Origin of the sequence: Mesorhizobium wenxiniae (genome assembly GCF_002284535.1) — a bacterium.
Classification (GTDB): domain Bacteria; phylum Pseudomonadota; class Alphaproteobacteria; order Rhizobiales; family Rhizobiaceae; genus Mesorhizobium; species Mesorhizobium wenxiniae.
This window is the reverse complement of the sequence record NZ_NPKH01000014.1, coordinates 439,108-496,778: the sequence shown is the minus strand read 5'-3', so window position 1 is coordinate 496,778 and position 57,671 is coordinate 439,108. Positions and strand designations below refer to the sequence as shown.

49 protein-coding genes and 3 pseudogenes are annotated in these 57,671 nt (G+C 63.4%); 28 read left to right on the top strand and 24 right to left on the bottom strand.

What is annotated here, in order from left to right; genetic code table 11:
• Positions 1-18: 18 nt before the first annotated feature.
• The 5 genes from CIT31_RS07735 to CIT31_RS07715 form a co-directional block, all read right to left on the bottom strand.
• On the bottom strand, positions 19-429 hold the full coding sequence (locus tag CIT31_RS07735; protein ID WP_095518079.1) for a nuclear transport factor 2 family protein: 411 nt from the start codon (positions 427-429) through the stop codon (positions 19-21).
• 9 nt (positions 430-438) lie between these two features.
• On the bottom strand, positions 439-1,083 hold the full coding sequence (locus CIT31_RS07730) for a carbonic anhydrase (protein ID WP_065011320.1): 645 nt from the start codon (positions 1,081-1,083) through the stop codon (positions 439-441).
• 169 nt (positions 1,084-1,252) lie between these two features.
• Positions 1,253-2,008 (bottom strand): DUF429 domain-containing protein, encoded by a 756-nt coding sequence (locus CIT31_RS07725; protein WP_095518078.1) that lies wholly within the window; start codon positions 2,006-2,008, stop codon positions 1,253-1,255.
• Positions 2,005-2,889 (bottom strand): pyridoxal kinase PdxY, encoded by an 885-nt coding sequence (gene pdxY / locus CIT31_RS07720; protein ID WP_095518077.1) that lies wholly within the window; start codon positions 2,887-2,889, stop codon positions 2,005-2,007. The genes CIT31_RS07725 and pdxY overlap by 4 nt, the downstream gene beginning before the upstream one ends.
• A gap of 7 nt (positions 2,890-2,896) precedes the next feature.
• Positions 2,897-3,145, bottom strand: coding sequence for a hypothetical protein (locus tag CIT31_RS07715; RefSeq protein ID WP_095518076.1), 249 nt, complete (start codon positions 3,143-3,145; stop codon positions 2,897-2,899).
• 163 nt (positions 3,146-3,308) lie between these two features.
• On the opposite strand from CIT31_RS07715, the gene CIT31_RS07710 reads away from it, so the two are divergent.
• From CIT31_RS07710 to ppa, 6 genes and pseudogenes are all read left to right on the top strand, one after another.
• Positions 3,309-3,953 carry a LemA family protein gene (locus tag CIT31_RS07710; RefSeq protein WP_029349116.1) on the top strand — a complete coding sequence of 215 codons (645 nt, stop codon included), beginning with the start codon at positions 3,309-3,311 and terminating at the stop codon, positions 3,951-3,953.
• An 89-nt stretch (positions 3,954-4,042) separates the two neighbouring features.
• Positions 4,043-4,911 (top strand): annotated as a pseudogene (locus tag CIT31_RS07705) (TPM domain-containing protein).
• 4 nt (positions 4,912-4,915) lie between these two features.
• The gene (locus tag CIT31_RS07700; RefSeq protein WP_095518130.1) at positions 4,916-5,818 is read left to right on the top strand and encodes a TPM domain-containing protein; all 903 of its coding nucleotides are present in this window, start codon (positions 4,916-4,918) and stop codon (positions 5,816-5,818) included.
• An 8-nt stretch (positions 5,819-5,826) separates the two neighbouring features.
• A complete protein-coding gene (locus CIT31_RS07695; RefSeq protein WP_095518075.1) occupies positions 5,827-6,465 on the top strand; it encodes a TPM domain-containing protein in 639 nt (212 codons plus the stop codon).
• Between the two features lie 326 nt (positions 6,466-6,791).
• Positions 6,792-7,298 (top strand): GNAT family N-acetyltransferase, encoded by a 507-nt coding sequence (locus CIT31_RS07690; protein ID WP_065011159.1) that lies wholly within the window; start codon positions 6,792-6,794, stop codon positions 7,296-7,298.
• A gap of 114 nt (positions 7,299-7,412) precedes the next feature.
• A complete protein-coding gene (gene ppa / locus CIT31_RS07685) occupies positions 7,413-7,946 on the top strand; it encodes an inorganic diphosphatase (protein ID WP_029349108.1) in 534 nt (177 codons plus the stop codon).
• Between the two features lie 247 nt (positions 7,947-8,193).
• Here ppa and CIT31_RS07680 read toward each other — a convergent pair whose 3' ends face one another.
• Entirely contained in the window at positions 8,194-8,787 is a 594-nt protein-coding gene (locus CIT31_RS07680) for a hypothetical protein (RefSeq protein WP_095518074.1), read from the bottom strand.
• Positions 8,788-8,831: 44 nt separating this feature from the next.
• On the bottom strand, positions 8,832-9,437 hold the full coding sequence (locus CIT31_RS07675; RefSeq protein ID WP_095518073.1) for a TetR/AcrR family transcriptional regulator: 606 nt from the start codon (positions 9,435-9,437) through the stop codon (positions 8,832-8,834).
• Between the two features lie 82 nt (positions 9,438-9,519).
• Here CIT31_RS07675 and CIT31_RS07670 point away from each other — a divergent pair, with 82 nt between their 5' ends.
• Positions 9,520-10,800, top strand: a complete 1,281-nt coding sequence (locus CIT31_RS07670; RefSeq protein WP_095518072.1) for an MFS transporter — start codon at positions 9,520-9,522, stop codon at positions 10,798-10,800.
• Positions 10,801-11,066: 266 nt separating this feature from the next.
• Positions 11,067-12,641: an alkaline phosphatase D family protein gene (locus tag CIT31_RS07665; protein WP_095518129.1), complete on the top strand. Its 1,575-nt coding sequence runs from the start codon at positions 11,067-11,069 to the stop codon at positions 12,639-12,641.
• A gap of 135 nt (positions 12,642-12,776) precedes the next feature.
• Here CIT31_RS07665 and CIT31_RS07660 read toward each other — a convergent pair whose 3' ends face one another.
• Complete coding sequence (locus CIT31_RS07660) at positions 12,777-13,058, bottom strand: hypothetical protein (protein ID WP_095518071.1); 282 nt, start codon at positions 13,056-13,058, stop codon at positions 12,777-12,779.
• A 200-nt stretch (positions 13,059-13,258) separates the two neighbouring features.
• On the opposite strand from CIT31_RS07660, the gene typA reads away from it, so the two are divergent.
• Positions 13,259-15,088, top strand: coding sequence for a translational GTPase TypA (typA, locus tag CIT31_RS07655; protein WP_095518070.1), 1,830 nt, complete (start codon positions 13,259-13,261; stop codon positions 15,086-15,088).
• A 15-nt stretch (positions 15,089-15,103) separates the two neighbouring features.
• Entirely contained in the window at positions 15,104-15,310 is a 207-nt protein-coding gene (locus CIT31_RS07650; protein ID WP_095518069.1) for a hypothetical protein, read from the top strand.
• 23 nt (positions 15,311-15,333) lie between these two features.
• On the opposite strand, the gene CIT31_RS07645 is transcribed toward CIT31_RS07650, so the two are convergent.
• Positions 15,334-15,960, bottom strand: coding sequence for a DUF1062 domain-containing protein (locus CIT31_RS07645; RefSeq protein WP_095518068.1), 627 nt, complete (start codon positions 15,958-15,960; stop codon positions 15,334-15,336).
• 397 nt (positions 15,961-16,357) lie between these two features.
• Between CIT31_RS07645 and CIT31_RS07640 the strand changes: the two genes are divergently transcribed.
• Positions 16,358-16,972 carry a LysE family translocator gene (locus CIT31_RS07640; protein WP_095518067.1) on the top strand — a complete coding sequence of 205 codons (615 nt, stop codon included), beginning with the start codon at positions 16,358-16,360 and terminating at the stop codon, positions 16,970-16,972.
• A 60-nt stretch (positions 16,973-17,032) separates the two neighbouring features.
• On the opposite strand, the gene CIT31_RS07635 is transcribed toward CIT31_RS07640, so the two are convergent.
• Positions 17,033-17,356 (bottom strand): YciI family protein, encoded by a 324-nt coding sequence (locus tag CIT31_RS07635; protein ID WP_095518128.1) that lies wholly within the window; start codon positions 17,354-17,356, stop codon positions 17,033-17,035.
• A 115-nt stretch (positions 17,357-17,471) separates the two neighbouring features.
• On the bottom strand, positions 17,472-18,035 hold the full coding sequence (locus CIT31_RS07630) for a peroxidase-related enzyme (protein ID WP_095518127.1): 564 nt from the start codon (positions 18,033-18,035) through the stop codon (positions 17,472-17,474).
• Between the two features lie 135 nt (positions 18,036-18,170).
• Between CIT31_RS07630 and CIT31_RS07625 the strand changes: the two genes are divergently transcribed.
• The gene (locus tag CIT31_RS07625; RefSeq protein WP_095518066.1) at positions 18,171-22,955 is read left to right on the top strand and encodes an NAD-glutamate dehydrogenase; all 4,785 of its coding nucleotides are present in this window, start codon (positions 18,171-18,173) and stop codon (positions 22,953-22,955) included.
• A 93-nt stretch (positions 22,956-23,048) separates the two neighbouring features.
• On the top strand, positions 23,049-24,425 hold the full coding sequence (locus CIT31_RS07620; protein ID WP_095518065.1) for an MFS transporter: 1,377 nt from the start codon (positions 23,049-23,051) through the stop codon (positions 24,423-24,425).
• 203 nt (positions 24,426-24,628) lie between these two features.
• On the opposite strand, the gene purH is transcribed toward CIT31_RS07620, so the two are convergent.
• The 4 genes from purH to htpX all read right to left on the bottom strand — a co-directional run bounded on the left by purH (position 24,629) and on the right by htpX (position 30,742).
• Positions 24,629-26,245 (bottom strand): bifunctional phosphoribosylaminoimidazolecarboxamide formyltransferase/IMP cyclohydrolase, encoded by a 1,617-nt coding sequence (purH, locus tag CIT31_RS07615; protein ID WP_095518126.1) that lies wholly within the window; start codon positions 26,243-26,245, stop codon positions 24,629-24,631.
• A gap of 232 nt (positions 26,246-26,477) precedes the next feature.
• Positions 26,478-28,202 (bottom strand): heparinase II/III family protein, encoded by a 1,725-nt coding sequence (locus CIT31_RS07610; protein ID WP_095518064.1) that lies wholly within the window; start codon positions 28,200-28,202, stop codon positions 26,478-26,480.
• A 138-nt stretch (positions 28,203-28,340) separates the two neighbouring features.
• Entirely contained in the window at positions 28,341-29,735 is a 1,395-nt protein-coding gene (locus CIT31_RS07605) for an RsmB/NOP family class I SAM-dependent RNA methyltransferase (protein WP_165778372.1), read from the bottom strand.
• The gene (htpX, locus tag CIT31_RS07600; protein ID WP_095518062.1) at positions 29,726-30,742 is read right to left on the bottom strand and encodes a zinc metalloprotease HtpX; all 1,017 of its coding nucleotides are present in this window, start codon (positions 30,740-30,742) and stop codon (positions 29,726-29,728) included. Before htpX ends, CIT31_RS07605 begins: the two co-directional genes overlap by 10 nt.
• 108 nt (positions 30,743-30,850) lie before the next feature.
• Here htpX and CIT31_RS07595 point away from each other — a divergent pair, with 108 nt between their 5' ends.
• Positions 30,851-31,090: a DUF1674 domain-containing protein gene (locus tag CIT31_RS07595; protein ID WP_095518061.1), complete on the top strand. Its 240-nt coding sequence runs from the start codon at positions 30,851-30,853 to the stop codon at positions 31,088-31,090.
• 21 nt (positions 31,091-31,111) lie between these two features.
• Here CIT31_RS07595 and CIT31_RS07590 read toward each other — a convergent pair whose 3' ends face one another.
• Complete coding sequence (locus CIT31_RS07590) at positions 31,112-31,783, bottom strand: HAD-IA family hydrolase (RefSeq protein ID WP_065011173.1); 672 nt, start codon at positions 31,781-31,783, stop codon at positions 31,112-31,114.
• Between the two features lie 176 nt (positions 31,784-31,959).
• Here CIT31_RS07590 and CIT31_RS07585 point away from each other — a divergent pair, with 176 nt between their 5' ends.
• From CIT31_RS07585 to CIT31_RS07575, 3 genes are all read left to right on the top strand, one after another.
• On the top strand, positions 31,960-32,829 hold the full coding sequence (locus CIT31_RS07585) for a transglutaminase-like domain-containing protein (protein ID WP_095518125.1): 870 nt from the start codon (positions 31,960-31,962) through the stop codon (positions 32,827-32,829).
• A 348-nt stretch (positions 32,830-33,177) separates the two neighbouring features.
• The gene (locus tag CIT31_RS07580) at positions 33,178-34,539 is read left to right on the top strand and encodes a pilus assembly protein (RefSeq protein ID WP_095518060.1); all 1,362 of its coding nucleotides are present in this window, start codon (positions 33,178-33,180) and stop codon (positions 34,537-34,539) included.
• A 382-nt stretch (positions 34,540-34,921) separates the two neighbouring features.
• Positions 34,922-36,190: an SAM-dependent methyltransferase gene (locus tag CIT31_RS07575; RefSeq protein WP_095518124.1), complete on the top strand. Its 1,269-nt coding sequence runs from the start codon at positions 34,922-34,924 to the stop codon at positions 36,188-36,190.
• 59 nt (positions 36,191-36,249) lie between these two features.
• On the opposite strand, the gene acs is transcribed toward CIT31_RS07575, so the two are convergent.
• Positions 36,250-38,205 (bottom strand): acetate--CoA ligase, encoded by a 1,956-nt coding sequence (acs, locus tag CIT31_RS07570; protein WP_065011328.1) that lies wholly within the window; start codon positions 38,203-38,205, stop codon positions 36,250-36,252.
• A gap of 305 nt (positions 38,206-38,510) precedes the next feature.
• Between acs and CIT31_RS07565 the strand changes: the two genes are divergently transcribed.
• Complete coding sequence (locus CIT31_RS07565; RefSeq protein WP_065011174.1) at positions 38,511-38,783, top strand: usg protein; 273 nt, start codon at positions 38,511-38,513, stop codon at positions 38,781-38,783.
• 172 nt (positions 38,784-38,955) lie between these two features.
• On the opposite strand, the gene CIT31_RS07560 is transcribed toward CIT31_RS07565, so the two are convergent.
• Positions 38,956-39,990: an aldo/keto reductase gene (locus CIT31_RS07560; protein ID WP_065011175.1), complete on the bottom strand. Its 1,035-nt coding sequence runs from the start codon at positions 39,988-39,990 to the stop codon at positions 38,956-38,958.
• Positions 39,991-40,125: 135 nt separating this feature from the next.
• On the bottom strand, positions 40,126-41,310 hold the full coding sequence (locus tag CIT31_RS07555; protein ID WP_095518059.1) for an MFS transporter: 1,185 nt from the start codon (positions 41,308-41,310) through the stop codon (positions 40,126-40,128).
• Positions 41,311-41,447: 137 nt separating this feature from the next.
• Between CIT31_RS07555 and CIT31_RS07550 the strand changes: the two genes are divergently transcribed.
• Positions 41,448-42,356 carry a LysR family transcriptional regulator gene (locus tag CIT31_RS07550; RefSeq protein ID WP_095518058.1) on the top strand — a complete coding sequence of 303 codons (909 nt, stop codon included), beginning with the start codon at positions 41,448-41,450 and terminating at the stop codon, positions 42,354-42,356.
• Positions 42,357-42,427: 71 nt separating this feature from the next.
• On the opposite strand, the gene CIT31_RS07545 is transcribed toward CIT31_RS07550, so the two are convergent.
• From CIT31_RS07545 to CIT31_RS07530, 4 genes and pseudogenes are all read right to left on the bottom strand, one after another.
• Positions 42,428-43,477, bottom strand: a complete 1,050-nt coding sequence (locus CIT31_RS07545; protein ID WP_095518057.1) for an aldo/keto reductase — start codon at positions 43,475-43,477, stop codon at positions 42,428-42,430.
• Positions 43,478-43,620: 143 nt separating this feature from the next.
• Positions 43,621-44,012, bottom strand: a pseudogene (locus tag CIT31_RS33770) (PIN domain-containing protein); the annotation flags it as partial.
• Positions 44,012-44,265, bottom strand: a pseudogene (locus CIT31_RS07535) (type II toxin-antitoxin system Phd/YefM family antitoxin). The pseudogenes CIT31_RS33770 and CIT31_RS07535, both read right to left, overlap by 1 nt.
• A gap of 91 nt (positions 44,266-44,356) precedes the next feature.
• Positions 44,357-45,019, bottom strand: coding sequence for a YggS family pyridoxal phosphate-dependent enzyme (locus tag CIT31_RS07530; protein ID WP_095518056.1), 663 nt, complete (start codon positions 45,017-45,019; stop codon positions 44,357-44,359).
• 146 nt (positions 45,020-45,165) lie between these two features.
• Between CIT31_RS07530 and leuS the strand changes: the two genes are divergently transcribed.
• Complete coding sequence (gene leuS, locus CIT31_RS07525; RefSeq protein ID WP_095518055.1) at positions 45,166-47,817, top strand: leucine--tRNA ligase; 2,652 nt, start codon at positions 45,166-45,168, stop codon at positions 47,815-47,817.
• Positions 47,804-48,391: an LPS assembly lipoprotein LptE gene (gene lptE, locus CIT31_RS07520; RefSeq protein ID WP_095518054.1), complete on the top strand. Its 588-nt coding sequence runs from the start codon at positions 47,804-47,806 to the stop codon at positions 48,389-48,391. Before leuS ends, lptE begins: the two co-directional genes overlap by 14 nt.
• A gap of 122 nt (positions 48,392-48,513) precedes the next feature.
• Here the strand turns inward: lptE and fsa are convergent, their stop codons facing one another.
• Positions 48,514-49,167 carry a fructose-6-phosphate aldolase gene (fsa, locus tag CIT31_RS07515; protein WP_029349054.1) on the bottom strand — a complete coding sequence of 218 codons (654 nt, stop codon included), beginning with the start codon at positions 49,165-49,167 and terminating at the stop codon, positions 48,514-48,516.
• A 91-nt stretch (positions 49,168-49,258) separates the two neighbouring features.
• On the opposite strand from fsa, the gene CIT31_RS07510 reads away from it, so the two are divergent.
• The 7 genes from CIT31_RS07510 to CIT31_RS07480 all read left to right on the top strand — a co-directional run bounded on the left by CIT31_RS07510 (position 49,259) and on the right by CIT31_RS07480 (position 57,382).
• Positions 49,259-51,442: a primosomal protein N' gene (locus tag CIT31_RS07510; protein WP_095518053.1), complete on the top strand. Its 2,184-nt coding sequence runs from the start codon at positions 49,259-49,261 to the stop codon at positions 51,440-51,442.
• Between the two features lie 110 nt (positions 51,443-51,552).
• A complete protein-coding gene (locus CIT31_RS07505) occupies positions 51,553-51,948 on the top strand; it encodes an AGROH133_08824 family phage infection protein (RefSeq protein WP_065011182.1) in 396 nt (131 codons plus the stop codon).
• A gap of 246 nt (positions 51,949-52,194) precedes the next feature.
• The gene (locus CIT31_RS07500) at positions 52,195-52,755 is read left to right on the top strand and encodes a F0F1 ATP synthase subunit delta (protein ID WP_095518052.1); all 561 of its coding nucleotides are present in this window, start codon (positions 52,195-52,197) and stop codon (positions 52,753-52,755) included.
• Positions 52,755-54,284: a F0F1 ATP synthase subunit alpha gene (gene atpA / locus CIT31_RS07495; protein WP_023800086.1), complete on the top strand. Its 1,530-nt coding sequence runs from the start codon at positions 52,755-52,757 to the stop codon at positions 54,282-54,284. Before CIT31_RS07500 ends, atpA begins: the two co-directional genes overlap by 1 nt.
• 33 nt (positions 54,285-54,317) lie before the next feature.
• A complete protein-coding gene (locus CIT31_RS07490) occupies positions 54,318-55,202 on the top strand; it encodes a F0F1 ATP synthase subunit gamma (RefSeq protein WP_095518051.1) in 885 nt (294 codons plus the stop codon).
• A 73-nt stretch (positions 55,203-55,275) separates the two neighbouring features.
• Entirely contained in the window at positions 55,276-56,859 is a 1,584-nt protein-coding gene (gene atpD, locus CIT31_RS07485; RefSeq protein ID WP_165778371.1) for a F0F1 ATP synthase subunit beta, read from the top strand.
• A gap of 115 nt (positions 56,860-56,974) precedes the next feature.
• On the top strand, positions 56,975-57,382 hold the full coding sequence (locus tag CIT31_RS07480) for a F0F1 ATP synthase subunit epsilon (RefSeq protein WP_029349043.1): 408 nt from the start codon (positions 56,975-56,977) through the stop codon (positions 57,380-57,382).
• Positions 57,383-57,671: the final 289 nt, after the last annotated feature.

The following is a 57,671-nucleotide window of genomic DNA, read 5'->3' as shown; positions in this document are numbered from 1 at the left end:
CGCAATATCAGTAACCGCTCAATAGGCGTCGCAGTTTTCCGCGATCGCCGCCTGCGAACTGGCGGTGATGCGGTTGTCGGCGATCGCGAAGGTTTCCTGCATCAGCGCGTCGTTGTTGGGGAAATCATAGCAGGCGATCACCGTGGTGACGCCAACCTCGGTCTTCTCGATCCGATGCCGGATTTCAGCCCCGGCGACAGCGCCTTGCCAGTCGTCGATCGAGGCGATGAATTCCTGCTTGGTCTGGACGACGCCGAGATCGTCGAGTTTTATCCGGACGTCGTCGGCAAGCAGGTCCGCCAATTCCGTGCGATCGGCGACCAGCAGCGCCGCATACCAGCGGCCGATGAGCGCGCCGTCGTCGGCGCGAGCGGATATGACTGAAAACAGCAGCGCCGCTGCGGCCACGGCGATCGAACGGCATGCCATGCAACCCTCCTATGTCATCTCCGGCCGCTCGAAGTCGCCGGTATCCTTGTTCATCACCCAGAGCTCGCCGGTCGATATGTCGAACCAGGCACCATGCAGCGACAGCCGTCCCTTGCCTTCCAGGATCGAGACGCAAGGAAAGGTCCTGAGATTGGCGATCGAATAGCGGATCGAAATGCGCTCCAGCGCGGTCTGGCGCTCCGTCGCCGTCATGAACGTGCTGGAGGACACGGTCTCGGCCGCCGGCGCAATCAGGCTCATCCACTTGCCGATGAAGTCGCCGGGCGACAAGGGCGCGGCCGTGGGGTCGAGTGCGGCGCGGATGCCGCCGCAGCGGCCATGGCCCATGACCACGATATTCTTCACCTTGAGGCTCTGCACGGCGAACTCGAGCGCCGCCGAGGTCGAGTGGAACTGGTCGTCGGGCGCATAAGGCGGCACCAGATTGCCCACGTTGCGCAGCACGAAGAGTTCGCCGGGGCCAGCATCGAAGATCGCCTCGGGAGCCGCGCGGGAGTCGCAGCAAGCAACGATCATCGTTTCGGGGGACTGGCCCTCGCGAGCGAGCGAGCGATAGCGTCCGCTTTCGGCGAGATAGCGGCCGCTCATGAAATTGCGGTAGCCGGTGAGCAGATGGTCAGGGAGATGAGGCATAGGCGGCGTCTGGAGCCTTTCCGGGTTAGGCGGCAGCTCTTTCAAGTCAGGAAGGCTCTACCGGCAAAAGCCGGTCACGGGCAATGCCGAATCGCAGAGGACTGGCTGCAACAGGCATGCAGTAAACAAGCCTCGGCCTGGTGAGGTCATGTCCTTGCAAGCCAGGTTGTCATGCCCAGATCGCCACAGGGATGCCAATACGGTCGGCGAGCGGCGGATCCGGAAACGGCTTTGCCTCGCCGCTGGCGATACGGCCGGCAATCAGCATCATCACCGCTGCGTCTAGAAAGTCGTCGGCAGCAGCGCCTCGCGGCGGCGTCCGGTCTAAAAAGTCCCTGATATAACCGTGCTGGCAAAGCAGCGCCTTGCGTTCCGCCATGCCGGCCGGGTTGATGACGCCCTTGATCTTCTTCGGCAAGCACATTGCCTGATCGCAATTCAGTCGGCAGAAGGCGACCTCCGGATGCGATTCGAACACGCGGCTGCGCAGTTCGGGACGCGCGATCAGCACGGCATCGATCTCGCGGATCTTGGCAAAAATGCCGAAGGCCTGGATCGAGACGCCGCGCGGCGGATCGGAGGTTGCCTTCGCCACTTCGCTTGCCTGGCGATGCGCGGCATACCAGGCCTCGATCGTGGTGAAGCCGTCTGTATGCGCGTAAAGCGCCGCACGCGAGGGGATGGCGAAGACGCTGGATTGCCTGTTACCAAGCAGCGGCCGCACCAGCGCTTCGGGCCCGCGTCCGCCCCTTAGCGAAAGATCGGGCAGGCCGATCGGCATGTCGACGGCGACTGTCGCATCGGCCGGCAATGCGTCGAGCAGTGCTGCGAAGTTTGGAAAAACGGCCGCCGAGGGCACTGCGCCCGGATCGCGGCGAACGGCGATCCAGCCGGCCTTGCAGCCGTCGACTCCGACAACAGTCACGCTCTTTTGTCCCGCCCCGGATGCAGGAGATGGCGAAGTTGCACCATCGCCATCGGGTGCGACAGGCTCTGCGCGTCGGTTTCGAGCTGCAATTCGTCGCCGCCGCGCTTGGCGGTGCGCGCCAGGATTTCGTAGACCGCCGCCGTGGTCGACTGCAGTGCCTTGACCGCCGGCTGGCCGGACAGGATGCGCGCCAGATAGACGGCCGCCGTCAGGTCGCCGAGCCCATTGGGCGGCTTTTCGATGAGGCGATGTTCGGCGAGCAGCGCCTGGTTGCCGTTGAGCAGGAGATTGCCGGTGCCGCCGGCCATCATCGCCGGCGCCGAAGTGACCAGCATGGTGGACGGCCCGGCATCAAGGGCGGCCGCCATCACCGCCTTGAGATCGGGCAGCGGCGCTCCCGCCATCCATTCCAGCTCGTAGCGGTTTGGCGTGGCGATGTCGGCGATCGGCATCAGCCGGTCGCGCATGGCAATGGCGGTGGTCTCCGGCACATAGAGCCCGCCCGAATCGCCCATCACCGGGTCGCAGATATAGACGGCGTCCGGCGTCTTCGCCTTGACCGCGCCGACCAGCGAGGCGACAGCGTCGGCCTGGCCGCCTTCGCCGAGGTAGCCGGACAGCACCGCGCCGACCTCGCCCAGCCATGGCGCGCGCTCGAGATCGGCCATCAGCGCCTTGAATTGATCGAGCGGCGGCACGATGCGCGTCGCCCGCCCATGGCCCGGATGCCAGGGCAGGATGACGGTCGGCACCGCCCACACCGGAAAGCCCAGCGTCTCCAGCGCAAAGACCGCGGCGCGGTTGCCGACCGAACCGCGCGCAACATGGCTGGAAATGACGATGACCGCGCGCGGCGCGTCGTGTTCTTCGGGGCTCACGAGGTTCCTAACTTTGGCTGATGAAAAGCACGAGCCAGATCAACAGTCCAATGGCGACAACGAGCCCTAGCACCCGGCCAATGCGCGTGCCCCAATATTCGATCGGGTCCGACTGGTCGGCGTCTGCAGCAGTGACGTGATCGCGCGCGCCGTTCGCGGTCCGCGCCATGAACGAGGTGCCGCCCGGGTCGGTTTCACGTGCCACGCGCTCGATGATGCGGCGCGATTCGTCGTCACTGTCCTGGCGTTCCGCCATGGCGATGCCCTGATTTCGCGGCGACTTTAACCTGTTCGCCCGGCCAATTACAGGGCCTGGCAGTGAATGATAAAGAACCAGCAAGGCTCCCAGGCGGAGGTCATGTTCTTGCACGCGGATTGTGGTACTGCTTCGGCTGCCAGTCATATTGAGGGATCTTTCCATGCTTGCTCAGCGTCTTTCCTCCCCTTTCTTCTTCCGCAACCTGCCTGCCTTGCTGATGATGACGATCGTGCTGCCGCTGCTTGCCGGCTGTGGCTACAACACCATCCCGACAGCGGAGGAAAGCGCCAAGGCCGCATGGAGCCAGGTGCTGAACCAGTACCAACGCCGCGCCGATCTCATCCCCAACCTGGTCGAGACGGTCAAGGGCTATGCCGCGCACGAGAAGGATACGCTCGATGCCGTGGTCGAGGCGCGCGCCAAGGCGACGCAAGTGACGGTGACGCCCGAAACGCTGAGCGATCCGGAAGCCGTCAAGAGATTCCAGGACAGTCAAGCCGGGCTGACCAGCGCGCTGTCGCGGTTGCTGGCAGTGGTGGAGAATTATCCCGACCTCAAGGCCAACCAGAATTTTCTGGCGCTACAGGCGCAGCTCGAAGGCACCGAGAACCGCATCGCGGTCGCCCGCCGCGACTATATCGAGGCGGTGCGGGAGTACAATCTGACGCTGCGGACGTTCCCTTCGGTGATTTGGGCCACCCTGTGGTTCCGCGGCAATCAGCCGTTCGCGAACTTCACCATCGAGGAAGACAAGATGCAGACGCCGAAGGTCGATTTCGGCACGAACACGACGCAGGGTGGGTGATCAGCGAAGCCTAAGTCCTCGTAGTGCTAATCCTTGCGACGAGACGGACCGCAGGACAGCGGGGGGCGCGAAGGAATGCAAACCCTTCATTGCTGCGCTTCCTTCTCGGCCTTTTTTGCCTGACGCTCTTCCTCCCCCTTACCGCTCTCGCCGCCGAATTGCCTGTTCTGACCGGACGGGTTGTCGATAATGCCGGTATCATCGATGCCGTNCCGCTCTCGCCGCCGAATTGCCTGTTCTGACCGGGCGGGTTGTCGATAATGCCGGTATCATCGATGCCGCGACCGAGGCGGCGCTGACCCGGAAGCTTGCGGATTTCGAAGCCAAGAGCTCTGACCAGATCGTCGTCGCGACGGTTCCTAGCCTCGACGGCGAGGAGATCGAGCCCTACGCCAATCGTCTGTTTCGCGCCTGGAAGCTCGGCCAGGCCGGCGAGGACAATGGCGTGCTTTTGCTGGTCGCCAACAACGATCGCAAGATGCGCATCGAGGTCGGCTATGGGCTGGAAGGCACGCTGACCGACCTGCACACCAGGTTGATCATCGAAAACGACATGGTGCCGGCCTTTCGCGCCGGCGACTTCTCCGGCGGCATAGCCAAGGCTGTCGACGATATGGTCATGGTGCTGCAAGGCAATCCGGAAGAGCTGGAAGCGCGCGGCGAACGCAACCAGCAGCCGCCATTCAACACCGACGATCTGTTCTTTGCGATCTTCATAAGCATCTGGGCGATCATCTTCTTCGGCAGCATCGCCGCCTCCATCCTGCCACCGATCTTCGGCCGGAAACTCGGTCCTGGCCGCTATCGCTGGCTGGGCATGACCTTCGAGCCGAACCGGCGGTCTTCCGGCGGCTGGTCGGGAAGTTCTGGCGGGGGATGGTCGTCGGGTTCAGGCGGCGGCGGCTTTTCCGGCGGCGGTGGCTCGTCCGGCGGCGGCGGCTCATCGGGAAGCTGGTGACGACATGACAAGACGCGCCATCTGTCCCCCAGGTTCCGGCCATTTTGCCGCGACGGTCGGCGCTGCTTTGGCGGCCATGGCGGTGCTGCTGGTCGGCTTCACCGCTCTCGCCGCCGAATTGCCTGTTCTGACCGGGCGGGTTGTCGATAATGCCGGTATCATCGATGCCGCGACCGAGGCGGCGCTGACCCGGAAGCTTGCGGATTTCGAAGCCAAGAGCTCTGACCAGATCGTCGTCGCGACGGTTCCTAGCCTCGACGGCGAGGAGATCGAGCCCTACGCCAATCGTCTGTTTCGCGCCTGGAAGCTCGGCCAGGCCGGCGAGGACAATGGCGTGCTTTTGCTGGTCGCCAACAACGACCGCAAGATGCGCATCGAGGTCGGCTACGGGCTGGAAGGCACGCTGACCGACCTGCACACCAGGTTGATCATCGAAAACGACATGGTGCCCGCATTCCGCGCCGGCGACTTCTCCGGCGGCATAGCCAAGGCTGTCGACGACATGGTCATGGTGCTGCAAGGCAATCCGGAAGAGCTGGAAGCGCGCGGCACCCGCAATCCGGCCGACAGCAATTCTGTCGATCCCATTGTCGCGCTGTTCATCATCGTGTGGGCGATGCTGTTCTTAGGCGGCCTGGCGATGGCATTCCTGCCGCCGATCTTCGGCACAAAGCTGTCGCCGGGCGTGTATAAATGGCTGGGCATGACATTTCGTTATGGCCAAAGATCGGGCTGCTATGGCCAAAGGTCGGGTTCCGCGTCCTCGGGCGGCGTCTGGACAACCGGCACCGGCAGCGGCTGGTCGTCGGGCCGTTCGGGTGGCGGCTGGTCGTCGGGCGGTGGCGGCGGCGGGTTTTCGGGCGGCGGCGGCTCGTCCGGTGGTGGCGGTTCTTCAGGAAGCTGGTGAGACACAACATGGCAACACGACCGATCAGCCCCGGGGATCATGACCGCATCGCCAAAGCGATCCGCGCCGCCGAATCAAAGACCGACGGCGAAATCTACTGCGTCGTGGCCTATGCCAGCGACGGCTATTTCTTTCCGGCGGCCTTCATGGCGACGCTGGCCATGCTCGTCGTCAGCCTCGCCGTCAGCTACGGGCTGGAGGCATGGTGGCTGTCGATCCGCGTGCCGCATTTCGTCATCGCGCAGCTTCTGGCGATGGTCTCGGTGCTTGTCCTGTTGTGGGCGGTGCCCGGCTTGCGCATCTACCTGGTGCCGAGGCGGCTGCGCTATCAAGCCGCGCATGCCAATGCGATAAAGCAGTTCCTCGCCCGCAACGTCCACCGCACCACGGCGCGCACCGGCGTGCTGGTGTTCGTTTCGATTGCCGAGCACTACGCCGAAGTGATCGCCGACAGCGGCATCGACAGCCGTGTCGGCCAGGATGTCTGGGACAGCGTCGTCCGCGACCTTACCGCGCATGCTGGCGACGATCGTCTCGCCGACGGCTTCATCAGGGCAATCGAAGCGACGGGCGCGGTGCTGGCCGAGCATTTCCCGGTTTCTACCGGCGACGGCAACGAGCTGGACGACCATCTGGTCGAGATCTGACGCTACTCTGCCGGACGCCTGACGCGATTTCTGCGCTTCAGATGCTCACGGACTCAGCGCATGACCCCGGAAACCGAGATCGGTTTCTGGAAAAGGATCATGCGCAATTGAAAGCGTTAGAGCGTCCTATGCGCGTCCAATTGGACGCGCGGCGCTCTAATGTCCGCTGCGCTTCGGTTCTCGAAAACCGCGCCATTTGCCTCGGCAGAGCGCGTTTTCAGACAGGCTCTTTCGTGTCGCAGGCACGTCTATCGTCTGTGCGAAAGCTTGGGAGCCGGTGACCGGACTCTTGCAATCGGGCGATGCGGGTTTATGGTTAACCAATCATGAAGACGCTGAGTATCGACATCAGGAAAGCCGAGCCGCGCGACGCAAGCGCCATCGCCGACGTGCATCTGCTGGCCTGGCGCGGCGCCTACTCCGGCATCATCCCGCATCGCACCCTGACATCGATGATCAACCGCCGCGGCGCCGACTGGTGGGCGAACGCCATCCGCCGTGCCGCCACCGTTCTGGTCGTCGAGATCGGCGGCAAGGTCGCCGGCTACGCCACGATCGGCAAGAACCGCGCCCGCGAGCTCAAGCAGCAGGGCGAGATTTACGAACTTTACGTGCGCCCGGAATACCAGGGCATCGGGCTCGGCAGCCGGCTATTCTCGGCCGCACGGGCGCGACTGGCGGACCATGGCCTGAAAGGCATGGTGGTGTGGGCGCTGGAAGACAATCAGAACGCGCTCGCCTTCTATGCCGGCGCCGGCGGCCGCGACGTCGCCGAGGGCGTCGAGGTCTTCGAGCAGAAGGCGCTGAAGAAGGTCGCCTTCGTCTGGGAATGACGGCTCGACACGCCTCTCGCTAACACCCCCTCAGCTGCTTTCAGTACCATTCGCCGCATTGCACCATGCGCCGCTGCCCGCTATCGGTCTCCTATCGAAAGAGGGACAAAAGCCATGCGTATCGAAGCCATTGCCATCGGAAAGAACCCGCCGGAGGACATCAACGTCATCATCGAGGTGCCGATCGGTGGCGAGCCGATCAAGTACGAGATGGACAAGGAGGCCGGCACGCTGTTCGTCGACCGCTTCCTGCACACCTCGATGCGCTATCCCGGCAATTACGGCTTCGTGCCGCACACGCTGTCAGGTGACGGCGACCCGATCGACGTGCTGGTCTGCAACACGCGCGCGCTGGTGCCGGGCTGCGTCATCAATGTGCGGCCGATCGGCGTGCTGGTGATGGAGGACAATTCCGGTTTGGACGAAAAGATCATCGCGGTGCCTTCGCCCAAGCTGACGCTGCGTTACGAGAACGTCACCGAATACACGCACCTGCCCGACATCACCCGCCAGCAGGTGCAGCACTTCTTCGAGCACTACAAGGATCTCGAACCCGGCAAATGGGTCAAGATCGAGGGCTGGCACGACGCCGCCTATGCCAAGAAGATGATCATCGAGGCGATCGAGCGGGCTAAGGCAAGCAAGTAGCCGAAGCCTGAAGTTGACCGAATGGGCTGTCGCCGGTTGAGGTTGGCTGAAGCCCCTCAGCTTCGTCATCCTCGGGCGGAGCGAGGAGCGTAGCGACGTAGTGCAGACCCCTGGATCCATGGCGTGACGTCAAAGCGCCGCAACAGTGCAGAATTCTGGTCCGCTGCGCACTTCGGTTGATGTCACGGAATGGATCCCAGGCTCTGCGCTCCGCTTCGCGTCGCTCCGCCCAGGGATGATGACGAAGTCAGTTATCGACGCGGCCGAAATCGGGTGCGTTGCCGATAACCACGCGCTTGTCCTTGCCGCAGGCAAAGGTGCGTGCCTTCTCGTCGGCGAGTTTTCGCGCCTCATCATTGGCGGCCCGATTGCCGGTGGCCAGCACCAGGCCGACGGTGCAGCCCTCATAGTTCTCCGGCTGGGCGACCTTGGCGACGATCAGCACGTCGGTTGGTTTGTTCTCCCCCTCGGGATTGCTGATCGAGCGACGGTGGATGACCGCGAAAGGAATGGCAAGATCGCCGTTCGTCTCGATGCGCCACTCGAGTTTGGGTGCAGCCGAATTGAAGGCGATGAAACTTTCCCAGACCGCGGTCATGTCGCTGGAGGGAAAACCGTAGAACAGCGATTCCCGGGCATCGTCGTAGGCGATCAGCACCGGGTAGCCGCGATAGCCCGAACAGGCAAGACTGGCCCAGTCGCCTTCGCCTTCTGTCGCTTGCGCGTAGGTCACGCAGTCCTTCTTCCAGTCGAGATCGGTGTAGGCGCTGGAAATGTCGCCGGACTGGGCAGCCTGGCAGAGGCCGGCAAGGGCAAGCGGGATCATCAAAAGGCTACGCATCGCGGACAACTCCGTTTCGGGCTGCCGCACGGTATCGTTAAACGCTATTTCTTCAAGCTCGCTTCGATCAGCAGGTCCGCGTTCCGGGCTACCGACTTCGCCGGTCCGCCGGCACCGAACAGCTGGCCGCTGATATAGGCGCCTTCGATCAGAAGCAGCAACCCGTCGCCCAGCGTATCGGCGTCGCCGGCACCCATTGCCGCCGCCATGGCGCGCAGGCGTCGTCGCAATTCCTGCTTGTTGGCCTCACTCACCACGCGGGCCGGGTGGCCGTGCTCGGGATATTCGACGGCCGCATTGGTCATGCCGCAGCCGCGATAGTCTGGCTTTTGCGTGCGCTTGCCGATGCGTGTCAGGAAGGCAGCGATCTGCGCGCGCGGATCGCCGGGATGGGCAGCCACCGCCTCGTCGAAGCGGGCCCAGAACTCCAGGTCGTATTGCCGGAGATAGGACGCGGCCAATTCGTCCTTGGAGGGAAAGCTGCGATAGAGGCTGGGCTTGGTGACGCCGGCACGCCGCACGATCTCGTCGACGCCGATCGCCCTGATGCCTTGCCGATAGAACAGGTCGCGGGCTACGCGAAGGATTCTTTCGCCGGCGCGGGGCTGTGCCAATTCATCCGCTTTGATCCTTGGTTCAATGCTTTTCATCTAGGATGTGCCGTGGCCTGCTTGACAATGTTACCGATCGGTACGTATACCTCCGTGCAATTGCAACGTACCGGTCAGTAACATGATAGCTCAATCCCGTCCGTTTGGCCAGCGCTACGCTTTCGTCGTGGTCGCCGTCATTTTCCTCTGTCTGCTGATCGCGGCAGGCCTGCGGTCGGCGCCGGCCGTCATGATGCTGCCGCTGGAGGAGAGTTTCGGCTGGCGGCGCGATGTCGTTTCGCTCGCCGCGGCCTTCGGCATCTTCCTCTACGGCCTGACCGGGCCGTTTGCCGCGGCACTGATGGAACGGATCGGGCTGCGCCGTACGCTGCTGGCGTCGCTGGTGTTGATGTCGGGTTCGACGGCGATCAGCCTGTTGATGACCGAGCCGTGGCACCTGCTTCTCACCTGGGGCGTATTCTCCGGCGTCGGTTCTGGCGCGGTCGCCACGGTGCTCGGCGCCACCATCGTCAATCGCTGGTTCAAGACCAATCGCGGCCTGGTGATGGGACTGATGTCGGCCTCCGCCGCCACCGGCCTGCTGGTGTTCCTGCCGCTGCTCGCGGCGCTCGCCCAGTTGGGCGGCTGGAAGCCTGTCGCTATCGCCATTGCGGTCGCCACCGCCTGCCTCGTGCCGCTGGTCTGGCTGCTGGTGCCGGAGCGTCCGGCCTCGATCGGCATGGTGCGTTACGGCGCTGAGGCCGATGACGTGCCGCCGGTTCCGCCGGCCTCGCAGGGCAATTTCCTCACGCACACACTCAGCACGCTGCGCCGTGCCGCCGGCACCCGCGTGTTCTGGTATCTGTTCGCCACCTTCTTCATCTGCGGCTTCACCACCAACGGACTGGTCGGCACGCACCTGATCGCGTTTTGCGGCGACATGGGTATCGGTCAGGTGCAAGCCGCCGGCCTGCTGTCGCTGATGGGCATCTTCGATCTGATCGGCACGACGCTCTCGGGTTGGCTCACCGACCGCTTCGACCCGCGCAAGCTGCTCGGCGTCTATTATGGCATCCGCGGCCTGTCGCTGATCTATCTGCCTTATTCCGGCTTCTCGTCGACCAGTCTGATCATCTTCGCCGTGCTCTACGGATTGGACTGGATCGCCACCGTGCCACCGACGCTCAGGCTGTCGAACGAGGCGTTCGGCGACCGCAGCGGGCCGATCGTCTTCGGCTGGATCGTCGCGGGCCATCAGGTGGGCGCTGCGGCTGCCGCCTTCTTCGGCGGCACCATGCGTGAATTGCAGGGCAATTACGAGCTTGCCTTCCTCATCGCCGGCATGACGGCGATAGCCGCAGCCTGCATCTCGCTGTTGATCAACACCAGCCGTCCCTTCGAGCCGGAACCGCAGGCGGCTTGAGTTGTGACGGCTGAGCGCTAATCGGAGATGGCCGCGAAGCGGCCAGAGGGGGTCGGTCCGACCAGGCTCGGCGCCTTATCGCAGATACAGGAGGTCGGTGCTCCACGCGAGACGACCCCCTCTGTCGCCTTCGGCGACATCTCCCCCTCGAGGGGGGAGATTCGCCAGTCTGTTGGTTGTAACGAAACCTTCATGGTTTCGAGATGTGCCTGAAACATTGAGGCTGGACCTTGGCGGCGACGTTCAACGCCATCCAGGAGACAGCCATGAACAAGATTTCGATGACCCGGCGCGCCTTCGTCACGTCCGTGAGCGCCGCCGGCCTCGTCGGCGTATCGGGCCTCGCGCTTCCCTATTATTCGCGCGCCAATCAGCGGCCCGTCTTCACCCATGGCATCCAGTCGGGCGATGTCGACGCAACCAGCGGCGTAGTGTGGACTCGCACCGACCGCCCTTCGCGCGTGATGTTCGAAGTGTCGTCAACGGAAAATTTCGCCAACGCCGTCCGTCTTGCGCCGCTCGATACGTCGCCGGCCAGCGATTACACGGTAAAGCGGCTGCTCATCGATCTCGCCTCCGACCAGGACATCTTCTACCGCATGATCGCGGCCGATCTCGCCGACATCAACGCCGTCTCCGAGCCGATCGTCGGCCGCTTCCGCACGGCGCCGGCCTCGAAGCGCGACATTCGCTTCGCCTGGTCGGGCGATACCGCCGGCCAGGGCTGGGGCATCGACGACACCGGCATGAAGACCTATGCCACGATCGGCAAGCATACGCCCGACTTCTTCCTGCATTCCGGCGACACCATCTATGCCGACGGCCCGATGAAGGACGAGGTCGACCTTTCCGGTGGCAGCAAGTGGAAGAACAGCGTCCTAATCGACGAAAAGCGCAAGGTTGCCGAGACGCTGGAGGAGTACCGGGGTCAGTGGAAATACAACATGATGGACAGGAACGTGTTGGGGCTCAACGCCATCTGCCCGACCTTTTACCAGTGGGACGACCACGAGGTGGTGAACAACTGGTCGGATTCGAAGGACCTGAGCGCCGACGACCGCTACTCGGAAAAAAACATCCATGTGCTGGCGGCACGCGCGGCACGCGCCTTCCACGAGATGACGACGATCCGCTACGAGCCGTCGGAACCGGGCCGCGTCTATCGCAAGATCGCCTACGGGCCGCTGCTCGACGTGTTCTTCCTCGACATGCGTTCCTATCGCGGCTCCAATGGTCCTGGCATGCAGGATACGGTGACGCCGCAATCGCGCATCCTCGGCGAACAGCAGATGAAATGGCTGAAGCGCGAACTGGCAAACTCCAACGCGACCTGGAAAATCATCGCCGCCGACATGCCGCTCGGTCTCGTCGTCTGGAACGACGCCACCAAGAAAGCCGGCGCCGAAGCCATCAGCAATGGCGACAATGGTCCGGCCAAAGGCCGCGAGTTGGAGATTGCCGACCTCCTTCGCTATATTAAGAATGCTGGCATCACCAACACCGTCTGGCTTACCGCTGACGTGCACTACACGGCGGCGCACTACTACAATCCTGATAAGGCTCAGTTTCAGGACTTCAATCCGTTCTGGGAGTTCGTTTCGGGTCCGCTTCACGCCGGCACCTATGGACCCAATGATTTCGACATGACCTTCGGCCCGGCGCTGAAATTCATCAAGGCGCCAACCGCCGAGCAGGGGCAGAACCTGCCACCCTCGGCTGGCCTGCAGTTCTTCGGCCTTGTCGACATCGATGGCGCCACTGAACAGATGACGGTGCGGCTGATGGATCGCGACGACAACGAGCTCTACAAGGTCACGCTCGATCCGATACAGTCGGCGTGAAGGCGTCGAAGCGTCGCATGGACGGGAACCGGTGGACGGAGGGGCACGACGGAGTGATTAGAACGGCTTCATTCAGCGCCGTTGCATTCTTCCGGAGATCTGCTGCGCCCTGGGATCAGCCGCCGTCGGCGGTCGTCAGTCCGGATAGCAAACGGTCGGAATTTGGGGCCACACAGCGCTGTCGCAGTTGGCGGCCGCCTGCCTCTCCTTGAAGGCGGCGCTAACCGGCCCGGTCACCACCGGGTCGACGCCATCGGGAGCATCGGCAAATAACTGGTCCGCCGTTCGTGTGTCGGACGGCGGGACGGGCCGCGTTTCCTTCGACGTCGCGGCCGACTGTGCCGCGCCTGCCGCGAGGAGAACGGCGAGGGCACCCCATGCGAGGATTGGCCGGTATCTGGTGCCCGTGTTGCTCATGAAATTTGAACTGTCCCGACCGCGAAAGGTTCCGCTTTGGTTAATAATTCCATTTCACACCAAGACGCTTAAGATTTGGTGACCATGTATTTGGTGGCACGCCTCCTCTTTCGCAATTGCGAAAAACCCTGTATGAGCCGCCCAACCGAAAGAGGCAGCGCCTTTTGGCCTGCTGCCTGCAACACTCCCGAGACCACAACATGAAAATTCGTAACATCGCGATCATCGCGCACGTCGACCATGGAAAAACCACCCTCGTCGACCAGCTCCTGAAACAGTCCGGCTCGTTCCGCGACAACCAGCGCGTCGCCGAACGCGCCATGGATTCGAACGACTTGGAAAAGGAGCGCGGCATTACCATCCTGGCCAAGGCGACCTCGGTCGACTGGAAGGACACCCGCATCAACATCGTCGACACCCCCGGCCACGCCGATTTCGGCGGCGAAGTCGAGCGCATTCTGTCGATGGTGGATTCGGCCATCGTGCTGGTCGACGCCGCCGAAGGGCCGATGCCACAGACCAAATTCGTCGTCGGCAAGGCGCTCAAGGTCGGATTGAAGCCGATCGTCGTCATCAACAAGATCGACCGGCCGGACGCCCGCCACGTTGAGGTGGTCAACGAAGTGTTCGACCTGTTTGCAGCGCTCGACGCGACCGACGAGCAGCTCGACTTCCCGATCCTTTACGGCTCGGGCCGCGACGGCTGGGTCTCGGAAAACCCCGAAGGTCCGAAGGACCAGGGCCTGGCGCCGCTGTTCGACCTCGTCATCAAGCATGTGCCGGCGCCGACCGTCCATCCCGGCCCGTTCCGGATGATCGGCACCATTCTGGAGGCCAATCCGTTCCTCGGCCGCATCATCACCGGCCGCATCGAATCCGGCACACTGAAATCCAACCAGGCGGTCAAGGTTCTGCATCATGACGGTACCCAGGTCGAAACCGGCCGCATCTCGAAGATCCTGGCTTTCCGCGGGCTCGAGCGCCAGCCGATCGACGAAGCGCAGGCGGGCGACATCGTCGCCATCGCCGGCCTGTCGAAGGGCACCGTCGCCGACACGTTCTGCGACCCATCGGTGACCGAACCGCTGCATGCGCAGCCGATCGATCCGCCGACCGTGACGATGTCGTTCCTCGTCAACGATAGCCCGCTGGCCGGCACCGAGGGCGACAAGGTGACCAGCCGCGTCATTCGCGACCGCCTGCTGCGCGAGGCCGAAGGCAATGTCGCTCTGAAGATCGAGGAGTCGCCGGACAAGGATTCGTTCTTCGTCTCCGGCCGCGGCGAATTGCAGCTTGCCGTGCTGATCGAGACGATGCGCCGCGAAGGTTTTGAGATCGCCGTGTCGCGACCGCGCGTCGTCATGCAGCAGGGTGACAACGGCGAATTGCTGGAGCCGGTCGAGGAAGTCGTTATCGACGTCGACGAGGAGCATGCCGGCGTCGTCGTGCAGAAGATGTCGGAGCGCAAGGCCGAGATGGTCGAGTTGCGCCCCTCAGGCGGCAACCGCCAGCGCATCGTCTTCCACGCGCCGACGCGCGGCCTGATCGGCTACCAGTCGGAACTGTTGACCGACACGCGCGGCACCGCTGTCATGAACCGGCTGTTCCATGCCTACGAGCCTTACAAGGGTGAGCTGCCGGGCCGCACCAACGGCGTGCTGATCTCCAATGAACAGGGTGAATCAGTGGCTTATGCCATGTGGAACCTGGAAGACCGCGGTCCGATGGTCATCGATCCCGGCGTCAAGGTCTATCAGGGCATGATCATCGGCATCCATTCGCGCGACAACGACCTCGAAGTGAACGTGCTGAAGGGCAAGAAGCTGACCAACATCCGCGCCGCCGGCAAGGACGAGGCGGTGAAGCTGACGCCGCCGATTCGCATGACGCTGGAACGCGCGCTGGCCTGGATCCAGGACGACGAACTGGTCGAGGTGACGCCGAAGACCATTCGCCTGCGCAAGCTCTATCTCGACCCGAACGAGCGCAAGCGTTTTGAGAAGTCGGCGAAAGTGGTCGGCGCGGCCTAAGGGCAATACCGCGCAATGAGCGGCAAACTCGTCACGGCTGCCATATACGACAATCGGCCCAAGGCCGAAGTTTGCGTTTCGATGCTCGCAGCGTATGGGATCTATGCCCTCGCGACTCATATGAGCGACAGCAGGCTCGGCCTGATCCATGTGCAAGTCGTTGACAGTGATGTCGAAGCGGCCAAGGGCTTGATTGGCTCGGTCCCCGAAGAGGGCGACTGACCCCTGGTCGCAGTTATCTCGCCTTATCCACCTGCAGCCGAGATGATGGCTTCTCGGTCGGGCTCACCGACGAGCTCGATGCGGATCACCATCCCCGCTCGAGGCGGCTTGCGCAAAGCTTTGGCCCGGTCCGGACCAACGACCAGCAATCGCTTCTCTTCCCAGGCCTGAAGCCGCGATCGCGAGATGCCGAGTTCGCTGGCGAGCAACCGGTCTAGCCGCAGCGCTGTCGGCGTTTCGAGCCCGAGTTGGAGTTCGAGAGCGGTGGTGTTTTCCGGCCTGTCGCCGAGCACCTCCTTGTGAATGGCGGCTTCAGGAAACTCCTCGACGCGCCCGATCCTGCTGCGCAGTGCGGCAACATCGAAGGCATGGCGACGCGCCAGGGCCGGGTCGTTGCTTTCGAGCGCCTGCAGCAACGCAGGCTCGATGTCGCGGCGGTTGCACCGCTCCAGAATGCCGAAATTCCAGGAATTGTCGCAACCGACGCATCGGTAGATCAGCCACGCATCGATGCGTTTGGCGTTGGCGTTGACGCGGAATTTCCCACTGCTGTGGTAAGCCTTGAGGCCGTTGCAGCGGTTGCAATTGATCAGAGGTCGAGGTGCGGTTTTGGGCGCGATCGCCCAGCGGATAAGCAGTATCGAAGACATGCCGAGAAGCCCTTCCCGTCGGGAAGTTCGTCAGATCGGCGATGTCGAGATGCCCATGTGGGCCACGGCGTGGCGAGAGGCTGCGGTGGTCGGAAATCAGGTGTCGCGGGTGGTGAAACGCAACAACGGTTCAGCAGTGCCAAACCGGTCTCGAACCGCCACCCTGAGGAACACATGAATGAAGCAGACGTCGCGAAAACGGCGCCATGCATTGTGTCGGGGGAGTTGACGAGACCGGCGGTTACGTAGGCAAAGTGAAGCTCGAAAATGTGTCGGGACGGAACTTCTAGCCGCGAGAAGTTTGGCCGGCAAGGCTCTTCTCGGTGAGCGCTACCGTTGCCCGGCCAGTTGGGCTAGTCTTGCGTAAGAGCCACGCCCGAAAACAAAGATCCCGGTCATGCATCTCACCTCGCTTCTGATCTTCGCCGCCGCTCTTTTCGTCGCCGCCGGCTCGCCCGGCCCCTCGATTGCAGCTCTGGTGGCGCGGGTCATCGCAAAGGGTTTTCGCGATGTGTTTCCGTTCCTGCTCGCCATGTGGATCGGCGAGGGTATCTGGCTGTCGCTGGCGGTGTTTGGGCTGGCGGTGGTGGCGCAGACCTTCCATCTCGCCTTTGTCGTGCTGAAATGGGTCGGCGTCGCCTATCTCGCCTACCTCGCCTGGAAGATGTGGACGGCGCCGGTCGAGGCGCGCGAGGGCGAGATGCCGCGCGAAGAGTCGGCCGTCAAACTGTTCTTTGCCGGCATGGCGGTGACGCTCGGCAATCCCAAGATCATGATGTTCTATCTGGCGCTGCTGCCGACCATCATCGATCTCGCCTCGGTGACGATCGTCGGCTGGGTCGAGCTGACGGCGACCATGGCCGTGGTTCTGGTCGCCATCGATCTCGCCTGGGTGCTTGCCGCAGCGCAGGCGCGGAAACTGCTGAAGAGCAAGCGGGCGATGAAGATCGCCAACCGCGTCAGCGCCACCACCATGGCCGGCGCCGCGGCGGCGATCGCGGCGCGGTCCTGAGCATGATCCCGAAAAGTGGAAACCGGTTTTCGGAAAGATCATGCTCTACCAAGCTACGCGTCAGCCCATTTCGATGATTGGCGCGATCTCGATGCTGAAAGCCGGGTCCTTCAGGATAGGACAATCCTTGGCCTTGCTGACGGCATCGTCAATGTCTTTCGCCTCGATGATTGTATAACCGGCGGTTGGATTGCTGCCGCCATTGTTCTCGACCTTGCCGTCAGGCAGCACCGTCTTCGACATGCCGACCGGATTGCCGCCGTCGACTACGGCCGAGCCAAGCTTGCCGTACCAGCCATTCCAGGCCTCCATCGCCGCTTTCCGTTCGGCCTCCTCGGTCGGCATCTTGCCCGAGCCATGATAGACGTAGAGAAATTTCGCCATGGTCTCCTCCTTGATCCAGCGGCATCGAACCGGCATGCGGTCGCGCCGCATTGCGATCATCGGACCAAAACGGCGAACACGCAACGAGAATGCGCGGCAGCTAATATAAAGATCATCATCGCGCCATCGCATGGTATTCATCGTTCGGCCGCATGTCGATTGCCGCCGCCACCCGGTTCGACATGTTGAAGAAGGCGGCGGTCGAGGCGATGTCCCAGATATCGCGATCCGAAAAGCCGGCCTGACGCAGCGCTGCACGATCGGCCTTGACGATCTTGTCCGGCTGCTCGGTCAGCTTCACCGCGAATTCAAGCATCGCCTTCTGTCTCGCGGAAAGATCGGCGGCGCGGAAGTTCATCACCATGATCTCGCCAAAGGCCGGGTCGCCGGAAAGCTGGCGCACCGCCGCGCCATGGGCGGCGAGGCAATAATAGCAATGATTGATGGAGGAGACGGCGACCGCGATCATCTCGCGCTCCAGCTTGGACAGACCGGATTGGCCCAGCATCAGATCGTTGTACATATCGGTGAAGGCACGCAGCTTCGTCTCGTCGAAAGCGTAGGCCAAAAGCACATTGGGAACGATGCCGAGCTTCTCCTCGCATTTGGCGAAATAGGCCTTCGTCGCTTCGCTCAGTTCCGCGGGCGCGAGGTCAAGTGCGGTGATCTTGTCTTTCATGGCGGATTTTCTCCTCATTTTCGGTGACCCACCGGCGAATCCCGACATTTCGTCGCAAGCGGTCAAACCTTTGTCGCCAAATATCGGCCATCTGCTACCATAGTCGCAAAACATATGACGGGAGGGATTAGCGACATGGCCGGCCTGAAATCTGCAAGCCAGTTGAAAAAGATGAGCACGGCCAAAGGCAGCGAGAAACCCGGCAGGCTTGCCGATTACCTGCTGGCCCGTGCGCCGGCCGAAGATGTCGCCGCCTATGAGGTGACCGCCCTCGAACGCGCCGCCGATCTCGCCGGACGCGCCGTCGCCAGGCACAAGAAAGGCGATTGCCTCGTCGCCATAGAGGTTGATTCCGGTGTCGTGCGCCAAGGCAGGCCGATGACGGTGATCACCGTCGTCAACGACAACATGCCATTCCTGTTCGATTCCGTCCTCGGCGAGATCACCGAGAGCGCCGGCGAACCGCTGCTGGTCACCCACCCGGTCATCGTCGTCAGGCACGGCAAGAGCGGCGTCGACGAGATCCTCGGCGATGGCGGCTTTGCCAAGGGCGATCACAGTCATGAGCGGCTGAGCGTCATCCACGTCCATATCGCCCGTCTTTCGGCCGATCAGGCCGACGCATTGGCCGAGCGGTTGAAGAAAATATTAGGCCAGGTGCGCGCCGCTGTCACCGACTGGAAGCCGATGCTGGCCCGCCTCGACCAGGCAATCTCCGAGTTCCGTTACGCTCCGGTGCCGCTCGACAAGGCCCACGTCGCTGAGGCGATCGCCTTCCTCGAATGGCTACGCGACGACAACTTCACCTTCCTCGGCATGCGCGAGTTCAAATATACCGGCGGCGAGAAGAGCGGCATGCTGGAGCGCACCGAAAAGCCCGGCCTCGGCATCCTCTCCGATCCGGACGTGCTGGTGCTGCGGCGCGGCACCGAAGCGGTGTCGACGACGCCGGAAATCCGCGCCTTCCTGCACGGGCCGGAACCGCTGATCGTCACCAAGGCCAACGCCAAATCGACCGTGCATCGCCGCATCTATCTCGATTACATCGGCGTCAAGACCTACACCGCCAAGGGCGTGCTTGCCGGCGAACTGCGCATTGTCGGCCTGTTCACCTCGACTGCCTACACGCGCTCGGTGATGAAGATCCCTTATCTCAGGTCGAAAGCCGAAACCATCATCGCCAAATCCGGTTTCAACCCTGAAGATCACTCCGGCAAGGCACTGATCAACGTGCTGGAGAGCTATCCGCGCGACGAGTTGTTCCAGGTTCCGGTGCCGATCCTGCGCAAGCACGCCGAAGCCATTTTGGGGCTGATCGAGCGGCCGCGCGTCAGAGCGCTGGTGCGCGCCGATCAGTTCGACCGCTTCGTCTCGATCCTCGTCTTCGTGCCGCGCGACCGCTACGACAGCGTCGTACGCGAGAAGATCGGCACCTATCTGAAAACGGTGTTCCAAGGCCGGCTGTCGGCCTACTATCCCGCCTTTCCGGAAGGCGGGCTGGCGCGTGTCCACTTCATCATCGGCCGTTCCGGCGGCAGGACGCCGAAGATCGACCAGGCGACGATCGAGGCAGCGATCCGCGCCATCGTGCGGACCTGGGACGACATTCTGCGGGAGACCGCGGCCGAGAGCGGCGCCGATGCGGCGCTCACGGCAATCGCCTCGCGCTTCTCGGGAAGCTATCGCGACAGCTTCTCGCCGGCGGAGGCGTTGGCCGATGCCGGGCGCATCGCCAGGATCAGTGCGGCTAACCCGATCGCCATCGACTACTACCGTCATGTCAACCAGGAGCCGCATCAGGCGGCGCTGAAGATCTATCACCATGGCAGCCCGGTGGCGCTGTCGCGGCGGGTGCCGGTGCTGGAGAACATCGGTTTCCGCGTGATCAGCGAGCGCACCTTCGAGGTCGGGGACGAGGCTTCCGGCATGGTCTTCATCCACGACATGGAGCTCGAAAACAGCTACGGCAAGCCGATCGACCTTGCCGACCGCGGCGCGCTGTTCGAGGACGCGTTCCTTTCCGTCTGGCGCGGCGAGATCGACAATGACGGCTATAACGGCCTTGCCCAGACCGCCGGCCTGTGGTCGAGCGAGGTCACCATCCTGCGCGCCTATGGCCGCTATCTGCAGCAGGCCGGGATCCCGCAGAGCCAGGATTTCATTGCCGCCGCACTCAACCGCTATCCGGAGATAGCGCGTGGCCTGCATGAGCTGTTCGTCGCCCGCCTCGGACCGACGGCGGAGACGGAAGGGGTGGTCGCGGCCAAGCACCTCAAGGCCAAGATCAGGGATGCGTTGGAAGAGGTTCCCAACATCGATGACGACACCATCATCCGTCGTTACCTCAACCTGATCGAAGCCTCGCTACGCACCAATCATTTCGTTCCCGATACGAAGGAGAAGGGCCAGTCGCTGGCGATCAAGCTCGACTCGCAGGCGGTTGACGGTCTGCCGGCGCCGCGGCCGTGGCGGGAGATCTTTGTCTACGGTTCCGAGGTCGAGGGCGTGCATCTGCGCTTCGGCCCGGTCGCCCGCGGCGGCCTGCGCTGGTCGGACCGTGCCCAGGACTACCGCACCGAAGTGCTCGGCCTGGTCAAGGCGCAGCAGGTCAAGAATGCGGTGATCGTGCCGGTCGGCGCCAAGGGCGGTTTCTATCCGAAGAAGCTGCCGATGGGCAGCGGCCGCGACGCCATCTTCGAAGCCGGCGCGTCCGCCTACAAGAACTACGTCTCCAGCCTGTTGTCGATCACTGACAATATCGGCCTGGACGGCGTCATTCCGCCAGCCGATGTGACCAGGCGTGACCAGGATGATCCATACTTCGTCGTCGCCGCCGACAAAGGCACGGCGACTTTCTCCGACACCGCCAACGCCATCAGCGAGAAGCATGGCTTCTGGCTCGACGACGCCTTCGCCAGCGGCGGCTCGGCCGGCTACGACCATAAGAAGATGGGCATCACCGCCAAGGGCGCCTGGGAAGCAGTCAAGCGGCATTTCCGCGAGATGAACCGCGATATCCAGACCACACCCTTCACCGTCGTCGGCGTCGGCGACATGTCGGGCGACGTGTTCGGCAACGGCATGCTGCTGTCCGAGCAGACCCGGCTTATCGCCGCCTTCGACCATCGCGACATCTTCATCGATCCCGCTCCAGACATGGCGGCTTCGATGGCCGAGCGCCGGCGCATGTTCGCCCTCGCCCGTTCGAGCTGGCAGGACTACGACAAGACAAAACTGTCCGAAGGCGGCGTCATCGTCTCGCGCAGCCAGAAGTCGATCACGCTGCCGCCGGCCGCGGCCGCGGCGATCGGCCTCGGCAAGACGACCGCCTCGCCGGTCGAGATCATGAATGCCATCCTCAAGGCGCCGGTCGACCTTTTATGGTTCGGCGGCATCGGCACATATCTGAGGGCATCGACGGAAACCAACCAGGACGTCGGCGATCGCGCCAACGATGCCATCCGGGTGACCGCGCTCGAAGTGCGCGCCAAGGTCATCGGCGAGGGCGCCAATCTCGGCGCGACGCAGCGGGCCCGCATCGAGTTCGGGCTGAATGGCGGGCGCTGCAATTCCGACGCCATCGACAATTCGGGCGGCGTCAACTGCTCCGATGTCGAGGTCAACATCAAGATCGCGCTGGCTTCCGCCATGCGCAAGGGGGCGCTGACCCGCCCAGCGCGCAACAAGCTTCTTGCCGAGATGACCGACGATGTGAGCGCGCTGGTGCTGTCCAACAATTACGAGCAGACGCTGGCGCTGTCCCTTGCCCGCAAGCGCGGCCTTGCCGATATCGCCCATCAGAGCCGTTTCATGGCAGCGCTCGAGGCGCGCGGCCTGCTCGACCGCACTGTCGAAGCTCTGCCGTCGCCGGCAGCCCTTGCCGAGCGCGAGGCGCGCGGCGAGCCGTTGACCAGGGCCGAGCTCGGCGTGCTGTTGGCCTACGCCAAGATCGCGTTGTTTTCCGACATCGTCGCCAGCGACGTGCCGGACGATCCGCATTTCGACCGTGACCTGATGGGCTATTTTCCGGACCGTATGGCGAAGAAATACGCGGCCGAGATCCATGGCCATCGCCTGCGCCGCGAAATCATCGCCCGTGTCGTCGCCAACGATCTGGTCAATCGCGGCGGCCCATCCTTCGTCAACAGGCTGCAGGAAGCGACCGGTCGCAGCGCGGCCGACGTGGTCCGGACCTTCGCCGTGGTGCGCGACGGGTTTGGGTTGCCGGCGCTCTATCGCCAGATCGATGCACTCGACAACCAGATCGACGGACAGGTGCAGCTCGACCTTTATCAAGCTGTTAGCCGGCTCACTTATGTGGCCAGCGGCTGGTATCTCAAGAACGATACCAGCACCGCACCGCTCGGCCAGCGGATCGCTGAATTGCTGGACGCGCGCAAGGCACTGGAGCCGAAGCTCGTTTCGCTGCTGCCGGCCTTCTCGCGCGAGCGGATCGAGGAGCGGCGGCATGGTCTGGCCAAGGGTGGCGCGCCCGAAAGACTGGCAGAACAGCTGGCGCTGACCGATGTGGCGGGCGTCGTCCCTGACATCGCGCTGACGGCCCGAACGGCGAACGCCGACATCGTCGTCGCTGCGAAGGCGTTTTTCGCGGTAAGCGATGCCTTCCGCATTCCGCGCGTCGAGGATGCGGCGCGCTCGATCGCGCCGTCCGACTACTACGACCAATTGGCGCTGTCCCGCGCCACCGACACGATCGGCGCGGCCAGGCGCGGCATCGCGGTGGCGGCGCTCACCGGCCACGCCAAGGCGGCGGATCCGGTGACGGCGTGGCTGGAGGCCGGCGGCGAGAGGGTCGGGCGCATCCGCGAGCGGCTGCAGGCGCTGACCGAGGGCGGCGACATCACGGTGTCGCGGCTGTCGGTGGCATCGGGGCTGATCAGCGACCTGACGGTGCTGTGAGAAGCCTTCCAAATCGCGCGCGATTGCCGGCAAGAACTGCGCTATAGAGCGAAGCGGTTCCCCGCTTCGGGGCACCGTTTCGTGGGAGGGGATATGGCCGAAATAGCAGTGCAGCGGACGTCGAGACGCGGCATCTGGGGGTGGATGCTGTTCGACTGGGCGGCGCAGCCGTTTTTCACGGTCATCACCACCTTCATCTTCGGGCCCTATTTCGTCTCGCGCATGGCGAGCGATCCTGAAACGGGGCAGGCGGCATGGGGTTACGGCATCGCCGCGGCGGGTCTGGCCATCGCCGTTCTGTCGCCGATCCTCGGCTCGGTCGCCGACCAGACCGGCCCGCGAAAACCGTGGATCGCACTCTTCGCCGCGATCAAGATCACCAGTCTTTGCCTGCTGTGGTTCGCTGCTCCCGGCTCGAACCTTTTCCTGGTCGTGCTGTTCTTCTCGCTGGCCTCGGTCGCGGCGGAATTCTCGACCGTCTTCAACGATTCGATGATGCCGCGTCTGGTGCCGAAGAGCGAAATCGGCCGAATCTCGAATATGGCATGGGGCCTTGGCTATCTCGGCGGCATGATCGCGCTTATCGTCGTCGTCGCCCTCATGGCCAGTTCACCGGAAACCGGCAAGACGATCGTCGGCCTCGACCCGATCCTCGGGCTCGATCCGAAACGCGGCGAGGACGCACGAGCGACCGGACCCCTCACAGCGGCCTGGTATTTCCTGTTCATCCTGCCAATGTTCCTTTTCACGCCGGATGCGGCCAAGGGTATTCCCCTTGGACCGGCGGTGCGCGAGGGGCTGTCGGAATTGAAATCGACGCTGGGCGAAATACGCAAGCGCAGCGGCATCTTCCGCTTTCTCGTCGCCCGCATGATCTATCAGGATGGCGTCAATGCGTTGCTTGCCCTGGGCGGTGCCTTTGCGGCGGCGATGTTCCACTGGTCGATCACCGAGATCGGCCTGTTCGGCATCATCCTCAACGTCGTCGCCATCGTCGGCTGCCTGGTTGCCGCACGCCTCGACGTGGCGCTCGGCTCCAAGACCATAGTGATGATTTCGCTTGTCTTGCTCAGCATTGCCACGATCGGCATCGTCTCGACCGGGCCGGGTTACACGCTGTTCGGTGCCTGGATGATGCCCGGAGCCGATAGCGGCGGGTTGTTCGGTACACCCGCCGAAAAAGCCTACATCTTTTTCGGTCTGCTGATCGGGCTTGCCTTTGGGCCGGTGCAGGCATCGTCGCGCTCCTACATGGCGCGCAGCGTCACCGCTGCCGAATCGGGCCGCTATTTCGGCATCTATGCGCTGGCCGGACGGGCGACCAGTTTTGCTGCGCCATTCATGGTGGCCACGATCACCTTAGCCAGCGGCTCGTCGCGGCTAGGCATGGCGGCAATCGTGCTGTTCCTCGGCGTCGGCCTGGCGATCCTGGTCCGCACGCCTTATCCAGCGGACCAGCCGGCAGAGTGAACTGCTCTTCCCTTCTCCCGTGCGAGAAGGGTGGATCGGCGCGATAGCGCCGAGACGGATGAGGGGTGCTGGAAGAAACGAGACGTGAAAACATCGAGGGATTTGAATCGTTTACGTCTTCATCGTGGCGATCCTGCCAACACCCCTCATCCGACCGAGCTTCGCTCGGCCTCCTTCTTCCGCAAGGGGAGAAGGAGGGGTGCTCAATGCCTGAAATGCCTCACGCCGGTAAACACCATAGCGATGCCGTGGGCGTCGGCGGCGGCGATGACATCGTCGTCGCGCATCGAGCCACCCGGCTGGATGACGGCGGTAGCGCCGGCTTCGATCGCAGACAGCAGCCCGTCGGCAAACGGGAAAAAGGCATCCGAAGCGACGACAGAATTTTTGGTCAGCGGCTCGGCCAGGCCGGCAGCTTCGGCCGCGTCGAGCGCCTTGCGCGCGGCGATGCGCGAGGAATCGACCCGGCTCATCTGGCCGGCGCCGATGCCGACGGTGGCACCGTCTCTGACATAGATAATGGCATTCGACTTGACGTGCTTTGCGATGCGAAAGGCGAATTTGAGATCGGCCATCTCGGCCGGCGTCGGCGCGCGCCTGGTCACCACTTTCAGGTCGAGGTCATCGACCACCGCATTGTCGCGGCCCTGGACGAGCAACCCGCCGGAAACGGATTTCACGGTGGAGCCGGCCGCGCGCGGATCGGGCAGGCCGCCGGTGACAAGCAAGCGCAGATTCTTCTTGGCGGCGACGATGCCGATTGCTTCTTCCGAGGCGCCCGGCGCGATGATGACCTCGGTGAAGGTTTTGACGATCTCTTCGGCGGCCTCGGCATCGAGGGTACGGTTCATCGCGACAATGCCGCCAAAAGCCGAGACAGGGTCGCAGGCAAACGCCTTGGCGTAGGCCGCCTTCAGCGAAGCGCCCTCGGCGACGCCGCACGGGTTGGCGTGCTTGATGATGGCGACAGTGGCGGAGCGGTTCGGATCGAACTCGCCGACCAGTTCGAAGGCGGCGTCGGTGTCGTTGATGTTGTTGTAGGAAAGCTGCTTGCCCTGAAGCTGGCGCGCCGTCGCGACGCCCGGCCGCTTATCGCCATCGACGTAGAAGCCGGCACTCTGGTGCGGATTTTCGCCGTAGCGCATCACCTGGTCCAGCCTGCCGCCGAAGGCGCGCCAGGTGGGATGCTCGATCTCCAGCGCTTCGGCGAACCAGCCGGAGATCGCCGCATCATAGCTGGCGGTGCGGGCGAAAGCCTTGGCCGCCAGTTTCTTGCGGAAATCCAGCGAGAGCGAGCCGAAATTCATCTCCAGTGCGTTGAGCACCGAGGCATAGTCCTCGGGGTCAGTGACGATGGCGACATAGGCGTGGTTCTTGGCCGAGGCGCGGATCATCGCCGGGCCGCCTATGTCGATGTTCTCGACGATCGAGGCGTAAGCCGCGCCGGAGCGGCGGACATCCTCGAAGGGATAGAGATTGGAGACGACGAGATCGATCGGCTCAATGCCATGATCGCGCATCGCCGCGGCGTGTTCGGGATCGTCGCGCACGCCGAGCAGCGCGCCGTGCACGGACGGATGCAGCGTCTTGACGCGGCCGTCCATGATCTCGGGAAAGCCGGTAAGGTCGGAGACGTCGCGAACGGCCATGCCCGCCTCGGCGATCGCCTTTGCCGTGCCGCCGGTGGAGACCAGCTCGACGCCGGCCGCGGCCAGAGCCCTGGCGAAATCGATGAGCCCGGTCTTGTCGAAGACGGAGAGCAGCGCGCGGCGAACGGGAACGAGGTCAGGCGCGGGAATGTTCTTGGCGGCGACGGCCATGGGCTGGCGGCCTTTCACGGCTGGTTGGGAAAGTGTCCGCGCGCCGTAGCACATGGCGACCGGAAATCAAGCCGTTAGAGCGACGTGCGTCCACTTGGACGCACAGAGTACGCTCTAACACTTTTCGGCCTACGCATCGTACTTTCCGAAAATCGTTCCAATTTTCAGGCCGATGCGTTACAGCATCCTTTGCTCCAGGCCTGGATCATTCGCTCCGCTGCCACCTGCAGTCTCAGCTTTTTGCAGGATGACCGGCAATGGCCGTTCGCGTCAGTTGCCAATGGACTTCGGAAACCTCCGATGCCTTGAAGGCCAGCACGATCTGCCGGCTGCGGCGCGGGCCGCCAAGACCGGCGAAATAAATCGATTCCTCGACCTCGGGGGCTACCTCGGTGCAGGTGAACACCCATGTGTCGGCCTGTTCGGCGGTCAGCACCAGGCGGCAGTGCTCGTCCTGGAGCAGGCCTATGTCGGGATGGATGTGGAAGCGTACGGTGACGAAATCGCGGCCGTTGTTGCGGATCGCCGCGCCGCCCCGCCGCAGAAGGCGATCCCTGCCGGCGAGCACATTGCCGTTCGTCGACAATTTCAGTTCGCGCTCATGCAGGAAGCCGAAGCGCGCGACATAGCCGTCGTGGCGAGCCAGAAAACCCTGGCTGCCTTGCTGGTCGGTGCGCTTGCAAAGCACATGCTGCGGGCCGCCGATCAACGGCGTGCCGAGCAGATCGTTGACGCGCAGCGAGTGGCTGAAACGCGCCGACGAGGTGTCGTTGATGGTGGCGGTCGAATGGGCGGCCGTGGCGCGGGCAAGCGGCCGGAATTCGGCGGCGCCATAGGTATCGACGCCGGCGTTGACGACATAGTGGCGGCGGCCGGAAGACAGCTCGAAGGCCAGGCATCCGGCGTGCGCCGCGTTGGAAACATCGATAGGCGGTGGCGGGCCGGTATCGGCGATCACGGTGACGCCGCCGATGGAGAGGCGCTCGTAGCCCGAATGCGGTGCGTGCAGCAACGGCGCGCCGGCGGTGTCGTCGTGGCGCAGAATGGTGGCGATGCGGTCGTGGATGGTCGCGCCCATGCCGTTGAAGCGCGCGAGGCTGCCGTCCTGGTGGCGAAAGAAGCGAAGCGCCGGCAGCATACGGTCGATGGCGCCCATCAGCGCCGCCGGCGGCGTTTCGGCTTGATTGGCATAGGTCTGGCGCAGCGGCAGAAGATCGGCGAGCGTTTCAAGAACGGCCATCGGATTGCGGGAAATATGACCGCCATCCGGCAGAATCTGACGGTCGAGCTCCTCGGCGAGGTTGCGTGTCGCACCACGCAGCGCCGATGGCGGTGCCGGCAGTGACAGAGCGGCGAAGGCAAGCGCGATGCGGGCGCGCAGCCTGTCATTGCCGTCCGGCATTTCGCGTGCCATCGCCCTGAGATAGCGGATCTGCATGGCCAGCGATTTCAGGAAGGCGCGGTAGAAGGGAAATTCAGCGCCTTGCAGCACCACCGAGGAATGCTGCAGCCAGGCAATGACTCGCTTGGCCGTCGTGCCGGGCTCCCAGGCGACACCGGAAATGTTGCTGCCATGGATAGTGATCCAGTCGGAGACCAGCGCGCGGGCATTGGCTGCGGCAAGCTCAGTGCCGGCGGCGCGCATATGGCGCAGCCAGCGAAAACCGTGCAGCGCCTTTTGCCAGCCGGGATTGGGCACGGCAATCTGGAAGGGCGACTTGCCGCCGGTCTCGACCAGATGCCCCGACAGCGGATAGCGGCCATAATAGATCTCGAGCGCGATCTGTGGGTCGGCCAGGCGCAGGTCCGGCGGAGCGATCAACACCCGTTCCGGCGTGCGGCCGGAGTAGCGCCAGCGATGGAGCGGCCCGGCACGCAGGCGCCGGCGCGTCTTGCGCCAGAACTCCTTCGCGACAAGCGTCCACAGACGCGTCGTGCTGCCGGCAGCGATCGCCAAAAGCCCTCCTCATACCCCTCAACCCGAAGACAAGTTATATGCTTCAAGAACTTATGCGAAGGCGAATTCCATGGAGGCCTTGGCGTTCAGCCTGTTTTCCGCAGGATTCTTCCTAAAATACTCGACAAATTGTCAGCATTAGCCGGCTCTGCGAAAGCGGGCGGCGAAGAAGCCGTCCAGGCCGGACCGTTCCGGTGGGCCGAGCTCCAGATCGGCGGGCGTGGTGCGCAGCGTGCCTTGCGGCGTCAGGAACGGATCAATGCCGGCGATCTCGCCCGGGCGGAGCGGATCGTCGACGATGTCCGCCGTCCCGGCGAGGAAGGCGCGGTAAAGCGCCTCGCCTTCGAGCGGGTCGAGCGAACAGTTGGAAAAGACGATGCGGCCGCCGGGCTTGACCAGGGTGACGGCTCGGGCGAGCAGCCTTCGCTGCAGATCGGCGAGTTTTTCGATGTCGGCCGCTGTCTTCGTCCAGGGCACGTCGGGATGCCGCCGCACCGTGCCGGTCGAAGAGCACGGTGCATCGAGGAGAACGGCGTCGAACAGTTGTTCCGGCTCATATTTGAGCAGATCGGCCTGGACGATCTCTGCGGACAGACCAAGCCGTTCGAGATTCTGCGATAGCCGCGCCAACCGGTTCTTCGAGGTATCGACGGCGGTTACATTGGCGCCGCCGAGAATGAGCTGAGCGGTCTTGCCGCCGGGGGCGGCGCAGAGGTCGGCGACGCGCAAACCCTTGATGTCGCCGAAGAGCCGGGCTGGAAGGCTTGCGGCGGCATCCTGAACCCACCAGGCGCCGTCTTCGAAGCCCGGCAATTCGGTGACGGAGGCGCTGAGCTTTTCCACTCGCACCGTGCCGGTCGGCAGCACGATGCCGCCGAGCCGCTCGGCCCACAGCGCGGGGTCGGACTTGATGGTGAAGTCGACTGGTGCCTCGTGCCGGTGAGCGGCGAGAATTTGCCTGGCCTTGTCCACGCCATAGGCGGCTTTCAGCCGGTCGGAAAACCACTTCGGCGCTTCGTCGGTGGCGGCAAGCGCTGCAGCCAACTCGGCCTGCTTGGACCGCGCCAGCGTGCGCAGCACGCCGTTGACGAGACCGGAGAAGCGCACTGTGCGCGGATCGGATTTGGCGTGGGTCACGGCAAGGTCGACGGCGGCGCTGTCGGGAATGTCGAGGAACAGGATCTGTGCCGCTGCTACATGCAGAATGTGCGAAAGCGCGGTGGCGTTCGGCGGCAGCGGCTTTTCCAGGCGACGGGCCAGCAACCCTGATATGGTCATGCGGAAGCGCAGCGCAGTAACCAGTATGGCGCGCACCAGCGCTCGATCGCGCAGGTCGAGCGCCTTGTATTGCGGATGGCCGTTCTCATGGTCGGTCAGTCCGTCTAGCGGCGTCCTCGCATCGACGACGGCGGCAAGCAGCCGTGCCGCCGCCTTGCGCGCGGCGAGACCAGCGACGGGCTCGTCGGGGCTCGCTGCATTGTTTTCATGATCGCCTGAAATTCGGTGCCGGCGTTTCGCTTGGCTCACGACCACGGACCCTTGGGTCCGGTCGGATTGCGGCCCCAGGGATTGGATTTCGGCCTGGCCGGTTCAGTAGACTGCTCAGGCTGCTTGGCTGCCCTCTCCCACGGGCCCGACGGGCGCTGCCCGTCCGCCTGCCGCGGCATCGGGGCCTGCCGCTGAGCGGGGGCGGACGCCATATCCCGCGCCATCGCCTGCAGCGCCGCGATGCGGTTGTCGGTGCTCGGGTGGGTGGAAAACAGGCTATCCATGCGCTCGCCGGAAAGAGGATTGATGATGAAGAGGTGGGCGGTCGCCGGATTGCGCTCGGCATCCGGGTTGCGGATGCGTTCGGCGCCGCGGGCGATCTTGTCAAGGGCCGAGGCAAGCCAAAGCGGCTGTCCACAGATCTCGGCGCCGCGCCGGTCGGCCTCGTATTCGCGGGTGCGGCTGACCGCCATCTGCACGATCATCGCGGCAAAGGGCGCCACGATCATCGCCACCAGCACGCCAATAATGCCAAAGGAATTGTTGTTGTCGCGGTTGCCGCCGAAAAAGAAGGCGAAATTGCCGAGCATCGAGATGGCGCCGGCAAGCGTGGCGACGATCGTCATGGTCAGCGTGTCGCGGTGCTGCACATGGGCGAGCTCGTGCGCCATAACAGCCGCGACCTCCTCATGCGACAGTTGCTGCAACAGTCCGGTGGTGGCGGCGACCGCGGCATTCTGCGGGTTGCGACCGGTGGCGAACGCGTTGGGCTGCGGGTTGTCGATCAGATAGGTTTTCGGCATCGGCAGGCCGGCCTGTCTGGCGAGGCTCTGCACGATGGCGTAATATTCCGGCGCGTTCCTTTCGTCGACCTCGACGGCGCGGTTCATCGACAGCACCATCTTGTCGGCGTTCCAATAGCTGAACAGGTTCATAGCGGCGGCAATCAGCAAGGCGATCACCATGCCGCCCGACCCGCCGATCAGATAGCCGACGCCCATGAACAGCGCCGTCATCGCTGCCAAAAGCATAGCGGTGCGAAGTGTGTTCATTGTCTGCTCCGTTTCTGCCGGCGCTGCGGAAAAATAGTCGATCCTTGTCGGCTCATCGTTATATGATGGGAAACGTGTGGCCCTGTTTCAATCCGCCGGGAAAATCGCATGATCGACGAAACCAGTAAAACAGGCGAAGCCAGCAATACAAACGCCGATCCCTGTTACGGCGCGCCGCAAAAGACGCTGACGCCGGCAGCCCGCCGCGCTTTGGCGGAGGCGGAAGCACGGCGCGAACGCTATCGCCAGCAGGAAGCCGCGGTGCCGAAGGAGATCGGCGGCCGTGGCGGCAAGGAACCGGGCCGTTATGGTGACTGGGAGGTCAAGGGCCTGACCAGCGATTTTTAGGCACGACAGGATAGCGGAGGGTCAGCAGACCTCGGCGGTGCTCTCCGGCTCAATGGCGATCCAGCCGCGGTCGTCGACAGCAATGCCGATCGCGTCATAACCGGCGATCGCAGCATGCGGCGTTTGCAACGGATGCTGGTGCGTGGCGCTGATCACCACGACCGCAGCACCTGCGGCCTCGGCCGCCGATATGCCGGCGGGCGCATCTTCGAAAACGAGACAGTCGCGCGCATCGACGCCCAGCCGCTCGGCCGCCAGCTGGAAGCAATCGGGGGCCGGTTTGCCGTGGGAAACGTCCTCGGCCGCGACAAGGATGGCGGGAAGCGGGATGCCAGCGGCCGCAATGCGCAGGAGAGCCAGCTCGCGCGGCGCGGATGTGACGATGGCCCAGCGCTCGGGCGGCAGCGACGCCAGAAACGCCGCGGCGCCGGCGATCGGATGGATGCCGTCGATATCGGCCGCCTCTGCCTGCAGAAGCGCATCGGCCTCGCGCATTGGTTCGACGCCTGGAAGCGCCAGCCGAGCGATGGTCTCGATCGCCCGCACGCCGTGAATCGTCGGCAGGAATGCGGCAACGTCGAGACCTTGCCGGCGTGCCCAATCCGCCCAGACCCTTTCTGCGGCGGCAATCGAATTGACCACCGTGCCGTCCATGTCGAACAGGAAGGCTGCGAATTTCTTGCCTGCGAACATCTGCTATCCCGGGAGGTTGTTTCGGAGGGACCAAAAGTCTGTCGATCGACCGTAACGTCCCGTCGGCTGCATGGGAAGGCGCGAGATCGCCTTTTCGACAATACCAGGGAACCACGGCGAGCCGTCTCGCGTTGATTAAACCGCCTTCCACGATGCTCAAAAGCGGGGGAACCGCGATGCTGATTCGGCTCGGCTACGAAATCGCCATCGACTGTGCTGAAGCCACCCCGGTGATTTCGCTGCTCGAGATCCACAAGGAGCGCCAGGCCGACATCAAGCGTCAGACGCGCGTGCTGACCTCGCCTTCCGTCCCAACCAGGCTCTATCACGATCTCTATGGTAACACCTGCCGGCGCTTCACGGCGCCGGGCGGCGGCTTTCGCATTCTTTACGATGCCGTCGTCGAGGACAGCGGCGAGACCGACGAGGTCAACCCGCTGGCCAGGCAAGTGCCGGTGGCGGAGTTGCCCGACGACGTGCTCTGCTATCTGCTCGGCAGTCGCTATTGCGAAACCGATCATCTAAGCGATCTGGCCTGGCAGGTTTTCGGGCCTGTTCCATCCGGCTGGGCGCGGGTGCAGGCGATCGTCGACTATGTCCACAACCGCCTGTCGTTCGGTTACGGCTATGCGCGCCCGACCCGCACGGCGGCGCAGGCGCATGAAGAGCGCGTCGGCGTCTGCCGCGACTTCGCTCATCTGGCGATCACGCTCTGCCGCTGCATGAACATCCCCGCCCGCTACGTGAACGGCTATCTCGGCGACATCGGCGTACCGGTCGACCCGGCACCGATGGATTTTTCGGCGTGGCTGGAAGTGTTCCTCGACGGCAAATGGTACACGTTCGACCCCCGCCACAACGTGCCGAGGATCGGCCGCGTCGTCATCGCGCGCGGTCGCGACGCGACCGACGTGCCGCTGCTGCACAGTTTCGGCCCGCACCGGCTCAGCCTGTTCAAGGTCTGGACCTACGAGCAGGAAAGCAACCTGTTCAACCCGCCCCATCGCGGCGTCGACAGGACCGCCAGCGCGCAGATGCTGGCATAGAAGCGCATCGCGAACGGCGTGAGTCCCATTCTAATCGTCATCTGAGCTGTGCTGTCCTATGGGGTCGGATACGCCTGATCCGCTTCGACACAGCCCGCCTGTGCCGGATCGGGACCAATTCTTGTACGCCACGGCGGACGGCGAGATCATAGTAACCGCTTCCTAAACGAAACTGCCGCAGCGGTTTGCCGTTTACCGGTTGTTCACCTTGCCGCATTTCGAAAGCAAGCAGAAACAAGAGTTTGACGATCAGCCGCTGGCTTTTGGTCCCTTGGCGGCGCCATCCGGCCGGAATCCTGCAATGCGCCTTCACACGGCTTCGAGGTCGTGGTGAATGGAGGCGAAAGCATGCGGCATCTTGGGGGTTTTGTTCACGCGATCGGCGGCTTTGCCAGAGATCGAAGCGGAAACTTAGCGGTTCTGTTCGGCATGGTTGCGTCGGTGCTGGCGCTGGGTGTCGGCTTTGCCGTCAACGTTGCCCAGCTCTACAACGCCAAGTCGAGCCTCCAAGGCGTGGTCGATGCGGCGGTGACCTCGACGGCGCGCGACCTGACGACCGGCGTCATCAAGGAGGCCGATGCCAACAAGTCGGTGCAGGCGTTTCTCGATGCCAACAGCCGAGCGGGCATCCTGCAGGCAGATCGGATCGTCCTCGACAAATTGACCATCGACAGGACCGCCAAGACGGTTCAGGCGGACGCCCATGTCGATCTCGGTCTTTATTTTCCGCTTTTCAGGATGGGTGACATGAAGCGCGTTGCCGCATCGACGACAGCGCTCTATTCGGACAAGACGATCGAAGTGGCGATGATGCTCGACGTCACAGGGTCGATGGCCGGCCAGAAAATCATCGATCTGAGGACAGCTGCAAAGAACGCGGTCGACAGCTTCCTGGACGGTCAGGACTCCTCCAACCCCCGGGTGCGTGTCTCCATCGTACCATACGCTAATTCGGTGAATGCCGGCGCGCTTGCCGCCAGCGGCGTCTATGTCGAAACCTCGACCAGCCAGCGCAAGCAGGCGCCAGGCAATGGCGCCATACAGTACGTCTCCGGCTTAATGCGTCCGGACAATTGCGCCACCGAGCGCAAGGGCACCTATCAATATTCGGATGTAGGTCCCGACATCAGCATGGTCAATCGCGATTACCTGTTGTCTTCCTTTGCCTGGCAGACCGGCACGGCTGCCTGCCCGGCCGCCGCGTTGAAGCCGCTGACGGCGGACGCCGCGGCGCTCAAGAATGTCATCAAGAACTTTGTCGCATCGGGCGGCACCGCGGGCCATATCGGCGTGCAGTGGACTTGGTACATGCTTTCGGAAAGCTGGGGCAGCGTGATGAATGCTTCGCAGCGGCCGGCCAAGGCGGATCCGAACAAGGTCGCCAAAATCGCGATCCTGATGACCGACGGCGAGTTCAATCTGTCCTATTTCGATGCCAGCACTGTTGGTGAGGTCTACAACGATGCCGGCAAGGAACCGACCCGCACGTCAGCAAAGACGCTCTGTACCGCCATGCGCGACAAGGGCATCGAAATCTTCACCATTGGTTTCGATCTCAACGAGGAGAATGCCAAGGCGACACTGCAGAATTGCGCGAGCCCGGATACGGCCAAGATCAAGCACTTCTATCAGGCCGCCAACGGGGCGGAACTCAATCAGGCTTTCCAGGACATAGCGCGCAACATCGAAAGCTTGGCATTGACCAAATAGAGGGCATTGACCAGACAGGATCCGGACAAGGAAAAGGCCGCCGCTTCTTTCGAAGCCGGCGGCCTTCCGTGTTTCCGTCCATGGCGCGGCTCATGGCAGCGACGGTTTGCGTCGCCAGCCGCGCATCTCGCGCCTTAACGGGAAGACTGCTTCCCGAAAGTGCAATCCGCTGAGGCCACGTTCTGGAAAACGAAATCACTCGACATCGGATCACCTCCTTTCGATTTGTTGAACACGCCCTCATGATGGGGTGTCGATCCGCAAATGGCAAGGCGCGATGGTGAAAATGCCGTGCGAGCTTGTCGCTGGCGGCTTGCGACTGTCCGATCGGACAGGCAAAGTCGCCGTGGACCGCCAGCGTACTGAGCAGGGGAGGACGGGGATGGAGGCAGCCGAGAGAGCCGCACGGATCGTTCGAACGGTTATCGAGACGTTGCAGCCGGGTTTCGCAGTCAGGCTGTGGACTGGCGAGCGGATCGGGCCCGCCACCGGCCCCGTGCTCACCATCAACGACCAGGACATCGTCTGGCAGGTGATGCGTCGGCCCAATCTCTCGACGCTGATCGAAATGTGGATTTCCAAGACCATCGATGTGGAAGGTGGTTCGCTGTTCGATTTCTACGCTCTGCCTTCGCACGGCAAGCTCAGGACGAAGCTAAAGTCGTTGCCCAAGCTCGCGGTCCTGCGCGACCTGCCGGCCGTGCTGTTTTCGAGAAAACAGATGACGGCGCGGACCGACCTTTCCGGGCGCAACCCCTTCGTCAGCGGGTCGAACAGGCAAGCGATCCAGCACCACTACGACATTTCGAACGCCTTCTACCGGCTCTTCCTCGACGAACGCATGGTCTATAGCTGCGGCTATTTCACCGATTTCGCCAACGGCATCGACCAGGCGCAGAAAGACAAGCTTGATCATATCTGCCGCAAGCTCCGGCTGAAGCCGGGCGAAAGACTGCTCGACATCGGCTGCGGCTGGGGAGCCATGCTCATTCATGCCGCGAAAAATTACGGCGTCGTCGGCCACGGCGTCTCGCTGTCGGAAGCCCAGACCGAACTTGCCCGCGAGCGCATCCGCTCCGAGGGGCTGGAAGATCGCATCACCATCGAGATAAAATCCTACGCCGAGCTGTCCGGCTCCTTCGACAAGATATCCTCGATCGGCATGTTCGAGCATCTGGGGCTCGCCAACCACGCCGCCTATTTCTCGACCATCCATCGCCTGCTCAAACCGGGCGGCATTTACCTGCATCATGCCATCACCCGGCGCGACAAGGGCAGCATGAAGAAGACCTTGCGCAAGGGCCCGGAATTCAAGGCGCTGATCAAATACATCTTTCCCGGCGGTGAGCTCGACACGATCGGCATGACGCTCGGCAATCTCGAAGCGCACGGCTTCCTCGTCTACGATGTCGAGAATTTGCGCGAGCACTACGCCCGCACCTGCCGTCTGTGGGCCGAGCGCCTCCACGCACGCTTCGACGAAGCGATCGCCGAGGTCGGCGAAGCCAAGGCGCGCCTGTGGCTGCTTTATCTCACCGGATGTTCGATCACTTTCGAACGCGCCTCGGCGCAGATTTTCCAGACCGTCGTCACAAAGCGCGCGCGGGGCCCGAGCGGACTGCCGCCGACGCGAGCGGATCTTTATCGGTAGCGCGGGGACGAGCCGATCTCATCCAATTGGGTTTCTGCCGACCGTCGATCGGATGTTTCTTATCCCCTCTTGTTCTGCCGGTTGGCGACGAGGTCGTCGACGACCGCCGGGTCGGCCAGCGTCGAGGTATCGCCGAGCGCGGCAAAATCGTCCTCGGCGATCTTGCGCAGGATGCGTCGCATGATCTTGCCCGAGCGGGTTTTCGGCAGACCCGGAGCGAACTGGATCTTGTCGGGCGTGGCGATGGCGCCGATGTCCTTGCGGACATGGGCGACGAGTTCCTTGCGCAACTCCTCGCTCGGCTTCTCGCCGGCCATCAAAGTGACGTAGCAGTAGATCCCCTGGCCCTTGATGTCGTGCGGATAGCCGACGACGGCGGCTTCGGAGACTTTCTCGTGCGAAACCAGCGCGGATTCGACCTCGGCCGTGCCCATGCGGTGGCCGGAAACGTTGATGACGTCGTCGACGCGGCCCGTGATCCAGTAGTAGCCATCAGCGTCGCGCCGGCAGCCGTCGCCGGTAAAATATTTGCCCTTGTAAGTGGAAAAATAGGTCTGCACGAAGCGCTCGTGATCGCCATAGACGGTGCGCATCTGGCCCGGCCACGAATCGGCGATGCAGAGGTTGCCGCTGGCAACTCCTTCCAGCACCTTGCCGTCGCCGTCCACCAGTTGCGGCTTGACGCCGAAGAACGGCCGCGTCGCGGAACCTGCCTTAAGGTGGGTGGCGCCGGGCAGCGGCGTAATCAGGATGCCGCCGGTCTCGGTCTGCCACCATGTGTCGACGATCGGCACCTTGCCGTTGCCGACGACGTTGAAATACCACTCCCAGGCCTCCGGATTGATCGGCTCGCCGACCGTGCCGAGCACGCGCAGCGATTTGCGCGACGTCCTGGCGACATGGGCGTCGCCGGCGCCCATCAGCGCCCTCAACGCCGTCGGGGCGGTGTAGAAGATGTTGACCTTGTGCTTATCGATGACCTCCCAGAACCGGGACTGCGACGGGTAGTTCGGCACGCCTTCGAACATCAGCGTGGTGGCGCCGTTGGCGAGCGGCCCGTAGACGATGTAGCTGTGGCCGGTGACCCAGCCGACATCGGCGGTGCACCAGTAGATGTCGCCGTCATGGTAGTCGAAGGCATATTGGTGGGTCATCGAGACATAGACGAGATAGCCGGCCGTGGTGTGCAGCACGCCCTTCGGTTTGCCGGTCGAACCCGATGTGTAGAGGATGAACAGCGGGTCCTCGGCCTTCATCTTCTCGGGTTTGCACTCCGCTTTCACCGTCGCGACCTCGTCGTGGTACCAGACGTCGCGTCCGGCGACCCAGCCGGTCTTGCCACCGGTACGGCGCACGACGACGACCTTCTCGACTTTCGTTCCGGCCTTGGCGGCGATCTCAATCGCCTTGTCGGTATTGTCCTTCAACGGGATGGGCTTGCCGCCGCGCAGGCCTTCGTCGGCGGTGATGACGAAGGTTGATTTGCAGTCGTCGATGCGGCCGGCCAGCGCGTCCGGTGAAAAGCCGCCAAAGACCACCGAATGGATAGCGCCGATGCGCGTGCAGGCGAGCATTGCATAGGCGGCTTCCGGGATCATCGGCATGTAGATGGTGACGCGGTCGCCTTTCTTGACGCCGTGCTTCTTCATCACATTGGCGAGCCGGCAGACATGCGCGTGGAGCTCGTTATAGGTGATCTTCCTGTCATCGTAGGGATTGTCGCCTTCCCAAATGATGGCGGTCTGATCGCCGCGCTTCTTCAGATGCCGGTCGATGCAGTTCCACGAAACGTTGGTCTCGCCATCCTCGAACCATTTGATCGAGACCTTGCCGTCGAAGGAGGTGTTCTTGACCTTGCTGTAGGGCTTGAACCAGTCGATGCGCTTGCCGTGCTTGCCCCAGAATTTATCCGGGTTCTTCACGCTGTCGGTGTACCATTTCAAATAGGTGTCATTGTCGATCAGCGCGTTCTTCTTCCACGCCGGCTGGACGCGATGGACATGAACCTCGGACATTTTTCCATTCCCTCCCAAGACCAACTGCCAGCTTGCCCGCCGAGCAGTATCGCGGCGCAGCGGCCGCGAATTCGCGCGCATTATTAACAGTTCCGCAGTGACGGCAACATTAGACGTTGGATTCGCGCGGCGGGATGCCGCAGACGTCGTTTTCGCCGCTATCAGCACTCGACTACGATCGCTGCTAAATACATGTTTTTGCGTCGTAAACCTGGCCTCTAACTACGAAATATCAATAGACGATTAAGCAAATAGCGCGCACAATTTCAAATTGGGAGGAAAGGAGAATCAATTAGGGGACCGCGATGCGTGACCATTCCGAAATGGACCTGATGCTCAAGGGCTATGGCTTGACCACGGCCAAGATCCTTTATCATTTTCCCGATCATCCGCATCTGCTGCAGAGCTTCATCTGGCAGGACTACGACATCGCTCCGAAATTTCCGGTGCTGATCCGGTTCATCGAGTTCTGGCAGACCAAGCTCGATGGCCCGCTGCATTCGGTGAGCTATACGCACCAGAAGCTGATCGCGCCCAACGAATGGCACAAGGTCGACGGCGAGTTCGTGCTGCATTAGGGCGTGTCGATATTCAGGTGAGGCCGGCCTGCGAATGGCGGCTTCCTGCGCTTCCGGGGCTCACGTACTTTAAGTACGCTCCGCTCCGGTTCTCGGAAGCCACCATTCTCGGCGCGACCTGACCTGAATCTCAACATGCCCTGTCGCCGGGCGTTTGAAATATCGAGCGGGGTCAGACCGCAGCCGGGCTCAGCCGGGCAAAACCCTCCTGCCGGCGATAGGGGAAATACGGATAGGGTGCGGTGACCGCGCTTGCCGCGTCAAGCTTCTTGATCTGGTCTGATGTCAATGACCAACCGACGGCGCCGAGGTTCTGGCGCAGCTGTTCCTCGTTGCGTGCGCCGATAATGACAGAGGCGACGGTCGGCCGCTGCAGCAACCAGTTGATGGCGACCTGCGGCACCGTCTTGCCGGTTTCCTTGGCGGCGGTGTCGAGCGCATCGACGACCCTGTAGAGTTGCTCGTCCTCGACAGGTGGCCCGAAGCTTGCGGTGTCGTGCAACCGGCTTTTTTCCGGCAGTGGCTCGCCGCGGCGGATCTTGCCGGTCAGGCGGCCCCAGCCGAGCGGGCTCCACACCAGCGCACCGAGGCCCTGGTCGAGGCCTAGCGGCATCAACTCCCATTCATAGTCGCGCCCGACCAGCGAGTAATAGACCTGATGGGCAACGTAGCGCGGGTAGCCGTGCTTGTCCGCCAGGCCGAGCGATTTCATAACTTGCCAGCCGGAAAAGTTGGAGACGCCGACATAGCGCAGCTTGCCGGCGCGCACGAGACTGTCAAGCGTCGACAGCACCTCCTCGATCGGCGTTGCGGCGTCGAAAGCGTGCAGTTGCAGCAGGTCGATGTAATCGGTGCCGAGACGCTTGAGCGCGTCCTCGACGGCTTTGATGAGACGCGAACGGGAGGAGCCGGCATCGTTGGGTCCGTCGCCCATCGGCAGCGAGGTCTTGGTCGAGATCAGCACGGCATCGCGGCGGCCCTTGATGGCCGCGCCGAGTACTTCTTCGGAGGCGCCATTCGAATAGACGTCGGCGGTGTCGAACAGGTTGACGCCGGCCTCCAGGCAGATGTCGACCAGCCGCCGCGCTTCCGTCGCATCGCTATTGCCCCAGGCGCCGAACAGCGGCCCCGAACCGCCGAAGGTTCCAGCGCCGAACGAGAGCGCCGGGACCTTCAGGCCCGAGGCGCCAAGACGTCGATAATCCATGGTTTTGCTCCTTGTATTTTGGTTTGTTTGGGATCGTCACGACCGGGCGGATGCCGGTACGCCGAGCACCGAGCTGCGCATGACCCCGAAAATCGGAACCGATTTTCGGACAAGGATCATGCGCAAAATCACGTGCTACAGCGTCCTTTGCGCGTCCAAGAGGACGCGCGGCGCTGTAGTATCGAGGCGCAGCGCCAGCGCCGCCACGGCCAGTGCCGAGAGCGGCAGCAGGGCGGCGACCCAGGTGACGGCGCTGAGGCCGGGGCCATGGGCGATGACCACGCCGCCGAGCCAGGCGCCGGCGGCGTTGCCGAGGTTGAAGGCGGCGATGTTGAAGGACGAGGCGAGGCTCTGGCCGGCGCCTTCAGCCTTTTCCAGCACCCACATCTGCAGCGGCGCCACGGTGGCGAAGGCGGCGGCGCCGAGCAGGCCGACATAGACGACGGCCATCGCCTGGCTGTGCAGGGCGAAGGTCATCGAGCCGAGCACCAGCGCCAGCACAACGAGACTGCCGAGAACGGAAGGTACCAACCAGCGGTCGGCGAACTTGCCGCCAAGCAGGTTGCCGGCGATGAGGCCGCCGCCGAAGACAAGCAGGATCGGCGACACGGCTGCTTCCTCAAAACCGGTGATCTCGGTCAGCAAGGGGGCGATATACGTGAAGACGGCGAAGACGCCGGCATAGCCGAGCACAGTGGTGGCGAAGCCAAGCAGGACCGGCGCGCGGCCGAGCACCGCGAGATCGCCGCGCAGGTCGCTCTTCTCAGGCGCCGCCTGGCTGCGCGGCACCAGCAGGAGAATGATGGCGAAGGCGACGATGCCGACCAGGGTTACCGCCCAGAAGGTCGCCCGCCAGCCGAAGGCCTGGCCGAGCCAGGTGCCGAAGGGCACGCCGAGGATGTTGGCGATGGTCAGGCCGGTGAACATCAGGGCGATCGCCGAGGCCTTCTTGTTAGGCGCCACCAGCCCGGTCGCCACGACCGACCCAACGCCGAAGAAGGTGCCGTGGGCAAAGGCGGTGAGCACGCGGGCACCCATCAGCGTCCAGTAGTCGGGGGCCAGCGCGCAGGCGAGGTTGCCGAGCGTGAAGATCGCCATCAGCCCCAGAACCGCGGTCTTGCGCGGCCAGCGGCCGGTGGCGATCGTCAGCAGCGGCGCGCCGACAACGACGCCGAGCGCATAGCCTGAGATCAGCTGGCCGGCGGCCGAGATCGAGACGCCGAGATCGGTGCTGACGTCGAGCAGCAGGCCCATGATGACGAATTCGGTGACGCCGATGCCGAAGGCACCGGCGGCGAGAGCGTAAAGAGCAAGAGGCATGGCAGTTCCCACTTCGATGACAGCCAGTTTTGACGACGGGACGCCGCGTCCTCCACGCCCCGACCCGGAAGATCGTGTCGCGCTGTGCTGTGAACCAGCCTTGCGTCAGGCACATCGTCTGTGAAATAGATTCACGAATGGCGAGACCCGACATCAATCGCTCAGGCGAGATCGAAGTGTTCGTCCGCGTCATTGAGGCGGGGAGCTTTTCGGCCGCCGCTCGCACGTTGCGGATGACGCCGTCGGCGGTGAGCAAGCTGATCGCGCGGCTGGAAGCACGTCTTGGCGCGCGGCTGGTCAGCCGTTCGACGCGCAAGCTGCAACTGACCCCAGAAGGCGCGGCCTTCTTCGACAGCGGCGCGCGCATCCTGGCCGACATGGCGGCCGCGGAGCGTGAGGCGGCGGCCGGTGCTGCCCCGCGTGGACGGCTGCGCGTCAACAGCTACGTGCCGTTCGGGCAGCACCGGCTGATCCCGCTCATGGCGCGATTTCTCGAACGCTATCCGGAAATCGCCATCGATCTGGTTTTGACCGACAATGTCATCGACCTGATGGAGGAGCGCGCTGATGTCGCCATCCGCGCCGGGCCGCTCGGTGAATCACGTTTGGTGGCGCGCAAGCTCGGGCAGAGCCGGGTGGTCGTCGTCGCCGCGCCACCTTACCTAAGGAAGCACGGCGCACCCCGAACGCCGGCCGATCTCGATCATCACAACCGGATGGGTTTCTGCTTCGTGCGCCATGTCGACGGCTGGCCTTTCGTCGACGCGGCCGGCAAGGCGGTTGTCGTCCCGATCACCGGAAACGCGCTGGTCAGTGACGGCGAGGCGATGCGGCTGATGGCGCTCTCGGGCACTGGCATCGCCCGGCTGGCGCGCTGGCATGTGGAGCCCGACATCGCCGCCGGGCGGCTGATACCGCTTCTGGAAGACTTCAACCCCGGCGACGAGGAACTCACCCACGCCGTCTATGTCGGGCAGGGCAAGCACTTGCCGGCACGGGTGCGGGCCTTTCTCGACTATTTGGTCGAGACTGTCCGGCTGACCTGAGCTTAAAGAAGATCGGGAGCCCAAAGAAGATCGGGAGCCGCCAGCTCCCGAAAAACGAAGATCAGATTGAATTACTTTTTCGGCGCAAAGGGCGGCGGACGCCGGCCCGCTGCCTGACGCTCAAGCATCCAGCCCGGATATTCAGCCGGCAGCGCGCTGACCTCGTCGAGACGAGCAAGATCGTCGTTGTCGAGCTTCAACTCGGTGGCGGCAAGGTTCTGTTCGAGCTGCTCCATGCGGCTGGCGCCTATGATCACGCTCATCACGAAGGGTTTGGCCAGCACATAGCCCAAAGCGACCGTGGCGACGCTGACGCCATGCTTGCCGGCGATCTCGCGCATGCCGGCAACCGCCGCCCAGGCGCGGTCTTCATTGACCGGCGGGAAATTGAAGCTGGCGCGACGGCCCTCGCCATTGCCGGGGGCACCGGGTCCGTATTTGCCGGAGAGCAGACCACCCGCCATCGGCGACCAGACCATCAGCCCAAGCTTCTCCTCGTTGAGCAGCGGAACGATCTCGCGCTCCAGATCACGGCCGGCGATCGAATAGTAGGACTGGACCGTCTCAAAACGGGCGAAGCCCTTGCGTTCGGCGATGCCGAGCGCCTTGGCGATGCGCCAGGCCGCCCAGTTCGAGACGCCGACATAGCGGACCTTACCGCTGGCAATCAGATCATCGAGCGCCCGCAGCGTCTCCTCGATCGGCGTCACCGGATCGGTGCCGTGAAGCTGATAGAGATCGATATGGTCGAGCTGCAGCCGTTCGAGGCTGCCCTCGACCGAGTCCATGATGTGGCCGCGCGAGGAACCGCGCTGGTTGGGGCCGTCGCCCATGGCGCCATGGACTTTGGTGGCGATGATCACATCTTGCCGCTTGACGCCGAGATTCCTCAGCGCCTGGCCAAGAAGCCGTTCCGATGCGCCGAAGGAATAGACGTCCGCCGTGTCGAAGAAATTGACGCCGGCGGCGAGCGAGCGGGCGACGATCTCGTCGACGGCCTTCTGGTCGAGGCTGGCAATCAGGCCCCATTGGGCGTTTTTACCTGCAGCGCCGAAGGTCATTGTGCCGAGGCAAAGTTCGGAGACGAACATCCCCGTGTTTCCAAGTTGATTATAGCGCATGGTGCAGCTCCGGAAAGTTTTGGATGACCCGGCCGATATAGGAACGATACGGTTCGTTTCCATTATTGGCGTAACGGCCTAGTGGTTCTGGACCAAGTTCCGCGACCCGAAGATCCGGCGTAGTTGGGAAGAGGCCAGATTGTCCAAGGACTGAGGACCGTCACCCCCGTATCGGCGAAATCCGCGACGTTGCGCGTAACCAGAATGAGGTCGTGGACGACCGCGGTGGCGGCGATGAGCATTCGGCGCTGCCTCGCGTGCGGCCAGCCGAGAAGCGACCTCACTACAACGCGACATCTTCAGTGACTGCAAGGATCCGGTCGGCATTGTCCCGCCGAAGCTCTCTAAGCCAGAGGTCGAGCCGTGTTCCCCGTTTCGGATCGACCTTGCGCAGCTTGACGATCCCCCGTTCGATCTCGCCGAGGGCAATAACACTGAGATTGATCGAGGCCGGATCCACTGAAGCTAGCCAGGCGGTCGGCTTGGGCAGACGCCTCTGAACATCCGAAACGATGTTCGTATCAAGCAGGTACATTAGAGGTCGATGTCGCGGATCATCGTATCCGAGCGACGGTTGACCTCCTCGGCAAAATCACCATCCCAGACCGGACCGGTCAGAAGATATTCCGCCAGTGACTTCTTTTTTCCGACAAGCGGTCATAGTCTTCGGCAGAAAGCACCACCGCCGCGCGCTCGCCACGCAGGGTCACCGTCTGCGGTCCCTCGCTGCGGGCGCGCTGAACCACTTTGGAAAAGTTGTTTTTCGCATCCTGAAGGTGCCAGTTTATGGACCGTTCCTAGCTAGCTTGGCTAGATATTTACTTGACACGCCTGGATATCAGGGCGGGAGCCAAAATGGATCTCTAAACCAAATGTCCGCTAGCGGCTGCCGAAAATCGCCGATCCAACCCTGACGCTTGTCGCGCCGAAGGCGATCGCGGTTTCGTAGTCGCCGGACATACCCATCGAAAGCTCCTCCACACCTGCCTCCGTGCTGAGCTTTTCCAGCAGCGCGAAGTGCGGACCGGGATTCTCATCGGCCGGCGGAATGCACATCAGACCTTCGATGGCGAGGCCGTGGACGTCGCGGCAGCGGGTGACGAAGGCGACGGCTTCGCAGGGTTCGATGCCGGCCTTTTGCGATTCCGAGCCGGTGTTAACCTGAACGTAGAGCCTTGGTGATCGGCCTTGTCTGGCGATTTCCTTGGCGAGTTCGGCAGCGATCTTCTCGCGATCGACCGTCTCGATGACGTCGAACAGCGCGACGGCTTCCTTCGCCTTATTGGATTGCAGTGGACCGATCAGACGCAGCTCGATGTCGGGGAAGGCTTCCTTCAGCGCCGGCCATTTGGCTTGTGCTTCCTGGACGCGGTTCTCGCCGAAGATACGCTGGCCGGCTTCGATGACCGGGCTGATATCGGCGGCGTCGAAGGTCTTCGAGACCGCGACCAGCGTCACCGTGCCGGCTTGCCGTCCTGCCTCGCGCTCGGCGGCGGTGATCTTCGCCTTGACCGTGAAAAACTGCTCGACGGCGCTCGCCATGCCTATATCTGCCCCTAGTTTCTATCCTCACCGGATCGCCGCAGTTGACGGGTCCGGCAATCCATGGTGAACACCGCGACGTCATTTCCTGAGCCGCCGGGCATTGTCCGGCCGTTCGCGCCTGCTTTTTAAGTGAAAAACATCCGATGGCAACCGAACGATACAATCCGCGCGCATCAGAGCCCAAATGGCAGAAGGCATGGGACGCCAAGAAGCTGTTCGAGGCTGACAACGACGACCCGCGCCCGAAATACTACGTGCTCGAGATGTTCCCTTATCCGTCGGGGCGCATCCATATCGGCCATACCCGCAACTACACGATGGGCGACGTGGTGGCGCGCTACAAGCGAGCCAAGGGTTTCAACGTGCTGCACCCGATGGGCTGGGATGCCTTCGGCATGCCGGCCGAGAACGCGGCGATGCAGAACAAGGTCCATCCCAAGGATTGGACCTACCAGAACATCGCCGCCATGCGCGAGCAGCTCAAGGTCATGGGTCTGTCGCTCGACTGGGCACGCGAATTCGCCACCTGCGATGTCGACTATTACCACCGCCAGCAGATGCTGTTCCTCGATTTCGTCGAAAAGGGGCTGGTGACGCGCAAATCCTCCAAGGTCAATTGGGATCCGGAGGACATGACCGTGCTTGCCAACGAGCAGGTCATCGACGGACGCGGCTGGCGCTCGGGCGCGCTGGTTGAACAGCGTGAGCTGACGCAGTGGTTCTTCAAGATCACCGACTATGCGCAGGATCTGCTGGACTCGCTCGAAGGCCTCGACGAATGGCCGGAAAAAGTGAAGCTGATGCAGGCGAATTGGATCGGCCGTTCGGAAGGCCTGCTGATCCGCTGGCCGCTGGCGACCCCAGCTACTGGCCCAGCTATTGGCAAGGTGATCGACGGCGAAGGCGAGCTGGAGGTCTACACGACGCGGCCGGACACCATTTTCGGCGCCTCATTCATGGCGGTCGCCGCTGATCATCCGCTGGCCAAAAAGGCTGCCGAGGACAATCCGGCACTGGCAAAGTTTATCGACGAAGTCCATCACATGGGCACTTCGGTGGCAGCACTGGAGACGGCCGAGAAGAAGGGTTTCGATACCGGCATCCGTGTCGTCCATCCGTTCGACGCGAACTGGACGCTGCCCGTCTATGTCGCCAATTTCGTGCTGATGGAGTACGGCACCGGCGCCATTTTCGGCTGCCCGTCCGGTGACCAGCGCGACCTCGACTTCGCAAACAAGTATGGCTTGCCAGTCATTCCGGTGGTGATGCCTGAAGGCGAGAATCAAGGAAACTTCCAGATCATCGACGAGGCCTATGTCGGCGACGGCGTGATGATCAATTCTCGCTTCCTCGACGGCATGAAGCCTGATCAGGCGTTCGACGAGGTGGCGAAGCTGCTGGAACAAAAGACCATCGGCAATCGGCCGATGGCCGAGCGCAAGGTGAACTTCCGCCTGCGCGACTGGGGCATTTCGCGCCAGCGCTACTGGGGTTGCCCGATCCCGATGATCCATTGCGAGGATTGCGGCGTGGTGCCGGTGCCGAAGGCGGACCTGCCGGTCAAGCTGCCGGACGATATCGAGTTCGACCGGCCCGGCAATCCGCTCGACCGCCATCCGACATGGCGGCATGTCAAATGCCCGCGATGCAGCAAGGATGCACGCCGCGAAACCGACACGATGGATACGTTCGTCGATTCGTCGTGGTATTTCGCGCGCTTCACCGCGCCCTGGGCGAACGACCCGACCGACCCCAAGGCAGCGACGGAATGGCTGCCGGTCGACCAGTATATTGGCGGCATCGAGCACGCCATTCTGCACCTGCTCTATTCGCGCTTCTTCACCCGCGCCATGCGCGAGACCGGCCATGTCGATCTCGCCGAGCCTTTCAGGGGCCTGTTCACGCAAGGCATGGTAGTGCACGAGACCTATCGGGTCGGCAGTGCCTCGAACGGCCGCTGGCTTGCGCCCAGCGAGGTGCGGCTGGAGGAGGTCGACGGCAAACGCCGCGCCATCGAAATCGCGACCGGCGACGAGGCGGTGATCGGCCCACTCGAAAAGATGTCGAAGTCGAAGAAGAACACGGTGAGCCCGGAAGAGATCACCGACGGCTACGGCGCCGACACCGCGCGCTGGTTCATGCTGTCGGACTCGCCGCCCGAGCGTGACGTGGAATGGACCGACGAAGGTGCGGCCGGCGCGCACCGTTTCATGCAGCGCATCTGGCGCCTGGTATCGACTGCTGCCGAATCGCTAGCCGGGGTCCAGCCGGCAGCGGCGAAGGAGCGCGAGGCAGGAACTGTTTCCAAGGCCGCGCACAAGACGTTGAAATCGGTCGGCGAGGATATCGAAAAGCTCGCCTTCAACCGCGCCATCGCCCGCATCTACGAGCTCGCCAACGCGCTCACCACGCCGCTCAACGAGGCGGCCGAAGGCAAGGCCGCTCCGGCACTCAAAGCCGCCTGCCGTGAAGCCGTCGACATCCTCGTGCATCTGATTGCGCCGGTCATGCCGCATCTGGCCGAGGAATGCTGGCAAACGCTCGGCGGCACCGATCTTGTCGCCGAACGGCCGTGGCCGGTCTATGATCCGGCGCTGGTCGTCGACAGCGAGATCGTGCTGCCGGTCCAGGTCAACGGCAAGAAGCGCGGGGATTTGACAATTGCGCGCGACGCGGACCAAGGTGCGGTCGAAAAAGCGGTTCTGGCTCTCGACTTCGTGCAGAAAGCGCTCGAAGGTAAGGCGCCGCGCAAAGTGATCATCGTCCCGCAGAGGATCGTCAATGTCGTTGCCTGATCCGAGGAAGACAGAAGTGACGCATTTGCTGCGCCGTACCGCGCTGTATGGCCTGGTCGCTTCGGTTGCGCTGGTTTCAGCCTGCACGGTGCGCCCGCTTTATTCGAGCGCGCCGCTGTCGGCCGGCTCGCAAGTCGGCGCTGCCGCCGAACTCGCGTCCATCTCGATCAAGCCGGTCAACACCCGCTACGCCCAGCAGGTCCGCAACAATCTGATCTTCGCGTTGGGCCAGGGTGCGGGCGAGCCGGCTTCACCTGCCTATTCGCTCGATCTCGGCATTTCCGAACTTGTTGAGTCCGCCGCGACCGTGCAGGTCACGACCGATGACGACGAGCCGACAGCGGGCACGGTGACACTGACCGCGAATTATGTGCTGACCGACGCCAAGACCGGCAAGACCATCGCGACCGGCAGGCGCTCGATAGCGTCGTCCTACGACAGGCCCCGTCAGGAGTTTGCCACCTATCGGGCGCAGATCGATGCCGAGAACCGCGCGGCGCGCGAACTGGCGGAGCTGCTGCGCCTATCGATCGCCCAGGATCTGGTAAAGCACGGCAAGACGGTGGCGGGTTAACTTTCCGGCCTGGACCGAGACGTTCGGTTACGCCGAGGTCTAGTTGCTCGCGCACAAAAAGGCCGATTGCTCGGCCTTTTTGCGGGAACGCGTCGTCTTAATTTCAGCCGATCTTCTGGATTTCAGCCGATCTTCTGGCCGGTCTTGGCCCAGTCTGCGAGGAACTGCTCCAGGCCCTTGTCTGTCAGCGGGTGCTTGACCAGCGCCTTCAGCGTCGCCGGCGGGGCGGTGATGACGTCGGCGCCGATCAGTGCGGCCTGCTTGACATGGTTCACCGTGCGCACCGAGGCGGTCAGGATCTCGGTCTGGAAATCATAGTTGTCGTAGATGGTGCGGATGTCAGCAATCAGTTCCATGCCGTCCCAGCCGCTGTCGTCGATGCGGCCGACGAAGGGCGAGATGAAGGAGGCGCCGGCCTTGGCGGCGAGCAGCGCCTGGGTGGCCGAGAAGCACAACGTAACATTGACCATACGGCCCTCCGACCGGATGTCCTTGCAGGCCCTCAGGCCGTCGAGCGTCAGCGGCACCTTAATGCAGACATTATCGGCGATCCTGGCCAGGATCTTGGCCTCCGCCATCATGTCCGTGTATTCGGTGGCGACGACTTCGGCCGAGACCGGGCCCTTTACGATCTCGCAGATCTCTCTGGTGACGTCCGCGATCTTGCCGCCGGATTTGAGGATCAGCGAGGGATTGGTGGTGACGCCGTCGAGCAGCCCCAAATCGTTCAGCTCACGGATTTCCTTGACATCGGCGGTGTCGACAAAAAATTTCATGACGGTCTCCTGAAGAATTTTTCATGTGCATGTCATGCACATTTGGGGTCGGACTTTGATCTAGACCAAAGTCGGGGCAAGGTCACGCCTCATGATCGAAGATTCGCCCTTTGTCGCGGCCGCACCGGTGCTGGTGCCGATGCCCGCCGAGCGGCCTTACACCTATGCCGTGCCCGCCGGCATGCGCGTGGTGCCGGGCTCGATCGTGCGCGTTCCGCTCGGCCCGCGCCAGGTCGCCGGTATCGTCTGGGACGGCGCCGTCGAAAAGGTCGATGCCAACAAACTGCGCCCGATCGAGCAGGTCTTCGACTGCCCGCCGATCGACCGCGCCATGCGCCGCTTCGTCGACTGGATCGCGCAATACACGCTGTCGCCGCCCGGTATGGTGGCGCGCATGCTGCTGCGGGCGCCGGAGGCCTTCGACCCGGAACCGTGGATCGAAGGACTGCAACGCACCTTCGCCAAACCCGACCGGATGACGGGTGCGAGGGCGCGCGTGCTGGAAACAGCCGAAGGCGGGCTCGCCTGGACGCGGTCCGGTCTGGCGCATGCGGCGGGCGTCTCGTCGACCGTTATCGACGGGCTGAAAGCGCAAGGCGTGTTCGATACGGTCATGATCCCACCGCGACCGGTGGTCGCAGCACCCGATCCGAATTACGCCCAGCCTTCGCTGATGCCGGACCAGAGCGATGCAGCCGAGATGCTGCGCACCAATGTCGCCGCTGGCGCATTCGGCGTCACGCTGCTCGACGGGGTGACCGGATCGGGCAAGACGGAAGTCTATTTCGAGGCGGTTGCGGCGGCGCTCGACCGTGGCATGCAGGTGCTGATCCTGCTGCCGGAGATCGCGCTGACCCATGCCTTCCTTGAACGCTTCCAGGAACGGTTCGGCGCCAAGCCGGCGGAATGGCACTCGGACCTGCCGCCAAGGATGCGCGAGCGCGTCTGGCGGCAAGTGGCGGAAGGTGGCGTACGCGTCGTTGCCGGCGCGCGTTCGGCGCTGTTCCTGCCGTTCAGGGAACTCGGGCTGATCGTCGTCGACGAGGAGCATGACCCGGCCTACAAGCAGGAAGACCGCGTCTTCTACAATGCGCGCGACATGGCGGTGGTGCGCGGCCATATCGGCCGCTTTCCGGTGGTGCTCGCCTCGGCCACGCCGTCGGTCGAAAGCCGGGTCAATGCGAGCCAAGGCCGCTACAGCAGGGCTGTGCTTTCGGCGCGCTTCGCCGAGGCGGCGCTTCCCGACCTGAAGACGATCGACATGCGCCGCGCTCCGCCGGCGCGCGGCGGTTTCCTGTCGCCGGTGCTGCTTGGCCATATGCGGCAGACGCTGGAGAAAAAGGAACAGTCGCTGCTGTTCCTCAACCGGCGCGGCTATGCGCCGCTGACGCTGTGCCGGGTCTGCGGCCATCGCTTCGGCTGCCCGGTGTGCTCGGCCTGGCTGGTCGAGCACCGCTTTCGCGGCCAGCTCGTCTGCCATCATTGCGGTCACAATGAGCGGCGCCCAGAGGCCTGCCCGGAATGCGGCACGCTTGATCATCTGGTCGCCTGCGGGCCGGGCGTAGAACGCATCGCCGAAGAGGTCGTCGCGCATTTCCCCGACGCCCGAACCATCGTCTTGTCGTCCGACCTGATGGGCGGCGTGCGGCGGCTGAGGTTAGAGCTTGAAGCCATCGCCAACGGCGAGGCCGACATAGTCATCGGCACGCAGCTCGTCGCCAAGGGCCACAATTTCCCAAACATGACCCTGGTCGGCGTGGTCGACGCCGATCTTGGCCTGGCCAATGGCGATCCGCGTGCCGCCGAGCGCACCTTCCAGCTGCTCAGCCAGGTGACCGGCCGCGCCGGCCGTACCGGCAAGAAGAGCCTTGGCCTGCTGCAGACCTTCCAGCCCGACCATCCGGTGATGCGGGCGATCGTCTCCGGCGATGCCGAGGCCTTCTACGAACGCGAGATTGCCGAGCGCGAGCGGGCGGCGCTGCCGCCCTTCGGCCGGCTCGCCGGCGTCATCGTCAGTGCGGCGACGCGGGCGGAAGCCGAAGGGCACGCCCGCGGCCTGCGGCGGGCGGCGCCCCAGGCCTCCGACCTGTTCGTGCTCGGCCCGGCCGAGGCGCCGCTGTCGCTGATCGGCGGCCGCCATCGCTTTCGCCTGCTGATCCAGGGCGAGCGGCGCGCCGACATGCAGGGGTTCATTCGCACCATGCTGGCCGAGGGACCGAAGATACGGGGCTCGGTGCGGGTGCAGGTCGACATAGACCCGCAGAGCTTTTTGTGAGAGGCCGTCAGCTCACAGGCTTTTCGTAAATTGCCGACGCCATCTGGCGCATGTCTCTTCCTTCGCTAGAATGCCCGAAATTTCGAACCAGCCATTTTCGAGGGGGCAGTATGGAATTTGCGTTTCCGTGGCCGATGAGCCAGGGCGAGTGGCTGGCGTGGTCGAGCGCCGTCGTGACCTTGCTGTTCGGCCTGCTGCTGTTCCTGGCGCCGGGGCTGGCCTTCCGGATTCTGCGGCTGCAGGTCAAGCCTGAGAAGGCGGCAGCGATCGCCGAAGGGCGCGGCCGGATGTCGGGTTTTTATCTTGGCGTCAGCCTGTGCTGCATTCTGCTGGCGCAACCGCTGCTCTACATGGCGCTTGGCTTTTCCTGGCTGTTCACCGCCTTCGGCCGCCTGCTGTCGATGATGTCGGACGGCGCCAACACGCCTTTCAACTGGGCGTCCATCGTGGTGGAACTGGTGCTGGCGGCGCTGCCGCTTGCCTTCGCCTTCGGCTTTGTGCCTTGAATCAAAGGCTAATTCGGGACCGACGGTCGAACCGCACCGCCGGATGCGACAATAGTGCCTGAAAACCATGCGGGACGACGCATTGCGGTCTTAAAATGCCTGTGCTAGACGGCAATCGACTTTCGGCCGGGGATAGCGGAAGCCGCGCCTCCGTGCTTGGAAAAACGCAGTAAGGTCAAAGATTTAGCTAGAGTTTTCGCTCGCGCCAACAATCTGCGGCCTGTCAGACAAGAGAAAAGACGGTCCGTGGCCCAATCGTCATCGCCAATCTCAGGTGTCGCAGAGCGCTATGCGGGTTCGCTGTTCGATCTCGCGCTCCAGGCGAATTCGGTGGCCCAGGTCGAGGCCGACCTCAACAGTTTCGCGGCAATGCTCGAAGGCAGTGCGGAACTTGCCCGCCTGATCAACAGCCCGGTGTTCTCCAGCGAGGACCAGGCCAAGGCCATTGCGGCGATCGCCGACAAGGCAGGGATCACCGGCCTCACCGGCAATTTCCTGCGCGTCGTCGCCCAGAACCGCCGTCTGTTCGCCATCCCCGGCATGATCAAGGCATTCCGCCAGGTCGCCGCCGAGCACCGTGGCGAGACCGCCGCTGAAGTTACCTCGGCGCATGCGCTGACCGACGCCCAGCAAACCGAGCTGAAGGCGGCGCTGAAAAGCGTTGCCGGCAAGGATGTCGCGATCACCGTGACCGTCGATCCGTCGCTGCTCGGTGGGCTGGTGGTCAAGATCGGCTCGCGCCAGATCGATACGTCGCTTAAAACCAAACTCAATTCGCTCAAGCTTGCACTGAAAGAGGTCGGCTGATGGACATCCGCGCCGCGGAAATTTCCGCAATTCTGAAAGACCAGATCAAGAATTTCGGCAAGGAGGCCGAGGTCTCCGAAGTCGGCCAGGTTCTGTCCGTCGGTGACGGCATCGCCCGCGTCTATGGCCTCGACAATGTCCAGGCCGGCGAGATGGTCGAGTTCCCCGGCGGCATCCGCGGCATGGCGCTCAACCTCGAAGCTGACAATGTCGGCGTCGTCATCTTCGGCGCCGACCGCGACATCAAGGAAGGCGACATCGTCAAGCGCACCGGCGCTATCGTCGACACGCCTGTCGGCATGGGCCTGCTCGGCCGTGTCGTCGACGCGCTCGGCAACCCGATCGACGGCAAGGGCCCGATCCAGGCGACCGAGCGCAAGCGCGTCGACGTCAAGGCGCCCGGCATCATTCCGCGCAAATCGGTGAACGAGCCGATGTCGACCGGCCTCAAGGCCATCGACGCGCTGATCCCGGTCGGCCGCGGCCAGCGCGAGCTGGTCATCGGCGACCGCCAGACCGGCAAGACCGCGATCATTCTCGACACGATGCTCAACCAGAAATCGGTGCACGAACACGGGCCGGAGAAGGAAAAGCTCTACTGCGTCTACGTCGCCGTCGGCCAGAAGCGCTCGACCGTCGCGCAGTTCGTGAAAGTTCTCGAAGAGCGCGGCGCGCTCGACTATTCGATCATCATCGCCGCCACCGCTTCCGATCCGGCGCCGATGCAGTTCCTGGCGCCGTTCACCGCCTGCACCATGGGCGAATATTTCCGCGACAACGGCATGCATGCGCTGATCAGCTACGACGACCTGTCGAAGCAGGCCGTCGCCTACCGCCAGATGTCGCTGCTGCTGCGCCGCCCGCCCGGCCGCGAAGCCTATCCGGGCGACGTCTTCTACCTGCATTCGCGCCTGCTGGAGCGGGCCGCCAAGCTCAATGACGACAATGGCGGCGGTTCGCTGACGGCGCTGCCGATCATCGAGACCCAGGCCAACGACGTGTCGGCCTACATCCCGACCAACGTCATCTCGATCACCGACGGCCAGATTTTCCTGGAAACCAACCTGTTCTTCCAGGGCGTCCGCCCGGCGGTCAATGTCGGCCTGTCGGTGTCGCGCGTCGGCTCCTCGGCGCAGATCAAGGCGATGAAGCAGGTCGCCGGCTCGATCAAGGGCGAGCTCGCGCAGTACCGCGAAATGGCGGCCTTCGCCCAGTTCGGCTCCGACCTCGACGCCGCCACGCAGCGCCTGCTCAACCGCGGTGCGCGCCTGACCGAACTCCTGAAGCAGCCGCAATTCTCGCCGCTCAGGGTCGAAGAGCAGGTCGCGGTGATCTTCGCCGGCGTGAACGGCTATCTCGACAAGCTGGCAATCGACCAGGTCAGCAAATTCGAGCATGGCTTGCTCAGCCACATGCGCTCGGCCGGCAAAGAGGTGCTCGACGGCATCCGCAAGGAGAAGGCGCTGTCGGACGATCTGCGTGCCAAGCTGAAGGCGGAGATCGACACTTTTGCCAAGACCTTTGCTTGAACGAAGCCGGACGGACGGGATCAGGTTTGAAGCATGCCTTCACTAAAAGACCTTCGTAACCGTATCGCCTCGGTCAAGGCGACGCAGAAGATCACCAAGGCGATGCAGATGGTCGCCGCGGCGAAGCTGCGTCGCGCGCAGGAAGCGGCGGAAGCGGCGCGCCCCTATTCGGAGCGCATGGGCGCTGTGCTGGCCAACATCACCCAGGCGATCGGCGGCGGTGGCGAGGCCCCGGCGCTGATGACCGGCACCGGCAAGGACGACGTGCATCTGCTCGTCGTCTGCACCGCCGAGCGTGGTCTGTGCGGCGGCTTCAATTCGCAGATCGCACGCCTTGCCCGCGACCACATCCGCAAGCTTCTGGCCGACGGCAAGCAGGTCAAGATCATCTGCGTCGGCAAGAAGGGGTTCGACATCCTGCGCCGCGACTACGCGGCGCTGATCCTCGAGCGCGTCGACCTGCGCGAAGTGAAGACGCTCGGCTTCATCAACGCCGATGCCATTGCCAAAAAAGTCATCCAGCTCTTCAACGAGGGCGGCTTCGACATCTGCACGCTGTTCTATTCTCAGTTCAAGTCGGTTATCAGCCAGGTTCCAACGACGCAGCAGATCATTCCGGCAGGCGTGGGCTCCGCCCCCGCCGAGGTGGCCGGTGGCGGCAATGCCGTCTATGAATACGAGCCGGAGCCGGGCGAAATCCTCTCCGACCTCATTCCGCGCAACATTTCCGTGCAGGTCTTCCGTGCGCTGCTCGAAAACGCGGCCGGCGAGATGGGCGCGAAGATGAGCGCCATGGACAATGCGACGCGCAACGCCGGCGACATGATCAACAAATTGTCGATCACCTACAACCGCCAGCGGCAGGCGCAGATCACCAAGGAATTGATCGAAATCATTTCGGGCGCCGAGGCGCTCTAGGCGCGCTCCGATGAAGGTCAGCGACCTTCAGGCGGATTGCGTGAGAAACAAAGAGACGAAAAGGGTAAAGACGATGGCGAAAGCAGCGACCCCCCAGAAGGCGGCCCCGAAGGCTGCCGCGACGGCGGCAGCACCGGCAAAGGCTCCGGCAGCGGCAGCGAAGGCCGCTCCGGCCAAGAAAGCGGCCGCGCCCGCCAAGGCTGCCGCGGCGAAGGCGCCGACCGTTGCCATCAACAAGACTGGCTTGGCCGGCAAGGTTCGCCAGGTCATCGGTGCCGTTGTCGACGTGCAGTTCGGCGAACATCTGCCGGCGATCCTGAACGCGCTGGAAACGTCCAATGTCGGCAATCGCCTCGTGCTCGAGGTGGCTCAGCATCTCGGCGAAAACACCGTGCGCTGCATCGCCATGGACTCGACCGAAGGTCTGGTTCGCGGCCAGGACGTCTATGACACCGGCGCACCGATAACCGTGCCGGTCGGCCCCGGCATGCTCGGCCGCATCATCAACGTCATCGGCGAGCCGGTCGACGAGGCAGGCCCGGTCGACGGCATCGAGATGCGCTCCATCCACCAGCCGGCTCCGACCTATGTCGAGCAGTCGACGGAAGCGCAGATCCTGGTCACCGGCATCAAGGTTCTCGATCTGCTTGCGCCCTATGCCCGCGGCGGCAAGATCGGCCTGTTCGGCGGCGCCGGCGTCGGCAAGACGGTGCTGATCCAGGAACTGATCAACAACGTCGCCAAGGCGCATGGCGGTTTTTCGGTGTTCGCCGGCGTCGGCGAGCGCACCCGCGAGGGCAACGACCTCTATCATGAGTTCATCGAGTCCGGCGTCAACAAGAAGGGCGGCGGCGAAGGATCCAAGGCGGCGCTCGTCTACGGCCAGATGAACGAGCCGCCGGGTGCGCGCGCCCGCGTCGGCCTGACCGGCTTGACGGTTGCCGAATATTTCCGCGACCAGGGCCAGGACGTGCTGTTCTTCGTCGACAACATCTTCCGCTTCACGCAGGCTGGCTCCGAAGTGTCGGCGCTGCTCGGCCGTATTCCTTCGGCCGTGGGCTACCAGCCGACGCTGGCCACCGACATGGGTGCGCTGCAGGAGCGCATCACGACGACGACCAAGGGCTCGATCACCTCCGTGCAGGCGATCTACGTGCCGGCCGACGATCTGACCGACCCCGCGCCGGCGACTTCGTTCGCCCACCTGGACGCGACGACCGTGCTCAACCGCGCGATTTCGGAAAAGGGCATCTATCCGGCCGTCGATCCGCTCGATTCGACCTCGCGCATGCTCGACCCGATGGTCGTCGGCGAAGAGCACTACCAGGTCGCGCGCCAGGTGCAGTCGATCCTGCAGCGCTACAAGTCGCTGCAGGACATCATCGCCATCCTGGGCATGGACGAGCTGTCCGAAGAGGACAAGCAGACGGTGGCCCGCGCCCGCAAGATCGAGCGCTTCCTGTCGCAGCCCTTCTTCGTCGCCGAAGTGTTCACCGGCGCGCCGGGCAAGCTGGTCGACCTCGCCGACACCATCAAGGGCTTCAAGGGCCTCTGCAACGGCGACTATGACCACCTGCCGGAAGCCGCCTTCTACATGGTCGGCGGCATCGAAGAAGCCGTCGAGAAGGCACAGCGCCTGGCGGCCGAAGCGGCGTAATTGGTGAATGGTCAGTAGTGAATTGTGAATGGGGAGTAGCGGACTGGAAATCGGGGCTGAGTGAAGGTCTTTCGGACCATTCACCATTCACCATTCACCATTCGCTGAATTAATCATGGCTGAAGCTTTCCAATTCGAACTGGTCTCGCCGGAGCGCCTGCTGGTTTCCGAGCAGGTCGAGTCCGTCGTCATTCCGGGCGCCGAAGGCGAAATGACCGTCATGGCCCATCACGCGCCGGTCATGACCACGATCAAGCCGGGCGTCGTCACGGTGAAGACCGCGGCAGGCAAGGAAGAACGCTACGTCGTGTTCGGCGGCTTTGCCGACATCGTTCCGGCCGGCTGCACGCTGCTCGCCGAATCGGCAGTAGCCGTCGGCGACATCGATCGCGCCGACCTGACCCGCCGTATCCAGGAAGCCAGGGAAGACGTCGCCGACGCCAAGGACGACCAGACGCGCAGCAAGGCCGAGCAGTTTCTTAGCCAGCTCACCACACTCGAAGGCGCCATCCTGCCTGCTTGAAGCGAAGATCAGTCCGGCAATTGCAAAGCGAGGCTTGCCTCGCTTTTTTATTTGATGGACAGTCTTGGCTCGTCTGCCTTGGGGGCGGTAGCCGGTGACTGAAGACACAAGGTCGAGATCCAGATGGTCGGCGGCCCTGGTGTCGGCCTTTGGCGGCCCGTTCGGCGGATTTCTTTGGATCGGAAGCGGCAAGCTGGCGGTCATAAGTCTGGTCGCGATCAGTGCCGCAAGCACCGCCCTTTGCTACATCGGGTTCCCGGTTTTGCCGGGCATCGATCTTTCCGGATTG

Coding starts and splice junctions, on each gene's coding strand:
- CIT31_RS07510 (WP_095518053.1), top strand. CDS start 49,259: ATGATCGAAGATTCGCCCTTTGTCGCGGCCGCACCGGTGCTGGTGCCG.
- CIT31_RS07715 (WP_095518076.1), bottom strand. CDS start 3,145: ATGGCGGAACGCCAGGACAGTGACGACGAATCGCGCCGCATCATCGAG.
- CIT31_RS07560 (WP_065011175.1), bottom strand. CDS start 39,990: ATGGATTATCGACGTCTTGGCGCCTCGGGCCTGAAGGTCCCGGCGCTC.
- CIT31_RS07670 (WP_095518072.1), top strand. CDS start 9,520: ATGATAGCTCAATCCCGTCCGTTTGGCCAGCGCTACGCTTTCGTCGTG.
- CIT31_RS07680 (WP_095518074.1), bottom strand. CDS start 8,787: ATGCGTAGCCTTTTGATGATCCCGCTTGCCCTTGCCGGCCTCTGCCAG.
- CIT31_RS07730 (WP_065011320.1), bottom strand. CDS start 1,083: ATGCCTCATCTCCCTGACCATCTGCTCACCGGCTACCGCAATTTCATG.
- ppa (WP_029349108.1), top strand. CDS start 7,413: ATGCGTATCGAAGCCATTGCCATCGGAAAGAACCCGCCGGAGGACATC.
- CIT31_RS07645 (WP_095518068.1), bottom strand. CDS start 15,960: ATGTCTTCGATACTGCTTATCCGCTGGGCGATCGCGCCCAAAACCGCA.
- CIT31_RS07530 (WP_095518056.1), bottom strand. CDS start 45,019: ATGGCGAGCGCCGTCGAGCAGTTTTTCACGGTCAAGGCGAAGATCACC.
- CIT31_RS07505 (WP_065011182.1), top strand. CDS start 51,553: ATGGAATTTGCGTTTCCGTGGCCGATGAGCCAGGGCGAGTGGCTGGCG.
- purH (WP_095518126.1), bottom strand. CDS start 26,245: ATGGCCGTCGCCGCCAAGAACATTCCCGCGCCTGACCTCGTTCCCGTT.
- CIT31_RS07690 (WP_065011159.1), top strand. CDS start 6,792: ATGAAGACGCTGAGTATCGACATCAGGAAAGCCGAGCCGCGCGACGCA.
- CIT31_RS07555 (WP_095518059.1), bottom strand. CDS start 41,310: ATGCCTCTTGCTCTTTACGCTCTCGCCGCCGGTGCCTTCGGCATCGGC.
- CIT31_RS07580 (WP_095518060.1), top strand. CDS start 33,178: ATGCGGCATCTTGGGGGTTTTGTTCACGCGATCGGCGGCTTTGCCAGA.
- CIT31_RS07625 (WP_095518066.1), top strand. CDS start 18,171: ATGGCCGGCCTGAAATCTGCAAGCCAGTTGAAAAAGATGAGCACGGCC.
- CIT31_RS07700 (WP_095518130.1), top strand. CDS start 4,916: ATGACAAGACGCGCCATCTGTCCCCCAGGTTCCGGCCATTTTGCCGCG.
- CIT31_RS07585 (WP_095518125.1), top strand. CDS start 31,960: ATGCTGATTCGGCTCGGCTACGAAATCGCCATCGACTGTGCTGAAGCC.
- CIT31_RS07710 (WP_029349116.1), top strand. CDS start 3,309: ATGCTTGCTCAGCGTCTTTCCTCCCCTTTCTTCTTCCGCAACCTGCCT.
- CIT31_RS07595 (WP_095518061.1), top strand. CDS start 30,851: ATGATCGACGAAACCAGTAAAACAGGCGAAGCCAGCAATACAAACGCC.
- CIT31_RS07650 (WP_095518069.1), top strand. CDS start 15,104: ATGAGCGGCAAACTCGTCACGGCTGCCATATACGACAATCGGCCCAAG.
- CIT31_RS07675 (WP_095518073.1), bottom strand. CDS start 9,437: ATGAAAAGCATTGAACCAAGGATCAAAGCGGATGAATTGGCACAGCCC.
- typA (WP_095518070.1), top strand. CDS start 13,259: ATGAAAATTCGTAACATCGCGATCATCGCGCACGTCGACCATGGAAAA.
- CIT31_RS07635 (WP_095518128.1), bottom strand. CDS start 17,356: ATGGCGAAATTTCTCTACGTCTATCATGGCTCGGGCAAGATGCCGACC.
- CIT31_RS07550 (WP_095518058.1), top strand. CDS start 41,448: ATGGCGAGACCCGACATCAATCGCTCAGGCGAGATCGAAGTGTTCGTC.
- lptE (WP_095518054.1), top strand. CDS start 47,804: ATGTCGTTGCCTGATCCGAGGAAGACAGAAGTGACGCATTTGCTGCGC.
- acs (WP_065011328.1), bottom strand. CDS start 38,205: ATGTCCGAGGTTCATGTCCATCGCGTCCAGCCGGCGTGGAAGAAGAAC.
- CIT31_RS07565 (WP_065011174.1), top strand. CDS start 38,511: ATGCGTGACCATTCCGAAATGGACCTGATGCTCAAGGGCTATGGCTTG.
- atpA (WP_023800086.1), top strand. CDS start 52,755: ATGGACATCCGCGCCGCGGAAATTTCCGCAATTCTGAAAGACCAGATC.
- htpX (WP_095518062.1), bottom strand. CDS start 30,742: ATGAACACACTTCGCACCGCTATGCTTTTGGCAGCGATGACGGCGCTG.
- CIT31_RS07640 (WP_095518067.1), top strand. CDS start 16,358: ATGCATCTCACCTCGCTTCTGATCTTCGCCGCCGCTCTTTTCGTCGCC.
- CIT31_RS07575 (WP_095518124.1), top strand. CDS start 34,922: ATGGAGGCAGCCGAGAGAGCCGCACGGATCGTTCGAACGGTTATCGAG.
- CIT31_RS07665 (WP_095518129.1), top strand. CDS start 11,067: ATGAACAAGATTTCGATGACCCGGCGCGCCTTCGTCACGTCCGTGAGC.
- CIT31_RS07735 (WP_095518079.1), bottom strand. CDS start 429: ATGGCATGCCGTTCGATCGCCGTGGCCGCAGCGGCGCTGCTGTTTTCA.
- CIT31_RS07620 (WP_095518065.1), top strand. CDS start 23,049: ATGGCCGAAATAGCAGTGCAGCGGACGTCGAGACGCGGCATCTGGGGG.
- CIT31_RS07480 (WP_029349043.1), top strand. CDS start 56,975: ATGGCTGAAGCTTTCCAATTCGAACTGGTCTCGCCGGAGCGCCTGCTG.
- CIT31_RS07630 (WP_095518127.1), bottom strand. CDS start 18,035: ATGAAAGACAAGATCACCGCACTTGACCTCGCGCCCGCGGAACTGAGC.
- CIT31_RS07660 (WP_095518071.1), bottom strand. CDS start 13,058: ATGAGCAACACGGGCACCAGATACCGGCCAATCCTCGCATGGGGTGCC.
- fsa (WP_029349054.1), bottom strand. CDS start 49,167: ATGAAATTTTTTGTCGACACCGCCGATGTCAAGGAAATCCGTGAGCTG.
- CIT31_RS07695 (WP_095518075.1), top strand. CDS start 5,827: ATGGCAACACGACCGATCAGCCCCGGGGATCATGACCGCATCGCCAAA.
- atpD (WP_165778371.1), top strand. CDS start 55,276: ATGGCGAAAGCAGCGACCCCCCAGAAGGCGGCCCCGAAGGCTGCCGCG.
- leuS (WP_095518055.1), top strand. CDS start 45,166: ATGGCAACCGAACGATACAATCCGCGCGCATCAGAGCCCAAATGGCAG.
- CIT31_RS07545 (WP_095518057.1), bottom strand. CDS start 43,477: ATGCGCTATAATCAACTTGGAAACACGGGGATGTTCGTCTCCGAACTT.
- CIT31_RS07490 (WP_095518051.1), top strand. CDS start 54,318: ATGCCTTCACTAAAAGACCTTCGTAACCGTATCGCCTCGGTCAAGGCG.
- CIT31_RS07590 (WP_065011173.1), bottom strand. CDS start 31,783: ATGTTCGCAGGCAAGAAATTCGCAGCCTTCCTGTTCGACATGGACGGC.